The sequence below is a fragment of the Polyangiaceae bacterium genome, assembly GCA_020633205.1.
Classification (GTDB): domain Bacteria; phylum Myxococcota_A; class Polyangia; order Polyangiales; family Polyangiaceae; genus JAHBVY01.
In genome coordinates this window covers 1-57671 of record JACKEB010000022.1, presented here as the reverse complement: position 1 = coordinate 57671, position 57671 = coordinate 1, and the positions used below count along the sequence as shown (strand labels likewise).

Below are 57671 nucleotides of genomic sequence, written 5' to 3'. Positions count from 1 at the left end.
TCATGCCGTCCGGGTGGTGAGTTGCCGCGCGACGCCTTCGAGCAATTGCCGAGCGGGCGTCTCGGGTACCGAGCGTAGCGCCGAAATCGCCGTCTCGGTGGTCTCCCGTGCACGGGCTCGCGCCAACTCACAAGCGCCGCTCTCCAGGACCACCCGACGCACCCGCTCGATGGGATCCAGATCTCCGCCGTGAATGGCGCGCAAATCCTGCAGAAGCTCGGGCCGCTTCTCGACTGCCAGCACGAGCGGCAAGGTCAGCTTGCCTTCCCTCAGGTCTGCGAACAGGGTCTTGCCGGTTTCTTCGCTGGTGTAGTCCAAGGTGTCATCGACCAGCTGGAAAGCGATCCCGACCCCCTCACCGAAGACCCGCAGTTGCTCTTGTTGAGCGGGCGTAGCGCCAGCCACGCGCCCCCCGACTGAGGTCGCCCAGGCAAAGAGGGACGCCGTTTTTCCACGCAGAATCAGCTCGTAGGACTCGGCGCTGGTGTCGAGGGTGCGTCGCCCTCGCAGCTGGATGATTTCTCCAGACACCAGCGAGCGCAACGTCGCGATCAAATCGGGCAGCACGTCAGGCGCGGCTCGCTGGGTCAAATCCAGCGCGTGAACCAGCAACAAATCGCCGGAAAGCACGCTGACCGCGTTGCCATGGAGGACGCGGGAGGCAGGCACGCCGCGCCGCTCCGTCCCCTCATCCACCACATCGTCGTGGAGCAACGTCGCGGAGTGAATCAGCTCAGCCACGGCAGCGAGCTCCCGCGCGCACGCGGGGACCTCACCGAAGCACGCCGCGCTGAGCAGCAACGCCATGGGACGAACTCGCTTGCCGCCTTGACACACGAGGTGCGCCGCAGCCGCGTCGCCCGGCGCGGGGCCATCCTGGGCGCGCTCGTGAAGGAGAGCCTCCACGCGAGCAAGATCGTCTCCGATCAGAGAGTGCACCGCGGCCAACCGACGGCGCAGCCGCTCGGCGGCGTCGCTCGGGGGCAGTCCTGCGGCGGAGTCAGAGAGGGCACCAAGGCCCGATTCGAGGCTAATCCCGGTGAGATTCATCGGTTTCGATAGTTTCAAACAGCCGTGAAAGCTTAGGCCGCTACCCCTCCCGGGTCAATCGGGTGGGTGGCAGAAGAGTCCTGGACCTCGATGGCCTGTGCTATGTGGGCGGCGTGACAGCAGCTGAGCAGGACGCCCGAAGAGAACGAGGCAGACGCCTCGGGCGGCGCATCTCGCTCGTCATTTACGGTGTGGTGGTGGCCGGATTCACCGCGGTCTGCACCGTGCAAATCCTCGCAACTGTTTGGTTTCCTCCCGAAGCCGAGGTCGCCAAGAGCTGCCGTGAGGGGTTGCACGACTTGATTTCGGGGGTGAGGAGCGCCCGCCGAGCCGCTGCTGAGGAAACCGGAGGCGAGCGCGAGGCCGTCACGCGTTTTCGTCAGGCGCTAGGCCCCGGCTGGGAGCGCCGTCCGAGCGTGAGCCGACTTTGCGAAGGCGATCCGGAGGCGCTCAAGGCGCTGAAGCTGGTGGATCAGCTGCGCTACGCCGAGGAGCACGCGGTGCGGAACGAAGCCGGTGACCTGGCTGGCCTGCGCCGACGCGTGAAAGCCCTCGAGGGGACGCTCAAGCCCGCGCAACCGGGCCCCTAGCTCCGTCCCTCACCAGGCTCGAGCTTTTCGCAGAAAAAAAAGCTTGGTCGTTCGCGCCTGCAGCGCGGTGAAAAGCGCTATAAGCAGCGCGCCACCGTGCCTGAGACCGATACAGAAATTCAACCGACCTTCGATGTGCTGCGCCTCTCCAACGAGGTGCGCAAGGCCGTCGATGAGCTTGGCTACGTCAACCCTACTCCCGTTCAGCGGGCGATCTACGAGCCCGCGAAGAAGGGTCGCGACCTGGTGGTCCAGGCGCGGACCGGCACGGGTAAGACCGCCGCCTTTGGCCTGCCGCTGGTGGATGGCCTGGTCAAGCCAGACATCGCCGCCGTGCAGGCGATGGTGCTGTGCCCCACCCGCGAGCTCGCGCTCCAGGTGGCGCGAGAGGTCACTTCGCTCGGTAAGTACCGCGAGCTGAAGGTGGTCAGCATTTATGGTGGCGCGCCGATGCAACGCCAGATCGACGAGATCTCCGCGGGCGCGCAGATCCTCGTCGGCACGCCAGGCCGTGTGCTCGATCACCTGCGGCGCGGCACGCTCGATCCCGCACGGATCCGCGTGCTGGTGCTCGACGAGAGCGACGAGATGCTCTCGATGGGCTTCTTGCCTCAAATCAACGAGGTGCTGGAGGCGCTCCCCAAGACGCTCCACACGTTGCTCTTCAGCGCAACGGTGCCGCGTGACGTCGTGCGCATGGCGGAAGACCGCCTGCGTGACCCGAGCTTCATCACCTTGAGCGGTGACGAAATCGGCGCGCTGTCGATCCAGCATTTCACGTACCTCGCGGCGGGCGACAAGCTCGGCGACTTCCTCCAGGTCGTCGAAACGGAGAACCCCGAGAGCGCGATCATCTTCTGCAACACCCGTGAGCAAACCAAGCGGGTGGCGCACCAGCTCAAACAGGCTGGATACGACGCCGATTGGCTCAACGCGGACCTTTCACAATCCGAGCGAGAGCGAGTCATGGCGGCGGTGCGCGAGTCGCGCCTACGTTTCCTCGTGGCAACGGATGTCGCGGCGCGAGGCATCGACATCTCGCACCTCACCCACGTCATCAACTACGACTTCCCCGAGTCTACGGAAGTCTACGTGCACCGCACGGGTCGCACGGGGCGTGCCGGACGCACTGGTACCGCAATCAGCATGATCACGCCGCAAGACATCGGCGGGGTCTACATGCTCAAACTCACCTACCGCATCACGCCGGTCGAGCGCAGCCTACCGAGCGCGACCGAGAAGCGTACCCGCGCCGAGCTCGATCTCGTGGAAGGTCTAGTGCGCCTCGCGGAGACTCGCAGGGTCACCGTTCGTGACCGCACCCTCGCGCGCCGCCTGCTGACTCACGACCAGGCCGAAATCGCCATCGCCATGTTGCTTCAGGACCACCTCGGTCCACGAGAAGAAGCCGAAGCTGAAGGCGCGCGCGCGCGCCGCGCTGCAAAACCCGCCCCTGTCGCTGCCCCGCGGCAAGAGTCTCCACGGCCCCAGGATGCGCGGCGCCAGGACCCACGGCAGGAGTCGCCTCAGCCGGCGAGCAACGGGAAAAACGGGCAACCGTCGGCACGCGCACAGCGAGACGAGCGGACGGAGCTCGCGGGCGCCCCAACCCTGCCGGACAGTCGCCGCGGGACGCAGCGCAAGCCAGTGGAAGCCACCAACGGAGGCGATGTGGCGGCGCCCAGCGAAGCCCCTGCAGAATCACCGAAGCGGGACGCGGCTCCCCGCGAGGCTTCACCCCGACGCGACGACGGCCGTCGCGGAGAGAAGCGTCGCGAAGACAAGCGTCGCGAAGACGGTCAGCGCGACGATCGCGGTCGTCGGGACGAGAGCCGTCGGGACGAGAGTCGTCGGGACGAGAGCCGTCGGGACGAGAGCCGTCGGGACGAGAGCCGTCGGGACGAGAGCCGTCGGGACGCAGCCCCGGAACGGCCCGCACCGCGAGCTGAAGCAGCCCGGGAAGACGCGAAGAAAGACGCGCCAAAGGGCAGCGACGAGCGCGAAGGACGCCGCTCCCGCGGCGACCGGGATGATTCCCGACGGAAGCGCCGAAGCGAAGAGCGCGCTGCTCGCCCGGAGCTCGTGGTGGCCAAGGACGAATCGGTCGACCATGATCTGGATCTGCCAGGCTACATCGTGCAAGACGCATCCCCTTCCCTGGTTGCGCGCTTGACCGACGCCGAGGCGCCGGAAGGGCGCCGCTCCCGTGGGTCCGAGACGGACTCCCCTCGCCCCAGGCGCCAACGAAACGAGAGCGAAGCCAAGGGCTCGGAGGAGCCCCGCCGTGGACGGCGCAGCCGAGACGACCGCCCCCGCCGTGAAGCCGGCGAAGAGCCGCGCAACGGCGCGTCGCGCGAATCCGCACGCAACACCCAAGCCTCGAAGACGGCGCGCGGCCAGGAACCAGCAGAAACGAATGTGACCTTGCGTACGCCAGTCACCAACGTCAGCGAGGCGCGCGCTGGCCACTCGGCGGCCAAACACCCCAACGTCGCTATCGCAGAGGCAGGCGACCCCGACGCAATCCGTGAGATCCGCGTGAATGTTGGGCGCAAAGATGGAGCGCGTCCCAGCGACTTCCGACGCACCCTGGTAGATCGTGGTTCGCTCAGTGACGCCGATACAGAGCACGTCAACGTGCGCCCCGACCACACCTTCGTGGGAGTAAAGGTCCGCGTGCTAGCCAAAGCGATGGACGCGTTGAACGGCGCAACCATCGCTGGCAAGGAAGCCAGCGTGGAACTGGCCGCAGCGTCTGATTGATCGAAGAACACGGGGCGAATTTCCCCGCGGCACTAGCCGCTCTCAGGTGAGGTGCGCGCTACTTTGCCGAGCGAAACGGAGTGGTGGATTGCGTTTCCACGCTTAGACCGCGTGGAAGCGTTCTCCGAGTTCCCGCCAATTGCGCTCAGCAGCGGTCATCACTCCAGGGCTGAGCCGCAACAAGGCGCGCGCCCGGGGCTACGAGCGGCTCGCTTGCGACGCTGGGCAAGGTGACTCCAAAGCCTGAAAAAAGGCAGTTCTTGCCCGCTGGAAGCATGTTCGGTTCCGTGCGTTCAAGGGCTCACCCCGCCACCATCGGAACCAATTCGCGACCCAAACGAGTCCAAACGCGTAGGCGGCGGCCGTGTACACGACCGTTTGGAGGCGAGTGCTCAGCATTTCCGCGAGCATAAATTCCAGACAAGTCAAGCCCGGATCACCAACGAGCGATCGTCACCCGATCGCCTCCACCCCACGAACCAACCGCCCGCACAGAAAGCCAGCGGGCGACAGAAAACCAGCGGGCGACAGACACCAGCAGGCGACAGAAAACCAGGCAGAGCAAGCGCGCACGACGTGAGCGATCCGATGCCAAAGTTTTATAGCGGAAGCGCGGATTGTGGTTTGCGCGCCCGCGTTCGGAAGGCTACGAAGGAGCGTTAATGAGTGGTGCGCAGCCGGACGACGTAGCGACCCTTCTCCACGACGTCCATTGGGCCATGGCCCAGGAGTTGGAGCCCATTGAGTTGGTGCCGATGTTGGAGAAGTTGGTGTCCCGCGCGGCACCGAGTTCCCGCGCAGGGGTGTTCGCGCGACAGTTCCTGAGCGAGCTGCTCGTCGAACGCAATCCGTGGCGGGCTGCGCTGCTGGCCAAGAGCGTGCTCCAGCATGACGACGATCATCGCGCATGGGCGGTGCTCGGATTGGCGCACACCCTGCTCGGCCACTTCCGCAGCGCCGCGCGGGCTTACGCGCGGGCGATTCAGCTGCATCCGACCTGCGCGTCGTATCGACACAACCTAGGCCACCTGCTCGACGTAGCCCTCAATCGGCCTCACGCGGCCCTGCTGCACCTGGCGCGAGCCTACAAGAGCGCACCGGAAGAAGACGAGATCGCCTCAAGCTACGCCCACGCCCTGGTCCGCGCGTCCCGCCTCGGTGAGGCTAGACGCGTGCTGGAAGGCGTATTTCGCGCGGACAGCCCCCGTATCGAGCGCCTATTGGCTCGCTGGCAGGGCTCAAAGAAGGACAAGCAGTCCCAAGCGGAGTGGGATGGCAACGCGGAAGAAGCGAGCGGCTTGCCCCCGGACTTGATGGCAGACGAAGAAGCCGACTTGGATCAGGAGCTCCAGGCGGCCCTGAGCGCGCTCGAAGCAGAGACGCATTAGTTCTACCGCTGCCGCCTGGGCCAGGCGACGAGCGCGTTGGACGGCACGAATCAACGATTTGCGTCCGACGAGGGTTCCCGCAGAGCGCGAGGGACACTATCGGAGGACCGCTGCTATGGGACGCGCGATCACGAGACTCCTTCCGACCTGGCTTTGGGCCGCCCTGCTGACCTCGAGCGCCATGGCGCAGCCGAAGGCTCCCTCCGATGCGGAGGCCGCGCCGCCCGCAGACGACAAGCCGAAAGCAGAAGCCGAAGCTCCCGCAAAGCCGGAGCCCAGCGCCAAGCTGCCCGAGATCGACGATCCGATGCTGGCGCCGGTGCCGCCCGCGAAACACACGGTCAAATCCTGGCAGGAGGCCCTCAAGCTGGTACGCACCCGCTCGACGAGCCTGCGCCAAGCTCGGGCTCAGGTGGAGTCCGCTTCGGCGCGCTCACGGCAAGCCCTTGCCGGCGCCTACCCGCGCATCATCGCCAACGCATCCGTGCAGAGGCATTTGCTGCGTGGAAATGGCACGACCTTCCGCAACGGCGCGCTGGTCCAAGACGCACCCATCCCTGATCCCGCAACGACCTGGCAGGCAGGTGTCAGCGTCACCCAACCGCTCCTGGCGCTCGCCGCTTGGCACGACCACGGCACGACCAAGCGCAGCATTCGGGCGGCGAAGCTGTCGTCGAAGGAGGTCGAACGTCAGGTGCTGGCCGGCGTCGCGGAGTCGATCGTCAACGTGATCACCGCCGAGCGGCTGGCGGAGATCCGGCGTGTCTCGCTGAAGAGCTCCCTCTCTACGCTGAGCCTGAACCGACGTCGTTTCCGCCTGGGGTCCGCCAGCGCGGTCGACGTGCTCCGCGCAGAGCAAGAGGTCAACCTGCTGAGGGCGCAGATCGTCTCCGCGGACGAGGGTGTGCGGCGCTCCAGGGAGGCGCTGGGGCTGGCTCTCGGTGACTCCGAAGCCTGGAGCGTGAACCCAAAGATCAAGCTAGACGCACTGGCTCGTGACGCCAAGGGAAGCTGCCGCGCGGAACCAAACGTAGAGAGTCGACCAGACGTGCGAGCCGCGCGCGCGCAGCTAGAAGTGGCTGAACGGGGTGTCACGAGCGCACAGCTCGGATTTGCCCCCACCATCGACGCCGTGTCGAGTCTCACCTACTTCGAACCCGAAAGTCAGATCAACCAAGAGCATGTGACCTGGACCATCGGCGCAGTGCTCACCTGGACGATCTACGATGGCGGACGCCGGGGGGGTGGCGAGGACGTCAGCCGCGCCGACATGAAGCTCGCCGAGGCCAAGCTGGACGACACCAAGCGTCGCGCGCGGCTCGAGGTCACCCAGGCACGGCGCTCCGTCGAGGTCGCCATTGCGACGTTGAAAGTGACTGGCAAGACCCGCGACCTCGCCCGCGAGACAGCGCGCCTCAGTCGCCTGGCGTTCGTCAACGGCAGCGGTACGAGCTTTGAGCTGGTGGACTCTGCGCGTCGCCTTCAAGAGGCGGAAATCGACGTCGCCATCAAGGAGTTCGAGCTGGTTCGCGCGCGCATCACCGCGATGCTGGCGCTCGCCACCTGCGACGTCTGATTGACACGAGGCGCTGGCATCAGGCGTGCGGTCGGCCGCCCTCGATCGCGAATACACGTGTAGGGCTGCCCCCTCGCCAACCGGCCTTGCTGCCGTGCTGTCCGGTGGTGGATTGCCGCAGCGCCGTCAACTGCGGCCAAAAGCGGTGGGCGCGCGCAACCGTGTTGTACTATGGCCCCATCATGGCGACTGACAGCGAGGGCGTTTACAAGCCGCCGACCGCGCTTCCGACCCAAGCCCAGCCGCTCCCGCCGGCAACCAAGGCCTCGCCGTGGAGCCACGTCTTCAGCGGCCTCTGTGTGGTCACGCTCGGGGTGTTTCTCTACCTGATCTATTTCATCTTCAATCGCACGCCCGATGCCCAGGCGGCAGCAGGCGGATTGGCGCAGAAGATCTTCTACTTTCACGTTCCCGCGGCGTACGCGATGTACCTCGGTGGGGTCGCTTGCTTCCTCGGTTCCGCCGCCTATCTGATGCGCGCGACGGATGCCCGCAACGCATGGGCCCGCGCCGGCGCTGAGACCGCGGTCGTGTTCGGGATGTTGGTGCTGGTGAGTGGCCCGCTCTGGGCGAAAAAGGCCTGGGGCGTCTACTGGACTTGGGACCCACGCCTCACAACGCTGATGTTGAGCGTGTTGATCTACCTCGCTATCGCCGTGCTGCGCGCGTTCGGTGGCGACGGCGAAGCGGAGCGAAAATTTGCTGCCGCGCTGGGTGTGCTCGGTACCGTCACGCTCCCCATCGTGCATTATGCCGTACGGAAATGGGGTGGTAACCACCCGACCGTCATCACCAAGGGCGGTGGCGGGTTGGGTGACCCTGCGATGTATCAGGCGCTCGGCATCGGCTTCCTGGCCATGACGTTGCTCTGGATCTTGCTGTTGTGGATGCGCATCGCCGTCGAAACGTCGGAAGCCCGTGCTCGTCATGCAGAGGAGCGGCTCATCACCTCGGGGCACATCGACGAACTTTGATCTATTGCTTCGCGTCTCGCGGCGCGATTTGCGGCTTGTTCGCCTTCGGCGCGCCGCAGGAACGTGGACGCCTAGTTTCTTGATTTGTTCAGCGAATCACCGATTCGCCAGCGCCCACTCGGAGTGAACCGAATCATGCAGACCGACACCAGCCAACCCCAGGCCGCTCCTACCAGCAGCGGCACACTCACCCCTGCGGATCGCTCGACCGAGTTCGTCCCCAGCCAAGGCGGCGCAGAAAGCGCGAGCGCCGGCTCGCTGCTCGTCTGGGCCTACCTGTTGATGTGGGCCATGTTGCTCGGCTTCGTGTTGATGACCTGGCTCCGCCAGCAACGCATCAATGACCGAGTGGCGCGGCTGGAACAGGCGCTGGCGCGAAAGCCGGCGAGCTGAGGTCCCAGGTGGAACTACCGACCTTCGAACACGTGATCTACATCCCGGGGGTATTGCTCGTGGGGCTCACCATTGGCTATGTCCTCGGCGCTCGCGCGGTACGCGCGGAGTTCAAGCGCTTGAAGCAGCGCGCAAAGGAGTAACCAGACCATGCTGGATTTCAGCCTGTCCGACGAACACAAGTCGCTGATCGACACCGCCAAGCGCTTCACGCGTGAACGAATCATGCCCGTGAGCGCTGAGTGCGATCGGGAGAGCCGCTTCCCCATCGAGGTGTTCAAGGAAGCCTGGGAGCTCGGACTCATCAACCCAACGGTGCCCGCCGAGTACGGCGGCTCGGGGATGGGCGAGCTCGAGAACACCTTCATCACCGAGCAGCTCGCCTACGGCTGCACGGGGATCCAGACCAGCATGCTCGCCAACGGCTTGGCCCTCACCCCGATCAAACTCGGGGGGAACGACGCCCAGAAGAAGGAGTACCTGGGCCGCCTCACCTCGGAGCCCATCCTCGCGAGCTATTGCACCACGGAACCGGCAGCCGGCAGCGACGTCGCCGGACTGCAGACGCGCTTCGTACAGAAGGGCGACGAGTACGTGATCAACGGCCAAAAGTGCTGGATCACCAACGCGAGCCACGCAAACTTCTACGTCGTCTTCGCGACCGAAGATCCAGCGAAGCGTCACCGCGGTATCGCCGCCTTCATCATCGATCGCGACACCCCCGGCGTGAAGGTGGGCAAGCACGAGGACAAGCTGGGTCAGCGCGCAAGCGACACCGCCGTCGTCCATTTCGAGGAAGTGGTGGTGAAGAAGGAAAACATGCTGGCGCCCGCGGGTCAGGGCTTCAAGTTGGCGATGGAGACGTTCAACCAAACCCGGCCCGATATTGCGGCATCGGCGACCGGTTTGATGCAGCGCTGCCTGGATGAATCGGTAGCCTACGCCAAGGAGCGCAAGACCTTCGGCGTTCCGATCGCCGAGCACCAGATGGTCCAGGCGATGATCGCCGAGATGGCTATCCGCACGGAAGCTACACGCCTGCTCTACATGAAGGCGGCTTGGAACCTCGACAACGGCGTGCGCGATCCAATCGTCTCGAGCTACGCAAAGGCGTTCGGAGCCGACGCAGCGATGCAGACCGCCATCGACGCGGTGCAGGTCTTTGGTGGAAACGGGTACGTCAAGGAGTACCCGGTAGAGAAGCTGATGCGCGACGCCAAGGTGCTGCAGATCTACGAAGGCACGAGCCAGATCCAGCGCCTCGTCATCGCGAAGAACGTCCTCAGCCGCTGAGTCCCTCCTCGCTCCCGCACGTCAAGCCGCCGTGCTCCCCCGCGTCGAGCCGCCATGCTCCATGCGTCGGTGACCCAAGTCAGGTCGCTGCGCCGATGAGCATGCAGCTGCGCCGATGAGTAGGGCGGCTTTTCGCGCGTTTTTTTTCCAACAATACCCAGGTAGGGAGGTGTGCTCCGCCAAGCGCCGGCGTATGCTGGACAGGATGCTCACTCCCGCACCCACAGGTCTCCGACTGGGTGCCTGGATGCGTCCATTGCGCTGGGTTAGCGCTATCACGCCCCCGATGCTCGTCGCGGTGCTGCTGGCCGTCCCTGATTCGCCTGCGGAGCGACCCACGCCAGACGCCGTGACGGTGGCGGCCCCATCCGCAGCTCCGCTCCCCAGCGTGAAGAGCTACACGATCCCCGAGGACTTCGAAGCAGATCAAATGCGCGTCTTCGCCGAACCCGGGGATCTCGCGCAAACCAACGGCCAGGTCACCTTCGTCGTACGCAAGAAGGACGGCTGGCTCGTCGACTTCTGGCACAACCAACCAGCGCGCGCGACTGGCGGACAACTCGGCGGTCACACCCACATCGATGGCCTGTGGCAACTCCACGCGGTGCTCCACGACGGAAAGAACCAAGTCGACGTCACCGCCAGCAAGGTTCAGATCCGCGGGGATTCGATTGAGACGAGCACGACCCTCAGCCTCGGCGCTGGCCGCATGCGCGTCACGACAAGCTACCGCCTCGAGCCAGACCAGCCCCGCATCATCATCACCACCAAGTTCGATCACATTTCCGGAGGGCGCCTCACCCACCTGAACCTGGGCGATGCGGTGAAATGGGGAAACACCGACTACTTCGTCGACGGAAAGCGCCAGAAGGCGACGTTCAACGGCAAAGGCAAGTGGGTTGGACGCCAAGGCGCGAGCGGCGACATGAAGCTCACCACGCTGGAGGGCAAGCCCATGCTGGTCGGCTTTCGCTCTTACCACAACGGCTTGAGCGGTGAGATCCGCACGGCATACCGCAACGTGGCGCTGAACCCCGGGGAGAGCGTCCTCGTTCAGCGGGCGCTCAAGTACGACGCCATCGCGCTCGACACCCCCGCCCCTAAGGCGAAACCGGGTCTGCTCAAGCTGACGGTCCGCGACGGCGCGGGCAAGCCGTTGGCCGCCAAGCTCAGCGTGCAGGGCCTTGGGCTAACCAAGTCGCCCGACTTCGGAAACACCGGCGGTCTCGACGGCGCAGGCCGCTTCGTTTGGAGCGGCACTGGGGACTTCCAGCGCTCGTTGCCCCCCGGCAAGTACCAAGTCTGGGCCACTGCGGGCTATGAGCGCGAAGCGCAGAACTGGAAGGTCGAGATCAAATCCGGGGAGACGCTGGAGCTCAAAGGAGAGCTACCTCGCGCCTACTCGACCCCCGGCTGGCTCAGCGCCGACTTACACCTCCACCAGGCGCCGAGCCCTGACTCCGACATCGGCTGCAACACCCGAGTGATCTCCGTGGCCGCTGAAGGAGTCGAGCTCGCGGCAGCGACCGACCACTACGCCGTCGCTGACCTTGGTCCTTCCGTGGCTTACCTGCGTCAGGAGGGGCTGCTCGCGACTCCCGTCGCCACCATGGTGGGGTCGGAAGTCAGTACCGTGGGGAACCTTTTCGGGCACTTCAACCTGTTCCCGATGCAGGCGGGTGACTTGGTCGAGTACCGCGACACGACGCCAAAACGCATGTTCGCAGAGATGCGAAAGGTCGCGCCCAAGGGGCTCATCCAGGTGAACCATCCGCGCATGGACCAGATCGGATACTGGGCTCGCTACAAGGTCGACCCGACCAGCATGCAGGTGCCGCTCAAGTATCAATCGGAGTACTCCGACGACTACGACCTGCTGGAGGTGTTCAACGGCCTCGAGATGATGAGCGAACCCAAGCTGCGAAAGGTGCTCTTCGACTGGATCAAGCTCTTGGGTCGCGGCTATCGCTACACCGGCACGGGAAACAGCGACAGCCACAACCTCTTCTTCTTGGATCCAGGGCTGCCCCGAAACTTCATCCGCGTCCCGAGCTCGAAATCCGACGCGACGGATCTCACGGTGCCCGAGACTGAGATCGTGGAGTCGCTGCGTAAGGGTCGGGTGACCGTGAGCAGCGGTCCGATGCTCGAGGTGGACGTCAATGGTAAGGGGCCGGGAGAGACCGCCCAGGTCGTCGACGGCAAGGTTCCCCTGCACATCCGCATCTCGGCTGCGTCCTGGATCAGCGTGGACAGCGTCGAGCTGCTGCTGGGGGGAAATGGCCGGCGCGTGCGCTGGTTGACCGTGAAAGAGAAGAAGGCGCCAGTGCGCTTTGATCAAACCATCCAGCTGGACGTCCCGAGCAAGACCTTCGTGGTCGTCCTGGTCAAGGGCACCAAGGCATTGCCCAATACGTTTACGCCGAACATCAAGCCGTTCGCGTTCAGCAATCCCATTTGGCTCGAGCCCTAGCCAATCCCCTGGGTCCCGCTCATTCATCGCGGTTTCAGCGAGTGTTCCGCGCACACAGAGCTAGCGCAGACCTCCGCTTGAAGGTAGCTTCCCGCCGTGTTCGGCATCTCGTTCACCGAGATTTTGGTGATTGCCCTGGTGGCGCTGGTCTTCGTGGGTCCGCAGAAGCTCCCGAAGATGCTGCGCACGGTGGGTGAATGGATCGCCAAGGTGCGCTCGCTCACCAGCCAAGTGAGGCAGCAGACAGGTATCGACGAAATCCTCAAGGCGGAGGGCATCGACGGCGGCCTGAGCGAGCTACGCAACATCATGCGCGGCGATCTCAGCTCGGTGGGACGCTCGCGGCCCCGCACGTCCCGCCCGTCGGGCGACCCTTACGAGGACCCGATCGAGTACGACCGAACTCGAGAGAACCCCGTCGAAGGTCCAGATGCTTACGGAGCGCTGCCGGACGATCTCCTGCTGGATGACGAAGACGACGCTGAAGAGCAGCCAGACACCGCGGACCAAGCGACGTCTGATTCGGCCGACGGTGATTCCCCAGGGCAACTTGAGGAAGACGCTCCCGCGGCTCGCGAAGATAACCCATGAGCGCTGAACCCGAAGAACAGACGATGACGTTCTGGGAGCACCTCGAGGAGCTCCGGAGCCGCATCATCAAGATGGCGCTGGCGTTCGTGGTGGGCGCAGTCGTCGCCTGGATCTACCGCGTCGAGGTGCTCTCGTGGCTCACCAAGCCCTTCGTGGAGGCGTGGAACACGGGTGCCCTTGGAGAGAAAGCCAGCCTGCACTTTTCGGCTCCCGCATCGCTGTTCTTTGCGTACGTGAAGCTGGCAGTCATGGCCGGGCTCATCCTGGCGCTGCCGGTGATGCTGTATCAGCTGTGGGCGTTCATCGCGCCCGGCCTGTATTCCAACGAACGCCGTCTTGCGATCCCCTTCGTGCTGAGCTCGACGACGTTGTTCACCTGCGGCGCGCTGTTCGGCTGGAAGATCGCCTTCCCCCTCGCCTTTCGCTACCTGCTGGACTTCGCGGGCCCCGTTGGCACCCAGGGCTTCGAAGTGAAGCCGACCGTGATGGTCGACGACTACCTCGATTTCGTCTCGCGCATGCTGATCGCATTCGGAGCGACCTTCCAGCTACCGGTCTTGATCTTCTTCCTGTCGATCGCGGGCATCGTCAACTACCGGCAGCTCATCCGCTTTGGGCGTTACTTCATCGTGATCGCGTTCGTGCTGGCGGCGGTGCTGACGCCTCCTGACATCACGAGCCAGGTGCTGCTGGCCGCGCCGCTACTCGTGCTCTACGCCCTCTCCATTGGCATCAGCTACATCATCACGCGCAAGCGGGTGCAGGAGCTGGACAAACGAGCGGCCAAGGGCTGATCTTTCTCAATCCGCACGGATTAGCAACAGGCTACTGGAAGACGCAGACAGGACGCTAGTCCTCTCGGGCGTATGGCTCGCCGCGCAAAATGCTGAATCCGCGGTAGATCTGCTCTGCAAGCAATACGCGTGCAAGCCGATGCGGCAGCGTCATGCTGGACAGGCTCAGGCGATGGCTGGCTGCGCGAGAGATTTCCGCAGGGATCCCCTCCGCGCCACCGATCAAGAAACAAAAGTTGCCCTTGCCGTGGCTGCCCCACTGCTCGAGACGCGCTGCAAAGGCCTCGCTCGTGAGGCGCTCACCTGTCACCTCCAAGGCGATCACCAGCTCATCGGACTTGATGGCCTTGGTGAACCCAACGTCAGACTTCAGCTCCACCTCATCGAGGGGCGCGTAACGCCTGATCCTGCCCAGGTAGTCGTCGAGCACGTTGCGCACATCGCGCTCTTTGACCTTGCCCACGGCGACGATGCGGATCCTCAAGACGGATTTTCCATACGGTTAACCCTGGTCCGAGTACCCGGCTCGTAGTTCGCCGAGCACTCGGCGCCGCGGCGTCAGGCGTTGACGGGGCCCGACGTGGGTCCGCGCTCCGGCTCGTCAGCCACCGGCACCCGGCGCGCGTCCATCCAGAGCCCGTCCAAGTCGTAGACCGAGCGGTAGTCGCGCTGGAAGACATGGACGACGACGTCAACGAAGTCGATCAGTACCCACTCAGCCGCGGGTAGACCCTCAACGCTGATCGCCTCATTGCCTTGCGCCGCGAGCTCGTGGTCAACGCTGTCGGCGATAGCGGCAACGTGGCGATCACTCTGCCCGGTCATCAGCACCAAAAAGTCGGCGTAGTCGACCTTCCCGGTGACGTCGATGATCTCGACGCCCATGGCCTTCTTCTCGAGCCCAGCCTTGGCCGCTGCCAACGCGAGCGCCTGACTCTGCTCCACCGAAGAGCGCATCTCTGACTGTTCGCGTACGGGACGCGGGACCGGCTTCATTCCTACAATCTTGCTCACTGAGTACTCTCGTCTTGCCCAGTTATCCGACTGAGCCCGGTGCCCGCGGGCGCCCCACTAGAGCGCCCGCGTCTCGCGCCGTATGTGGACCGCGCGAAGTAGTCATCCAAACCAAGTGGCTAGGTGCGAACCTGGCCCTCCCCCAAAACCACCCACTTCTCGGTGGTCAAACTCTCGATCCCCATCGGACCGTAGGCGTGTAGCTTACTCGTAGAGATCCCGATCTCTGCGCCCAGCCCGAGCTGCCCGCCATCATTGAAGCGGGTCGACGCGTTGACCAGCACACAGCTCGCATCCACCTCCCGCAGCCACCGCTGCGAGCGCGTGTAGTCCCGGGTGCAAATTGCTTCCGTATGGTTCGAGCCGTAGCGCTCGATGTGCCCGAGAGCCGCTTCGAAACCATCGACCACCCGCACCGCGAGGATCTTCTCCAGGAACTCAGCGCCCCAGTCGGAGTCCTGAGCCGCCACGGCACCGGTGAGCAGCGGCAGCGAACGCTCGCAGGCCCTGAGCTCGACCTGGGCGTTCCCCATGGCTTCACCCAACAACGGTAGAAAGCGTTCAGCTTCGTTGGCGTCGACCAACACACACTCGAGCGCGTTGCACACCCCCGGGCGCTGCACTTTGCCATTGAGCGCGAGCTGTACGGCCATTTCCAGGTCCGCTCCGCGATCGACGAACAGATGGCACACGCCCTTGTAGTGCTCCACCGTGGGCACGCGCGCGTTCTCGTGAACGAAGCGGATCAGCCCTTCACCACCGCGAGGGATCGCCAGGTCGACTAGCCCGGTGAGAGACAGGAGTTCCTTGATCCCCTCGCGATCCGTCGCTGGCACGATCTGAACCGCACCTGAAGGGAGACCCACCTCGTCGAGCGCCGTCGCGATCAATTCCCCGAGGAATTGATTCGTGTGGTGCGCCTCTTTTCCACCTCGCAGCAGGCATGCGTTGCCCGCCTTGAGGCACAGCACAGCGGCGTCCACGGTCACGTTGGGACGCGACTCGTAGATCATCGCGATCACCCCGAGCGGGATGCGTTGCTTGCCAATCAAGAGGCCGTTCTGCAGGCGCTGCATGCCGGCGCGGCTACCCACGGGGTCCGGCAGACTCGCCACGAAGTCCACGCCGGCAGCCGTCGCCTCCACGACCTTGGGCGTCATCTCGAGACGATTGATCATCGCAGCACTCAGGTCCGCCCTGCGCGCTGCTTCGACGTCCTGCGCGTTGATGCGGCCGATCTCCTGAACGCTGTCACGCAGGTGGCGCGCGACCGCCTGGAGCGCCGCGTCCTTCGTCGCGCGATCCAGCGCCGCGAGGCGCCTTCCAGCCGCCCGCGCGCTCACCGCCTGTTCCCGCACTCCCGTCATGCTCCTCGCCTCACCTGCGCCTCTGCGCACATCTTGCCTGCGCCTTCGCGCCTCAGCCTGGCGCCCTCCGGCGCGCTACCTCCGCTACGCGGGGGCGCGAAGGTTAGCTCAGAGCGAGCCAACGCGCATGCGACGGACTTCAGGGAGCGCCCCCGGCGTCAGTCGCGGGCGGCGCGGCGTCCACCGCCGCATCGGCTGGGCCTCCGTCTGCGGCGCCAGGCGGCGCGCTAACGGCAGGTTTCGGCGCGGGTTCGGGCTCTTCGTCCTCGTAGTCGAGCCAGTCACCGGCGTCGTCGTCCAGTGGGTCCACGGACTTTCCCGCGTCGTACGGCGCCACCGCGTGGCGCTCATACTCAGGTGCTGGCAGCGCGGGGCGCTCCCGTCGACCCGAACAGCTCCAAATGACGCCGACGCTCAGCAGCAGGGCACCAACCCATGCACGCCTCACAGCGCCACCCCCGCGTCTGGAACCTCGAGAGGAGGAACCGCAGGCGTGGCGTCGGGCGGCGAGTCCTCGGGCGCTAGCGGGTCTTGAGGCGCCGGTAGTCTGCCGACGGTGCCGCCATCGATCGGCAGCTCCGATGCGGCGTGAGCGCCGAGGGCCCGCGGCGCTGGTTCGGTGACCGCGGAGGGCGACGGGGCGCGGTCGCTGCTGCCCCCTAGGGCGTTACAGCCACAGCACACACTGACGGCCAGCAGCGCGCTGAGGCGGGGCACGCTCCAGCTCAAACCCAGCGCTCCTCGTCCACGGCCTTGAGCGTCGCGGTGAGGTCGAAACGCGGCTCGTAGCCCAACACCTCGCGGGCGCGGCTGTCGTCGACCATGCAGACGTAGCGGATGTAGTCCAGCTCCGGTGCCGGAAAGGACGTCATACGAAGATTCCACAGGCGCTCAATACCACGCCGCGCGACCATGTGCGGCAACGGCAGAGTCGCGCGCCCCAGGGTGCGCAGCGCGTGGCTCAGGGAGACCGGCGTCGGACCCGCGATGTTGAAGATCCCCCGCGCTCCCGGCCGCAACGCCAGGCGAATCGCCTGCACCACGTCGTCTTGATGAACCACCTGAATCATCGGGTCGAAGCCCATCAGCGTCGGGACCACCTTCAGCCGCAAGTAGTTGCTCGGCGCGTTGCGCACAGTGCCAAGGATGTGGGTCGGCCGGAGAACCACCGTCTCGGTCTGCGGGTGTTTCCAGAAGAAGGACTGGGCGAGCATGTCCAGTTCGACCAAATCACGGATCTCACTGAATGCACCGGCGCCTAGCAGCGGAGCTTCTTCCGTGAGGAACTGGGGATTGTCCGGGCGTGGCCCGTAGACGTTGGCGCTGGATATTAGGACCAACTTCGGAACGTTGTAGCGCCTCACCCACTCCAGCATCTTCTGGAAGCCAGCCACGTTCCACGAATGGTGCTCCTCGCTATTACCGCGAGGATTATGCATTACCCCGAGGTGAACCAGCGCCGCCACCTCCCCATTGCGGAAGATGTCCTGCGCCTTCTTGCGGCGGATGTCGATCTGATGAAACTCGATGTCCTTGGGGCGATCGTGAAACGGCCGGCGGTCGACGCCGATCACGTGACGATCCCGGTGTAGCTGACGCGCGAGGCGACGCCCAAGGCGTCCGCAGATCCCCGTGATGACCACAGGACCCTCGGCTAGGCGCTCGGAGAAAAAGCTCGCGGAGTCGCTGAGGCGCCGCGACCCCTGACGCCGGTCGCCCTGCCGCCGCTCGTCGTCGTCGCTATCTGGTGACTGAAACGCTTCGTCCCGAGCCATATTCACCAAAACACCGAGGGGCGCTCGCGTAGTCCCCGATCGATCAGCGCCTGAATCGTTTGCCGCACCAAGTAGACCTTCTCCTCCATCACGGAGTCGTCGTCATCGGGATCCCCGGAGAAGCGCATCGGTTCGCCGAAGTAGAGGCGGTACTTGGTGGGTAGCGGCATCTGCATGCCGGGGATGAACCACTGCGGGATGACCGGCGCGACGGGCATCCCCGTGGCGCGAGCGAGCAGATTGAAATTCCCCAGGTTGACGTACTGCTCTTCGGCGCCCACCACGGCGACCGGCACGATCGGTGTGTCCGTCTCGATCGCCAGGCGCATGAAGCCGAGGCCAAAGTCTTGGAGCTGGTAACGCTGGCTGAAGGGCTTCGAAATGCCGCGCGTTCCCTCGGGGAACACCAGGATCATCTCCCCCAGTTCGAGCAGTCGGCGGCAGTTCTCTGGTACGCCAACGACCTGCCCCAAACTACGGAACAAGACGTTCACATAGGGCAGCTTCTGGACCCACTTCTCCACCATGGCGCGAATCACGCGCGGGGGCTCGCCGTCGAGGAACATGCTCGCGCCGATGATCATGCCGTCGATGGGTACCTGTCCCGAGTGGTTTGCCACGAGCAGCACCTTGCCTGGCGGGACGTTCTCCGCGCCATGCACTTCCGCACGGAAGTAAACACGATGAAAGAGCGAGACGATCCCCAGCGCTAGCTTCGCGGTCTCCGGATCGAGGCCAAACGGATCGCCGCCCATGCGCTGATAGCGCGCGCGCAGCTGCTCGATGCGGGCGTCAAAATCGTCCCCCAGCACCCGCACCGTCGCGTCCTCCACGCCCTCCCGCGCGGCGCCATACGCGCGCTGAGCGCGCGGGATCACGTCTTGCGCCGCGAAGTCGGTCAGCCGCGCGAGGAGCGGGTGACGCAGGAGGGCTGCTGCGTTGGGCACGCCGGAGCTAGGAACACCTCGCATCGAGTCAGGCACCCAACCGACTCTACCCGTTACGGCGGGAAAGCTGGGGGGAAAACACTTTTCCCTCTGACGCCAGGCGTTGCACGCTGTCGTGATGCAGGGCGCCAGCGATCCCAGTCACTCCGAAGTGCGTCGCTCTGGAGCGCACGGATCGGACGCGTGGCTCATCCCCGAACCGTTGCGTCCCGGCGCACGGGTGCGCGTCGTCGCACCTTCGGGCCCATTCGATCACACCCTGGTGTGGCGTGGCTTGGCCGCGCTCGCGGAGCGCTACCGCCTCGAGTTTCAGCGGGACATGTTTCACCCCCGGGGGTTCCTTGCGGGGGACGACGAGCGACGCAAGGGCGAGCTGCAGCGCGCCCTCGACGATCCTCGAGTCGACGCGGTGATTGCCGCACGCGGCGGCTATGGGCTCAGCCGCATTGCCCCGGAGGTCGACTGGAGCAGCCTGCGACGCCAACCGAAGTGGCTCGTCGGGTTCAGCGACATCACCGTGATGCACCTCGAGGCCAGCGCTCAACGCGTCGCCTCACTCCACGCCCACAACTGCGCCGGCCTCGGTCGCGCCTGGCAGCCACGGCACCGCGAGTGGTTTCACGCACTGGAGCGCAGCGACTGGGACGAAGTGCACCCCTTGCGCGCGCTGACCGCCGGCGACGCAGAGGGCACGCTGTGTGGCGGCAACCTCACGCTGCTGTCGGTACACAGCGCCGCCCGGCGACTCGCGCTCCCCGATCCGTGTGTGTTGTTGCTCGAAGAAGTCAGCGAGGCGCCCTATCACATCGATCGGATGCTGACCGCGTTGCTCCAGTCAGGAGACCTGAAGCCAGTGCGCGGGGTGGTGCTGGGGGAGTTCTTGAGTTGCCCTTCGGGGCGCTATGGAGTCAACGCAGAGCAAGTGCTGCGCGAACGCTTCGAGCGCCTTGGCGTGCCGGTGTACGCGGAGCTGCCCGTAGGGCACGGCGAGCGCAATCAGCCTCTGGTGCTTGGGAGCTGGGCCCGGCTGCACGCGGACCAACTCCGGCTGACGCCCCCCGCGTAGTGTCCTGTGACCTTTTCAGCGAATCACAGATTCGCCTCATTCGCCCTACGCGGTTTCCTCTCCCCCAAGGAAAAACACGCGTCGCCTCGCGAGGACTTCGGGACGGATTTTTGGGGGAGGCGCGCTCGTCCCACAACGTGGGTCTTCTGCGAAGCTGCGTGCGCCTAGCGCCGGAAGCGGCTAGGGACCTGCTAGGATGTGTGATTGGGCGGCGTGAGCGCCATCCGACTTGCTTGGAGGACGCGAAGTTGAAGGGTTGGCTTTACACGGGTGCGCTGTTCGCGCTGATGGGCTGCTCAGCGGGTGGTAGCGGCGCTGGCGGTGGTCAAGGCGGCACGAGCCAAGGCGGCAGCGCTCAAGGTGGCTTCGGTGGGCTCCTGGACGGAGGTTCGAATGGCGGCAGCGGCGGGCTCGCGTCCGATGCTGCGTGTGAGAGCGTGAGTCAGACTGCCGAGAACAAGCTCCAGCCGGCCGACATCATCTTCGTTGTCGACAACTCGGGCAGCATGACCGAGGAAGCTGGCTTCGTTCAGTCCGCGATCAACACCTTTGCCAACGGCATCGCTTCCGCGGGGATTGACTACCACGTGATCTTGATCAGCGCCGACAGCAATGACAGCAACGGCATTTGCGCCCCGGCTCCCCTCGGCTCAGGTCAGTGCCCAGCGGACTCCTTGGCGCCCAACTACAAGCACATCAATCGTGAGGTAGGCAGCTCGAACGCCCTACAGATCGTGCTCGAGGAGTTCGAGAAGTACAAGCCCATGTTGCGCCCGGGTGCGTCCAAACACGTCGTCGCGATCAGCGATGACAACCCAGCGACCACCGCGCAGGCCTTCGACGCGAGCTTCGCACCCCTGCTGAGCGCCGCGGATCCGCTCTACACGGGCTACACCTTTCACGGCATCTACGGCTTCACGAAGCCCGCGGAGAACCAGTGCCGCTTGAATGCGAACAGCGATCCGTGCTGCGTGTCTGGTGATCCCTGGGTGCTCACCGTCAACATTGGCACCGTCTATCGAGACCTCGCGGATATGACCAGCGGAGAGGAGGGCAACCTGTGCGAGCAGGAACAAGGCTTCGTGGCGGTGTTTACCCGCGTCAGCCAAGCGGTAGCGGTGAACTCGAAGCTCGCCTGCGAGTGGACAATCCCAAGCGCACCAGAGGGCGAGATGTTCGACAAGGATCGCGTCAACATGCAGTACTTCGCGCCGAACAGCGGCAACGGCGAGCCCTTTGGGCGCGTCGGCTCAGCGACGGAGTGCGCCAACGTGGTGGACGGCTGGTACTACGACAACGCGGCCAGCCCGACGAAGATCTTCGTCTGCCCCCAGACTTGCACCCGCATCCAAGGCGCGGGCGAACAAGCGCGCATCGACATCCTCTTCGGCTGCGCATCGGAGCCCGCCGTCCCGCGCTGAGCGGGCGCCATTTCCCCCCGGTACCATGCTGGTTTCCCTGCAGAACTAAGCCGCAGGGTCCACAAACGCGAGCGGCCCGGCGAGTCAACTCGTCGGGCCGTCGCATTCGCTGAGGAGCGGGGCTACTCCATCAGGAGTTCGTCCTCGTCAACGAGCAGCGCGTCCTCGTCGACAACCATTGCGTCGTCGTCGTCGTCGTCATCCTGGTTCTCGGTGAGCAACCCGGGGCGGACTTCGGTCGCGTCGCTAGGCGCGTCAGCATAGTCCAGCGCCGCGGGGGCTGCCGCGTCCCCAAGCAGCTCCGCGCTCATGGTCGATTCGTCGTCCGCCCCTCCGAAGGAGATGTCCGGGCGCTTCGGTCGCAGGGCGCGCAGCTGGTCCTCCGCCTGCTCCACCGCTTGAGCCTCGCTGATCTGCGGCGGCGCCGTGGGCTGGTCATCATCGTCGTCGTCGTCATCCGCCGCGAGCGTGGCTGACGACGCCGGTGGTTCATGCTCCGGCTTGCTGACGGACGTGACTTCGTCTTCGATGGCATCAACCGAGGAGTGAGCCGGTGGCAGATCGAGCAGCTCGTCAGCCGAGGAGGTTTCCATGACCGCCGGCGCGGCGGCTGGCGGACTCGCGGGCGGTGCTGCGCTGGCCGGCGCGCTCGCCGGTGGAGGCGCCGCTTCACTCTTGGGCTTCGGCGCGGGCTTGTCCTCCGACTTGATCGTGTTGAGCATGCCCTTCTTGGCGCGATCCAGACCCTCGGTCGCCTCCGGGTCCTCCTTCTTCATGCGCAGCACTCGGCGCCAGGCGTCGGCGGCCTCGCGAGCGTCGCCCAGGCGTTCCTCCCACAGCCTCGCGACCTTGCGCGCCAACTCCGCACGACTTGCCGGATCTTTTCCACGAAGAATTTGATCCTCGTAGAGCTGGACCATGCCGCGCCAATCCTCGAGCTCTTTGTAGAGCTTCGCGAGGTCGTCCATCACCGCCTGATCCGACGGGGAAAGGTCGTGTAGGCGCTTCAGGTCCTCGGCAGCCCCCCGCGAGTCTTCGAGCTGATCGCGACGGAGAGCTGCACGGCGCGCCAGGAGCTTCCGCACCAGCGGCCCGTCAAACACCTCGGTCAGTGCCGTACTCAGCACCGCATCCGCGCGCTTCGGCTCTCCGAGTTCATTGGCGAGGGCCTCTAGGTCGTCCAGCACTCCGTCGTCGACGTGAGCCACGAGGGAGTCCTTGAGCCACGCGAGCGCCTGTTCGGCGTCCGAGAGCTCGCGCATGGCGATGTTGGCGGCACGGCGCAACAGCGCGGAGCGCGTACGACCGCCGTCCCGTGAACCGCCGCCGCCGCCCGCCATCGCAGTCGCTAGCAGACGCCGCACCTGCTCCGTGCCCGCTGCTTCGTCCGCGTCGCGAGCGACGTTCTCCAGCGAGTCCAAGCTCTCTTCTTGGACACCACCGCTCAGGGCGAGATCAAAGAAGCCGCGAGCACGCTCCGGGGCGCCCTGCTCCGCCGCGACCTGCGCCGCGCGCGCCAGAGCCCGCAGGCGATCCTGCGGCGCCTTGCAGCGCGACACTTGGCGCTCGTACAGGTCAACGATCTGCTTGGGCTCATCGGCCAAGCTCACCAAGCGACCGAGCAGGTCTTCCGCGTCTTCAGGACCCACGCTCGCGAGCGCCTGTTCGCCGTGCTGCAACGCGTCCTCCGCAGAGACACCGGCTTGCTTCAACACCTCCGCTTGCCGCACGAGCTCTTCAGCTCGGCTGGGACCGCTGAGATCTGAAGACAGCAAGTCGTGAGCCACGCCAAGGGCGTCCAGGTCCTTGAGCTTCACGCCCAATTCCTCGAGCTGAGTCGCCATCTCGGCGTCCGCGCCCCGGGTGCGCGCCAGCTCCTTCGCTACGCCCGCCGCGTCCGCGTCACGCCCGACCTCGACGAAACGATTGAAGGCGTTTCTGAGGGCGTCATTGCGTGCCGCCCCAACCGGCGCCTCGGCAAACCACTCGACCAACTTCTGGGCGACGACGCCCTTCCAGCCGAGCTGATCTCCAAGCTCCACATAAGCGTCGCGACACGCAGCATCGCCCTGATCGGCGACCTCGACCAGCGCTGCGAGCGCATCGTCTCCCCGTTCGCACTTCTCGTGCAGCACGGTGGCGAGTCGCCGCGTCATCTCGCTGAGTTCCTCTTCGTCGCCCTCCACCTCGATCAGCTGCTGGAGGTGACGCGCTACGCGGGGCCAGTCCTCGAGGCGCTCGTTGAGCGCCACGAGTCGTCCGATGGCGTCGAAGTCTTCTTCCTCGATGGAGACCACGATATCCAGTACCCGCACGGCGGACTTCGGGTCATCCAATTCGCCCTCATAGAGCCCTGTCAGGCGCTGAGCGAGTTCCAGCTTCAGCCCCGGCTCCGCCGCGGCTTCCAGGTACTTCTCCAGAGCAGCGGCAGCAGCCCCAAGGTTGCCACGGCCCTCCTCGAGATCTGCGATTGCGGTGAGCGCTTCGGCGTTCGTCGCGTCGACGGAACTCAGCACCTCCTGATAGCAATCGATCGCGGCGTCCACATCCTCGAGCGTTTCCGCAAGCAAACGCGCCTCGCGCAGCATCACTTCGGCCTTGCGCGCGGGATCGTCGATCACGCGCTTGAGCTTGGCGAGGTACTCCACGGCTTCCGCGGCCTCGCCGCGCTCACCGGCGTCATCCGCGAGGAATAGCAGCGCCTCCTCGTCGTCCCCGTCGACCAGCAGCTGCTGCAAGCTCTCCCGCGCCGCCTCTGGGTCGCCCAGAGTGTCCCGCTGAATGGTCGCCGCGCGCTTGCGCAGCTCGATACGCATCTCCGCGCTCTCGAGCTTGTCCGCACGACGCAGCAAGAACGCCGCAAGATCTGGGAAGCGATCCGCAGACTCAAAACGCTCTTCGAGCGCCTTGGCGAACTCCTCGTTGGTCGGATCGAGGTCGGTGGCTTGCTCCAGGCGGAGCACCGCGCTCGAGTCGTCGCCGGCACGGCTCAGCAGATCACTCTCGCGCGCGTAGAGGGTTGCCTGCTGCTTGGGCTCCGCCGCGAGCTGGGCCTGCTCGTCCACGGCCTGAGCCGCTTGGTCCCAGGCTTCGGCTGCGGCGAAGCACTGCTCGGCGTCAGCCCACATCTCAGCCTTCTGGGTGAGTGCAGCGCCCTCCGCGAATGCGTCGCCTGCAGCGAGCATATCGCCACCATCACGGCGCAGCTGACCCAAGCGACTCAGCAGCTGCCCCTTTGCGTCTTCGTCCTCGAGGGCACCCACGTTGGCGGCGATCGCGTCCGCCGCGAGGTCCAGCCGCTCGCCCTTTTCGTAGAACTTCACCGCGGTCATCAACGCGGAGTCGTCTTCGGGTGTGAGCGACGCGATGCGCGCCCAGGCGTCGCCCGCGGCTACCACGTCTTTGCGCTTGTGCTCGTGGAGCTTCGCGAGGTTTTTCTCCAGAGAAATCCTGACTTCGATATCCGGAGCCTGCTCGGCTTCTTGCTCGAGCAGGGTCGCGACGTCATCCCAGCGACCGGCGCGCTCGAGCAGGCGCTTCAGCTGCGCGCGGGGTCCCTCGCCAGGGTCCAGAGAGACGAGCTGTTGGAGCGCATGGATCGCGGTGTCCAAATCGCGGAGCTGCGTCTCGCAGAGCCCTGCAATTTCCCTCAACCAGTTACGCTTGGCGTCTTGGGTAACACCCACGGACCGGGTTGCAGCGAGCAAGATGTCCCGCAACTCGGCATACTTGCGCGTCTGCCTGAGGTGGGTTTGCAGGAAGTTCAGTGCCTCTTCGTTGCCGGGGTCCAGCGCGACGGCCTCGCGGTACTTGGCGCCTGCCTCGGACTTGCGTCCCTTGCGGGCGAGTGCCTCGGCTTCGTCGATCAGCGTGCGAACGCGATCGGGGTCTGCCGCGGGAGCGAAGTCGTCGCTCTCGGGTTCTTCTTCCATCACCGCGCTGACTTCGTCGGCTACCTCTAGTCGCCGCGAGCTCTTCCCTGCGGAAGCAGCCACGGGCGCCGACTGCTGCATGCGCGGCTCGGACTCCGCGGCTTGCGCGCCGGGTGCTGGCACCTGGGCCGCGAGGGAGCGAACATCCGCGTCCCCGATGTACGCTTGGCACTCCCCGGCCATCGCGCCATTGGGGTTTACCGTGAGGTACTTCGCAGCGCGGGGGCGGATCTCTGCGTCCCTGCCTTCTTGTCCGCCATAAAACATGGCCAGCTGGATCGCGCGATCATCGCCTGGCTCGATCTCCAAGGCGCAGACGGAATACGACACGCCGTACTCGCCGCCGTACTCCTCCGCGAGCTGATTGAACAAACCGGCAGCTTCGTAGCGCTCGTCGTCGCCAACGTTCTCTCCCGCTTGCACGCGGTCGAGCACACTGGAAGCCAGAGCCTGGCGGAGCGCGGGGTCGCGCCCTTGATCGACGGACCATGCGTGGCGCAGGGACATGCTGGATCCAGCACCGTCACCCGCTTGCTTGCGCACCTCGGCTTCGTCGCTGTAGAGCGCCACCTGACGCTCTGGGTCGTCCGTGAGCGCTTGCTCCATGGCAAACAGCGGGATGGCTTCGAGCCACTGCTCTTGAGACTTGTAGAGCTCGCGTAGCGCGTAGATCGAGTACTGGCTCCCCGGCTGAAGCTCGATTGCCCTGCGGTAATTCTCGATCGCCTTCTTGGCCTGGGCAAGCGGCGGCTCCGCCCAGAGGCGCGCGAGCTCCTCGTGCATGGCCGCAACATATGCCGCCATGTCCGGGTCCTGTGCGGTCAGGGGAGCCAAGGCTTTCGTGCGGCGTTCAAGCAACGCGACGAGCGCCTTGTTGTCACCCTTCTCGCGGTACAAATCCGCAAGTTTTTCCGCTGGAGCGGCTTGGGTCGGGTCCCGGTCGATGGCCGTCATGAGCGCTCGCGCGGCGCGATGCGCGTCGCCCAGCGTGGTCGCCCAGACGTTCGCCGCCTCGGTAAGCCAGTGACAGGCGAACAAAGCGTCGCCGGTGGTGCGGCCCACACGCTCCAAAAGCATGGCGTACGAGCGCGGGTCTTGTTGACCCTGATGGTGCGCGTACGTGATGGCTTCTTCGTCGTGTGGATTCTGAACGAGGCGCTGTACCAGCGCGTCCATCTCCCTCGGATCCATTTCGCGCGACGCTACCACCGAAACTCAGGCAGCCGCAACGCGCCAACCCGCCAAACTCGAGTGGTGTTGGACGCTTTCTTCCGTTCTGCGTCAGCTTGGTTCACGAACCACGATCAGCAGCGCGCTGAAAGACCCAGAGCATCACGGCTTCACTGCAGAACTCCCGTCTCAGCGTATTTCCGCGGGGCCACGCCGTGTGCTGCCCTCAGCAGCGGCTGCGCTCTCCACGACGCGTTCGCACTCACCACGGACGTGTCGGCGAACTCGTGTTCCCAACCCGAAATGGTTGTTTCTTCGTGCCTCCCCGGGCGCGAACCATCAGACCAGGCGAAGGGAAGATTTACTCGAAGCGACCGTAGCGATCGCCCGTCTTGCGCTTGATGGCGGGGGCGGCCGGAGCGGGCGCCACAACGGGTTTTGGCGCGGCTTTCGCCTTGGTTTGCGGGTTGATTTCCGCGGAAGCGGCGGCGGAAGCGGAGGGCTCCGCTGCAAGCTGTTCGGGATCGAGCGCAACCTCTTCGGTAGCGGACGCGACTGCGGTCGCCGCAGCAGGCACGTCCCCGCGCGGCTCGATGGGCGCAGGCGCCGCGGCGGCGGCCTCACTCGCGGTAGATGAGCGCATGGACAGCCACAGTCCTGTCGGGATGACGATCGCGGCGGCAGCGATCGCGGCCAAGATCCACACGGTACGAGAACGCGGCCGCGTGGGTCCAGGCGTCGCCACCCAACTGGTGGAGTGACTCCCCGTCGCTAAGGCGTCGCCCAGCGCACCCTCGAGGGCGCGAGAGAACTCTTCGGCGCTCTGAAACCGCGCAGCAGGGTCCTTCTCCAGCGCCTTGACCACGACCCGCTCCAGAGTGGGACTGATACGGCCCGCCGGCGCGACCTCGCTGAGGCGAGGAGGCGCCTCCTTGATGTGGCGCGCCATCACCACCACGGCGTCGTCATCGACGAACGGCGCGCGACCAGCGAGCGCGTGATACAGGATGACCCCGAGGGAGTAGAGATCGCTGCGCACGTCCAGCGGCTTGCCTTGCGCTTGCTCCGGAGACATGTAGCGCGGCGTTCCAAAGACGGTGCCCGCTTGGGTCTCTAGAGCGTCGATCGCAAGCTCGTCTCGAAGCAGCTTGGCGATACCGAAATCGAGCACCTTACACACCTCTCGGCGCCCGTCCGGTGTGCGCGTGAGGAAGAGGTTGTCCGGCTTGAGATCCCGGTGAACGATGCCCTTCTGGTGAGCTTCCGAGAGGGACTCCAGAGCTTCCCGCACGAGCCGCACGGCCTCCACCACGCCGATGGCGCCGCGTTTGAGCCGCGCGCCCAGCGTTTCGCCATCGAGCAGCTCCATGGCCAAGAACCACGCGCCATCATCGGATGCCCCAAAGTCGAACGCGGTGACCGTGTGGGGGCTCGTGAGCTGACTCATCGCCCGCGCCTCACGCTCGAAGCGGGCACGCGTGTCGGGATCGTAGACCTTGTCGGGCCGCACGATCTTGAGCGCAACGTCTCGACCAACCGTCTCCTGCCGTGCTCGGTAGACGGCACCCATGGCTCCCGCGCCCAACTTGCCGAGGACCACAAAGCGCCCCGCAAACGTGCGTCCCAACATCGGGTCGGCGCCGGAACTCTGGATGTCAGCCGGGCTGATCAATGCCAACCCATGGGTGGGGCAGCGCGCCAGCTTACCCCCGGACGCGGGCGGCGCCGTGGCATGACAGAGCGGACACACCACGCCGTCGAGCGCGCTCAGCGGCGGCGCTGTGGCGTCGGGATCGATGCTGTCAGACGGGGGTCGCGTCATGGGGACTGCAGGGAGACTGTACTGTGAGGGATACTCCGCATTAACCCAGCTCTCAGGGCTTCAAGCAAGCCCGTTCGGCCGCTCGGCCACTCCGCCGACCGAATCGTCGTCTGTTCGCTGCGGCATCTTTGCTTCAGCCTGCCCTGCAAGGCATACGACCTCGGAGCCTCGCCGGATAACTGCGCGAACGCGGTTCGGCCAGGCGTCCTTCCAGTGTTTTGTCTCCGTAGTCAGATCCGCCTCACTGGGCGCTCGCTAGGTTGCGCCAATCAGCCGGTTGGGGCTCCGCGGACGCCCTGCGGCTCCCTGGTATCAATCCAGGGGAAACAGCGTTAGCTCCTCCCGCGAATGGCTCCGCCAGAAGGGCGTGTGGTCCTGTTTTTTTGGGGGGGGAGGTGCACCAGGTGCCGCTGGGACTCGGCTCAACGCACGCAGAACGCACGCCCCATGTCATCCGCGCGGCAATGGTAGCCCGCCGACGGGCAGTCTGCATCGCTACAGCAAGCGTCGCTGCACGTGCCGTCTGGCCCGCAAATCCCCGATCGGCAGTCCCCCGCCCCAGTGCACGTGGTCCCGACCGCACCGTTACCGTAGTTACCGGAAACACAGGCAGCCCCGACTCCACTCGGGTAGCCACACGCCATGTCGACGCGGATCCCCGCCACGTTGAAGCTCCCGCAGTCGTAGCTCGAGCAACACGGACTACTGCACAGCTTCACGCCACTCCCAACGCTGCGGCACAGGTTGGCGGCACACTGATCGTTGTCGCTGCAAGTCGAACCGTAGGTCAACCCAGTCCCCGGGCGACAAACATTTCCACTTGGATTAATCGCGCAGGTCAATCCGCCGCCGCAGTCGCTGTGAGCACAGCAAGTGTCGATACAGCGCCCACTCTCGCACAGGCCGCTGCGACAGTCCTTGGGAGCGCTGCAAAGCTCTCCCGCGCGGAGCAGCCCCACGCTGCGATTCAGCAGCGCCGCTTCCTGACACAAGCCTCCGCTCGAGCAGACCCATCCCGGGCCGCAGTCCTCAGAGCGGCAGCAAGTGCGCGTGCAACGGGAAGCCGCACACAGAAAACCAGCGGCGCACTGCGCGTCCCCGGAGCAACTCTCCCCCCACCCTCCTGGACCCGAGTCTCCGCAGCCATCGTCCGCCGCGCCGTTGCAGTCGTCGTCTAGACCGTTTCCGCAGCGCTCGCTGAGCGCGCATGCAGTGCAGACGCCTTCGAGACACACCTGTCCCGGGTCGCACACCGGGGGCCCGACCACGCCCTCGCTACGGCACTCGATACGGTCCAACTCTCCGGGCAGCGCGAGACTACAGGCTGCCATGCAGGCAGCCGCACCACCAAGCAGCGTCACGAGCGCGAACCACCGCGCGAAGCCTGGCGAGCCCGCATACCGGTCCGGGCGGCTCATCAGAACGTCCCCCGGTAGTTGATTCCGTATGGTACCGGATCCAAGCCAACCCGGGACGCGCTCTGCCCGGCCGGTTCATCGGCGCTGCGTCCGAAATAGAGCAATGAAGCGGCGGCACCGCTCAACAAGGCGACACCAAAAGAGATGTCAGCGACCAGCGCCATATCGTGAGCGCTCGAGGCGTCGTGCTGGAGATCCCCTGCACTTTCGCCGGGTCCGGTAGTCGGCGACCCCCCGGGGTGCGTCAACAGCGCGCGAACGCCGAATACGACCCCAAGCGTCAGGGCGGCGAGGCTGAGCCCAGCGGTGCCGTAGACCCAAACATCGAGTTTGCCTCCACTGCGGTCCTGCGCCGTACCCCTTTGTCCGTGTTGGCCACTCCCGGGCTGATTCGGATCGTCGTCGCCGCCTGAGCTTGCTCGCAGCGCACGCTCCTGAGCACCTGCCAGACGCTGCACGATGACTTCAGCCCGCTCACGCTCGGCGGGGTCGGTCTCCATCTCGAGGTAACGCCGGAAATAGAACAGTGCCTTGTCTAGGTTGCCGAGCTTCTCGTGAACCAGGCCCAGGTTGTAGACCAGGTCCTTTCCGCTGGGATCCAGCCTGAGTGCCTCCTCGAGCTCCTCGACGGCGCGCTCGTATTTGCCTTCGCGATAGGCCTCGAGCGCGGATTCAAAGTGCTCCTTGGCCACCTCGGCCGGCGCCTTCTCCGTCTGTACCGGGGCGGCGCCCTTTTGGGCCGCTGCGTCGGCGAGCGCTACGGAGCTCTGCAGCGCGATGCCCAGGATCAACGCCCAAGCGACCGCGCTGGACAACTGGCGGACGCCGCCACGAGTCGACGTGAGAATACCGGCAGGCAAGCTGGATGCTGGGCGCGAAGCTCGCTCTCGACGCATTGAGCGGAACATAGCGTAAGCAGCGGCAAGGTGGCGCGTTCTTGCTGCATTCCCAGTGAGAAAGCTGGCTCTTACCCCGCTGTCCCTCGGCCCGCCGAAGCTTCCGATCGGAAGACCGCCGATGCCTTGGGCAGACGAGTAGGACCAGCCGTTTTCCTCTTGGCGTCCAAAGGAGATGCACCATGGTATCGATGTCCGATCGCGCCTCAGTCCGCGCCTCAGTTCGAACGGGCGCTCCGCGCTTCACCTTCCTTGCGGGCGCGATCGCGGGCCTGAGCTTGCTCGGCGTGAGCAACGTGGCCCACGCGCAGTTTGCGGATCCGCCAGGCGGGCAGCCAGTCGTCGCGGTTGGTGGCGATGAGTACGTGCCACCTCCTAGCTTCGAAGAGCCCTTCTATCACCCACACTCCACGGTGCGCTTCGGGGTTGGCCCCGTCTTGCGGCTGAGTGAACCCGGTGCAGACGGCGGTTTGGGGCTGACGATTGACGTCGGGAGCGACGCCGCCGGAGTGCGCTTCAGCGGGATGTGGGTGAAGACCGGCGCCGATACCGGTCTGTCTCAGTACGCTGGTGAGTTGTGGCTCGACTTTGGACACAACAAGCGGCTGCACCCGATCATCGCCGCTGGCGCTGGCTTGGCGCGCCTCGACCTGGCGCAACCCGACGGCAGCATCAACGGCGAGACCATCGGTGTGGGGCTCTTGCGGGGCAGTCTTCAATATCTGCTGCCTGTCGATGGCACTGACGCCCGCGCATCCCTCGACGTGAGCGGTGCACTCCCGGCCATTCGGGGAGAGAACGGACCCGACGTCAAACCGTGGATGACGATCGGCGCTTCGGTGGTGGTGGGTTTCTGAGCGGGTCGAGCGCGCTATAGTGAGCGACGTGAGCCAGGTATCCCCGTCGACGACCCAGAGCAACGGACTCGCAACCACGTCTCTCGTCCTGGGCTTGCTCGGCTTCGTCGGTTGCTTCCCGGTGATCTCGGGAGTGATCGCGATCTTTTGTGGACTCAGCGCGCGAAACGAGATCTCCCGCGCGGAGGGCAAGCAGACCGGAGCAGGGGTCGCACTGGCCGGCATCATCGCCGGCTCCACCCAGCTGCTGATCGCTGCCACGCTGCTGATTCTGGGCATCGTTGGCGCCAACGCCCCCTCGATGGCTGCTCCCCCTCCCCCTCCGCCACCGGTTGCGGTCGCTCCACCCGTCGTGCCGGGCTTGCCACCTGGTCCCGGCGACGCGGGTGCCCCGACGCCAGCGCCGCTGCCAGGCCTCGGAACCACCCCGCCAACGGCAGCCGATCGCAGCGTGGATGAAGGCATCCTGGAAACGAAAATCGGAGATGTGCTGCTCGTGGACCTCGGTCCTGGGGTGGTCCCGCTCAACGCAGAGCTCGAACGACAGCGCAAAGCGGCGACCATCGCCAAACAAAAGCTGGTGCTTTGGACGGTGGTTCCCGACTGCAAGCCTTGCCAAGGCGTCGCAGCCGCCCTGCCTGATCCCAAGCTCCAGCGCGCTCTCTCCGGGACGCGTTTGGTGCGGGTCAACGTGCGAGACCACCTGCTCGAGCTCACTCGACTGCGGATCCCCACGGATAAGATCCCCGGGTTTGCGTTGCTCAGTCCCGAAAACCATCCTCTCGACTATGTGAACGGGGGTGAGTGGGACGCGGACATCGCGGACAACATCGCACCTGTGTTGGAAAAGTTCGTTCGCGGCGAATACGAAAAGCGCAGAGAGCCCTGGCGCGGCGGCCGGCGGGACGACGAAACCCCGATCTAGCTCGAGCCGCGCCTCCCAGGTATCGACTCATGGCGCAGTGCGATACACTGCCGGCCAAGTATGACGAGTCTGGAACCGGTTGGGACGCCGCTGCCTGTAGGTGCAGGGGTGAAGCAAGGGACCTTACGTGCACTTCTGGAAGGGCGCCGCGCCCAAAGCGCGCCCCTCACCTTGAAGCAAGCCGTCGGTCTCATCGTGCCACTAGCGGTGCGCCTCGCCGAACGTCACGAGGCTGGTGAACGCTTCTACGTCCACCCATCGGTGTTGATCGGCGACGAACAAGACATCGATCTCGCGAGCGATACAGAAGCGCCAACGTTGCCGCGCGACAAGAGTTACCTCGCGCCGGAGGAGCGCGCTGGCGGCGCTGGTGACGCTCGCTCGTCGGTCTACGCGCTCGGCGCGCTGCTCTACGAGTTGGTCACCCTCGCCACTGTCGGACCCGCCATGCAACGGCCGACGACGCTGGTGCCTAGCCTGCCACCAGACCTCGAGGTGATCCTGGGCAAGGCGCTTGTCGCCGACCCAGCACACCGTCCCGACGACCTGCGTGCCTTGGCGCAGGCGATCCACCACCTCGCCCCTTCAGGCAGCATCGCGCCGCCGCCCGCGGATGAAACGCACCTCGATCATGACGGCGACATGGATGTGGACATCTCCCTATCCATGCTCCCGCCCCCCCCGAGCGGGGCAATGGCTTCGTCGCCCTACGAGATGGCGGTAGCCGAAGCGCCGAGCCAGCGCGGCCCCGATTCCCATGACGAGCTTTCAGCGCTCAAGGCGCGTCTCGAGGCGGACAAGCGCCCGCGCTGGGTGGTGATCAAAGACGGCATGGATCACGGCCCATTTTCTGCTGTGGAGCTGCTGCAGCAAATCGCAACGAACTCGTTCCACGAGGATGACACGCTGAGAGATGCCTTCTCCAAAGATGAGCGGGAGATCCGGGACTGGGAAGAGTTTGCGCCCTTTGCGGAGCACGCCCGCCTTCACCGAGATATCCAGGCGGAAAAAATCGCAATCGAACAAGTGGTCGTCGAAGAAAAGAAGTCCACTCGCAGCAAGGCGATCGCTGGCATCGCGGTCGTCGGCGTGCTCTTGGCGGTGATGGTGGTTTGGCTACTGAAGCAACAGGGTGCCAAGGACGATACGGTCGCCGTGCAAGGCGAAAGCGTAACCAACATCGAGACCCAAGGCGGCCTGAAGATCGATCCCAAGAAGCTCCGCAAGGGCGGTGGAAAGGGCGTCAGCGTGGCTGCAGATGGCACCCCCGTGCTGTCAGGCGGTGGCAGCTGTGAGAGCGCTGTCGCTGCCTACAACGAAGTCCTGAACATGGACGGCAAGAAGGGCCAGGCTGATATCACCCGCGGTCAGTACGCTTCCGTGCTGAACAACGGCAGCTACATCTCCGCCTGCGGCGCACCGGGCAGCATGGCCGTGAACGTCTGCGCCGCGGTGCAGAACGGCCGCGCGGTCGGGGTGACCGTCACCACCAAGCCGCACAACGCGGGGATTGCGAGCTGTATCGCCTCCAAGGTTCGCGGTATGAGTTTCCCCGCGAACCCCAAGCTCGATGTGGCCCGAACCTCGTTCGCGGCCGAGTAGGAGCGCGATGCCGCTTTCCCCCCGACACAACTACTTGCTGGAACCGCCCCCCAGCACGACCGTACGGAACCACGACCAGCGCACGCGGCCGAGGACGAGAGCGCGACGGAGAGCGGGCCTGCGTTTCTCGGCCCTCGCGCTGCTGATGCTGCTGGTTGGTTGCTCCGTCCCCGTCGCCGGGGGCCTGGAGGAAGGCAACGCGAACCGCATCGTGGTCGCACTGGAAGAGCAAGGGGTGGTCGCCGACAAGGAGCGCGACCCGGAAGTCGAGGGGCGATATCGAATCGTCGTCGCGCGGGACGACGCATCCACCGCGATCTCGGTGCTCACTCGCGAGAACTTGCCAGCACCGGACCCACCCGGCGTGCTCGATTCCCTGGGGCAAGGTGGCCTGGTACCAAGCCGGAGTTCCGAGCAGGCTCGGCTGATCGCCGGTACTGCGGGGGAACTCGAGCGCTCGCTTCGCGAGGTCGATGGAGTGCTCAGCGCACGAGTCCACCTGGCGGTGGTCGGCCACGATCCACTGCAGATGGACGACCAACCCGGCAAGCCCACAGCAAGCGTGCTGATTCGATATCGCGGCGCCACACCACCGATCGCCACCGACGAGGTAAAGCGCCTAGTCGCTGGGGCCGTCCCTGAACTGGAACCCGATCAAGTTGCAGTGGTGTCGAGCAGCGTTCCCGCAGCGCCAGCCACCGCCGAGCGAGAACTCGCCCGCTTCGGACCGGTCACGGCGACACGCTCATCCATGCTGCCCCTGCGCCTGGGAGTGGGCATTGCGGTACTCGCCAACTTGGTTCTGCTCGGCCTGCTGCTCTTTCTCAGCAGCAGACTTCGTCACCTGCGAGCCGATCTGGATGCCCTTCGTCAAGGCGACGGGCGGCAACCAGCCGAGTAGCGGCCACCTGTTCTAGCGAACGTCTCTGACCTCGAACAGTCTCTGCTACGGGTGCCAACTGGGGACCCACGCAGATCGTGGGTAGCCTGCGGGCAATCTGATATGAATGTTCGCCGAACGTGATTCGCCTCGAGAACATTTCCAAGTCATTCGAGCGTCCCGTGCTCAAAGACATCAACCTCGAAGTTCCGGCGGGGTGTCTCTACGGGCTGGTCGGTCCCGGTGCCAGCGGCAAGAGTGTGCTGTTGAAGATCATCACCGCCCTGATCCGTCCGGAGTCGGGTCAAGTGGTGATCGACGGCAAGAACGTGCTCGCGATGAGCGAACTCGAGCTCCAAGAGTTTCGCAAGAACATCGGCATGCTGTTCCAAAACAACGCGCTGTTCGACTTCATGACGGTGGGTCAGAACATCGCGTTCCCATTGCGCCAGCTGTTCGACCTGAGCGAGCAGGAGATCGAGGAACGCATCGCCGAGCGTTTGCGCTGTGTATCGCTCCCAGGCTTCGAAGATCGACTCCCTGCCGGGCTCAGCGGCGGGCAGAAGAAGCGTGTCGGGGTAGCCCGCGCCACCATCGCGCAGGCCCCAATCGTGCTTTACGATGAACCGGCGGCAGGTCTAGACCCAGTAACGAGTCAGAAGATCTTCGACTTGCTCCGCGCGGAACAGCGGGCTGCCAACGCGACCGTGATCATGGTGTCGAGCGATCTGGACCGCCTGCTTCCCGTCACGGATCGCATCGGCATGATGTATCGCGGCAAGCTGATCTTCGACGGGACCTGGGAAGAAGCCCGTACGAGCAGCAACCCGTACGTCTATCAGTTCATCAACGGCGTGCCCGAGGGCCCGCTCTAGCGGTCGCCGTGACATACGTCCGTTAGTTTCAACGCCCCGCGAGGGCCCGCGCCCAGCCACGCTTGCAACCGACAATTCCTGGAAAGTGGCGCTTGGCTGCGGGTTTCGAGCGTTTCCGCCACGTCCCGGTCGCTGACGACCCATGGCTGCTCTGGCCGACATGCCTGTCGGAGGCGGGCACCCCTGACCAGGATGGACACCCAGCCTTCCGAGAGACGCGCCCTCGAGCTGCCTCGGCCGCAGGAGCGATCGAACCGAATTCCGGCGCATGTGGCAGGGGTCGCCCGCCCGGTCCCAAAAGACGGTGAACAATTTTCCGTGTCCCCGCCAAGCGATTGACGGTTTTTCAAGGGTTTCCGGGCGGCATGACCCGTGCAACTCCCCGTGGAAAGGCATCGCAAACGTCGGAGGCCACGGTCATGGCGCTTCGCGGGGACGCGAGTTCGAAAGGCACTAGGAAAATCACATGTGGGTCCGCTGGAGTCATCGAGGAGATGAAGGGCAACGCCCGACCCGCCTCCAAGTGACCAGCACTCCCAGGAGGACAACGAGACATGCCCGCCCGCCAGCAGAGACTTACTGCGCACACGGCCCACCAAAGCTCCCAAGTGGAAACACCTACGCCGACGTCTCCGATCCCAATCGGCGCGAACAGCACGACTCGCGCCACGGCTTCAACGAGCGGAGTCCGGCGCGCCGTGAATCCCAGCTTGCTGACAAGGCACCCCCAAGGTGGTCAACCCAGCCACAAGCCCGCGTCTCGAGCAGCCATTCGCGTGGCGCCAGAAGCTCGCTTCAGGCAACATGAGGAGTTAGTGGTGAACGACCGTCGCGCCAAATCCGACAAAGAGCCCGCCGAGGGCACGTCGAAGGAACGACTGAAGTCGGGCAAGCGTCGCCGCCCCGACGCGGAAGAAGCGCCAACTCGGCCTGCTGCGCCAGCGCCTCGCCTGGGTCAGCACTCTGGGGCGCGCCCTGCGATGCGTTCTCAGGTCGAAGCCCCGGCGGGCGAGTACCGTTCGAGTGGCGTACGGCAGGTCGCGGGGCGCGTCTCGAAGATCGAACTCCCCCCAATCAAACCGCCCGCCAGCAGTGGACAGGTCAGCCTGCGAGTCTTGCTGGTGGACGACGAGCCCGCCCTCTTACGAGCGCACCAGCGCGTGCTGCAAGGCCCCGGTGTGGTGTGTGATCTCGCGCGGGACGGCGAGACAGCCACTGCGCTGCTGGCTACTCACGATTACGACGTCATCGTGAGCGACGTGTGCATGCCCAACATGGACGGCGTGTCGCTGCTGCGCGAAGTGCGTCGCCGGGACCTGGACGTTCCGGTAATCCTGGTGACGGCTAGTCCTAGCGTCGAGACCGCGGTCGAGGCCGTTGAGCACGGCGCCTTGCGCTACCTGTACAAACCTCTCGATCCAGCGCGCTTCAAGGAAGCGGTCGAGGACGCAGCGCGCTTGAATCGTCTTGCCAAGCTGAAGCGCGACGCGTTGGAGCTGATGGGGCTCAACCAGGGCGCTGGGGACCGCGGCGGCTTGGAGGTGGTGTTCGCGGAGGCGCTGGACGGTCTGTGGATGGCGTACCAGCCAATCGTTTCCCTACGGGAACAGCGTGTGGTCGCATACGAAGCGCTCTGTCGCTCCGCGTCGCCTCACCTTTCAGGGCCCCAAGGACTGCTCGAGGCAGCCGAGCGACTGGATCGGGTCTTCGAGCTGGGGCGCACCATCCGCTACCGCGCTGTGGCCGCGCTGGAGCACCTACCAGCGGGTACACCGCTCTTCGTCAACCTGCACCCACGAGAGATTTTCGACGACCACCTCCTCGATCCGGCCGATCCATTCGCGATCCACGCCGAACGTATCGTTCTCGAGGTCACCGAGCGTCGCGCACTGGACGACCTGGGAGACGTCGCCGCACGGGCCCGCGTCTTGAAGGACCACGGCTACCGCGTCGCCGTGGACGACCTAGGGGCGGGCTACGCGGGCCTCTCGTCGTTCGCCCATTTGACCCCTAGCGTCGCTAAGCTCGACATGTCGCTGGTTCGCAATATCCAAGACCACCCCGTGAAGCAGCGGCTGGTTGCTGGCATGGTCCAACTCTGCGGGGAGATGGGCACCCAGGTCGTGGTCGAAGGCGTCGAGACGGAAGCGGAACGTGACACGCTGCTGAGCTGCGGCTGCGACCTGATGCAGGGCTTCCTGTTCGCGCGGCCACAGGCGAAGATCGTCGAGCCCACCGGCTTCCAGCGAAAAGCCGCAGAGCAGCGCTAGCCACGCAGAGCAGCGCTAGCCACGCAGAGCAGCGCTAGCCACGCAGAGCAGCGCTAGCCACGCAGAGCAGCGCTAGCCACGCAGAGCAGCGCTAGCCAACTAGCGCCGCACCGGGCTCCGCTCAAGGTAGCTTGTCGACCTCGACGCGCACGGCCGCCGCCGCACCCTGGGCGCGCTCGCGACACTCTTGAACGTCGTCCCCATAGGTAGCCACCACACCCATCCGGCGATACTTGCGCGTGTCTGGCTTCGCGAACAGGCGCAGGCGATTTCGAGGGTCGCGGAGCGCGCCATCCACTCCAACGAAGCGGGGGTTGATCCCGGCTTCTTCCGCGAGGATCACCGCCGAAGCCCCAGGGGCGCGCTGGATGATGCGGCCAATCGGCAGCCCAAGAATCGCCCGCACATGGAGCTCGAACTCGCTCATGTCCTGCGTCGCCAACGTGACCATCCCCGTGTCGTGGGGACGCGGACTCACCTCGCTGAAGAGCACGTCATCGCCCTTGATGAACATCTCGACGCCGAACAGCCCCAAGCCACCGAGCGCGCCGGTGATGCGCTCGGCGATCTCTTGCGCGCGACCGATGGCCACGTCACTCAGCGCCTCCGGCTGCCAAGACTCTTGATAGTCACCTCGTTCCTGGCGATGACCGATCGGTGGACAAAAGAGCGTCCCCTCGTGTTTGGTACGCACCGTGAGTAGGGTGATCTCGGTGTCGAACTGCACGAAGGCCTCGACGATAATCCGTGGGGATTTTCCCCGGGACCCACTCATCGCGTAGTCCCAAGCGAGCTCGACATCCGCCGCGGTTTTCACCGTGGACTGACCCTTGCCGGAACTCGACATCACGGGCTTGACCACGCAGGGCAACCCGAGCTCGCGGACCGCACTCTCGAGTTCAACGAGGCTCTCCGCGAACCGATAGGCGCCCGTGGGCAGCTTCAGCTCTTCTGCGGCCAAGCTGCGGATCCCCTGCCGATCCATGGTCAGTCGGGTGGCGCGGGCAGTCGGGATCACGGTCCAGCCTTCCTGCTCCAACTCCTCGAGTGTCTGAGTCGCGATGGCCTCGATCTCCGGGACAATCAGCGTCGGCCGCTCCTGAGTGACAACCCGACGGATCTGTGCCGGGTCGAGCATGTCGATCACATGGCAGCGATGAGCGAACTGCATGGCCGGAGCGTTCTCGTAGCGGTCACACGCAACCACCTCCACGCCTAGGCGCATCGCTTCGAGCACGACCTCACGCCCCAGCTCACCCGACCCCAACAGGAGGATCTTCGTCGCTTTTGGATAATACGGGGTTCCCAGGGTGACGGACGCGGGATCTGAAGGATTGGAGGTCATGGCGCCCCAACCTCTACCGATACTCAGCTGCGGCGACCACAGAAACAGCGGCGACCACAGAAACAGCGGCGACCACAGAAACAGCGCTGCGACCACAGAAACCACGCTGCGACCACAGAAACCACGCTGCGACCACCACAGAGGCAGCTTCGAGCTTCAGAAAATCTCGAACGCTCGAGCTCTGCCCCTCGGTGCGATGGACAGCCGATCGACGGACGGGCAATATTGGGGAGATGCCTGAAGGCCCGCCGTCTGAGCAACCACCTCGGTCAGTTGACCTCGCCGCCACGCGCGTGGTGAAGAGTTCGGACTCCCCGCGCCCTGACCGAGCTGGCCCGGCGTGTCTGGTCGTGATCGTGGGGCCGAAGATCGGCACGCAGATCCATCTGGAGCAACCCGTGGTGATCGGACGTGACCCCGCGTGTGCGGTCCACTTCGACAGCGACATGATCAGTCGCCGCCACGCGCGGGTGGAGTCCGTCGCAGGGATCTACCAGGTACAAGATCTGGGCTCGACCAACGGGACCTACGTGAACGACCGGCGCGTCGAGACCCATCGCCTCCAGGACGGAGATCGCGTCGGCGTAGGTAAAATCCTGATGAAGTTCCTCGACAGCAACAACATCGAGGCACAATACCACAAGGAAATCTACGACCTGATGACCATCGACGGTCTGACGGGCGTGAGCAACAAGCGCCACTACAACGACACCCTCGCGAGCGAGCTGAGTCGCCCCGGTGCGCAAGCCGAGCCGGTCAGCGTCATCGTGTTCGACGTGGACCACTTCAAACGCATCAACGACACCCTGGGCCACGCCGCTGGAGACGCCGTCTTGCGCCGGCTTGCTGCAACTGCGCGTGGTGCCGTGCCGCAGCAGCACCTCGTCGGGCGGGTTGGAGGCGAGGAGTTCGCGGTGATGTTGCTCAACTGCGATCAGGCGCCTGCGCTCGCCATCGCCGAGCAACTCCGCGCGGCGGTGCAAGCTCAGCTGTTTCAGTTTCAGAACCAGGTGATCCCGGTGACGATCAGCGTGGGGGTGGCGACCCGCGCCATTGGACAGCAGGAAGCGCCGCTCGAACTGTTCAAGCGCGCCGACGAAGCGCTCTACCGTGCCAAGCAGTCAGGCCGAAATCGCGTCTGCACCTGAGTTCTCCTGACGAAAGGGCCTCAGCCACCCTGCACACCGGTGGCACCCGGTGCGATGGAGCACCAGCTATAGCAACACTGGCTGAAGCCTTGAGCGCGTTTTTGCGTGGTGGACTCGAGGTCGAAGATGGCTCCCTGCGGAACCGCGAAAGATGAACCAGGGGGCGGTTTGACCGCCGTCGGGCACGCGTCGAAGGGCTGCGGGGCCGGCTGGGAGGTACCTGATTCTGGCGCCTCGAAGCACAACGTCTCACGCATGGCGAGGGCACTATCGCAAGCGGCGTAGGCATTGAAGCTGTCGGGCGCGAGCACATTCAGCTTTGAGCACCACGAATAACAGCAGCTGTGCCCAGGTGGCATGCGCTTACGGGTGTAAGCGGTGTATTGCTTGTCGAAGGACGCGTTCGTCGGCGCGTCAGCGAGCTCCCCCGCTGGATCCTCCACGAAGGACGGGCAGCTCTCGTAGGGCGCTGGTGCTGGCCGGGAGGAGGCACGCGGCAACAGGTCCTCGCAGTAGTACTCGCGACTCTCGTCCGCCTCGCAGCGCACCACTTCACCCACCAGCGGGCTCTCCGGCGGCTTGCTACTGCACCCGGTCGGGCCCGCCATGACCCCCACCAAGAGAAAGCCAATCAGTAGGCTTGGACGCGCGGGGACGAGGCGGCTCAGGGGCATGGACACCGCGCATTTGAAGCTGAGGCGCGACCTCCGGCAAGTCGCGTTTTTCACCCCACCCTCCCCGCCGATTTGTGTCGAGCGCTTGCGCTCCCGGGCGTTAGCCTCGAACATCAGCCGGCTTCGCCCGCAAAGCGCCCGCCGCAGGCAGTCCAAGCGGCAGGTGCGCCCACCTCAATGATCAGCTTTCGCAACGTCAAGAAGTCCTTTGGTACCAAACACGTGCTGCGCGACGTCAGCTTCGACGTGAACCCCGGGGAGGTCTTCTTCATCATTGGCGCATCCGGCGTGGGCAAGAGCGTGTTGATCAAGCACCTGATCGGCCTCTTGTATCCCGACGACGGCGAGATCTGGCTCGATGGTGAAGAGGTCAGTCGCTTCGACGAGAAGCAGATGTACAAGGTGCGGAAGAAGTGCGCGATGGTGTTCCAGCACTCGACGCTCTTCGACTCGATGACTTGCGCGGAAAACGTGGCGCTGCCGTTGCGCAAACATCGAGGAATGAAGCCCAAGGAGGCGCTGGGAGAAGCCCACCGCTTGTTGGAGACGGTTAGGATGCGGGAATTCGGCGATCGCTACCCAGCAGCCCTCGGCGATGGCATGCGTAAGCGGGTGGCCATCGCACGCGCGCTGACTCTCGAGCCTCAATACGTGCTCTTCGACGAGCCAACCACCAGCCTGGATCCAGTCAGCGCTCGCCGCGTGGATACGCTGATACGGCAGCTCAGCGATGAAATCGGCGTCACCAGTATTGTGGTTTCCCACGACTTGGTCAGCATCTTCACCATCGCGGACCGCATCGTGATGCTCTACGGCGGGCACGTGAAGTTGCTGGGCACCCCGGAGGACTTTCGCGGCTCTCCGGATGAGATCATCCAGCAGTTCATCAATGGGCGCGCCGAGGGGCCCATGGATGCTTGATCCTTTCTTCTGTAGTCTCCGGAGAGCCTCATGAGCCAGCGTTCCATCGAAGTAAAAGTCGGCGTCCTCATCCTCCTCGCGCTGGGTCTGCTCGGCGGCTTCGTCGTGATCATGGGTGGGCTCAGCTTCGAGCCGACCTACACGGTCTACGTCAACTTCGAGAACCCTGGCGGCTTGCAGTCTGGCGCTCCGGTGCGCATCGCGGGCGTGAAGGTGGGCACCGTCGACCAAATCGAGTTCCGCGCGGGTGAAATGAACCCCCAGACCAACGAGCCACTGCCTCCCATCCGCGTGGTCACGAAGATTCAGAAGAAGTACCAGTCCTCGATCCATGACAACTCGCGCTGGTACGTCACCAGCCAAGGCGTGCTGGGAGAGCTTTTCCTCGCGGTAGACCCAGGGTCCTACGATCGCCCTGTCGTCGCGGATGGTGCTTCGGTGGACGGCGTGAGCCCGCCACGCCTGGATCTGTTGTTGAGCGAAAGCTACGAGCTACTCCACGCTGCCTACACGGGCATCACGAAGAACGAAAAGAAGATCAACGAGACCTTCGACGGCTTGCACCAAACCCTCACGGGCACCGGCAACTTCTTCAAGAACAACGACAAGAAGCTCGACAACATCGTCACCAACGTCGAGACGCTGACCGTAGAGGCGAACGATACGCTGAAGAGCGCACGCTCGCGCTACGTGGAAAACCCGCAGATCAACCGCATCATCAACAACGTCGAGACGACCACCGTCACGGTGAACAAGAACCTCGGCCCACTGATGAAGGACACGCGCGCCGTGATGGGCGACGCAAAGAAGCTCACCGGCGAGCTCAGCAAGCCAGAGCAGCTCGCGCGCATCGACAAGATCACCCGCGATGTCAGCGACGTCACCGGCCGCGCGAAGGTCGCCACCGCCGACGCACAAGCAATCGTCGCCCACATCAAGCGCGGCAAGGGCACCGTCGGCGCGCTGGTCATGGACGAGGCGCTCTACGACGACATCCAGGAAATGCTGCGCGACCTGAAGCACAACCCCTGGAAGTTGTTCTGGCGCGAGTAGCATTCACGCCTCCCCCGTCAGCTTCGATCCGCCTCTCGCCTCAGGGCGGTCGACGTTGCGCGTTTCTAGGGCGCGAATTTCCGCAGGGTTTTTAACCTAGGCCGGTACCGCGCCGGGTTTAGACCACTTGATTTCGCGCCCGGGAGGCGCGAACAAGTAACAATCTGGGGGTGAGGCGCGTCAGGTGCCGCCGGTACCGCCCGTGGTCGCGCCGCCGCTGCTCGCACCGCCGCTGCTTGCTCCGCCGGTACTGCTCCCACCTGTAGCGGCACCGCCGCTGCCGGCGTTGCCGCTGCCAGCACTGCCGCCGTTGCCAGCACTGCCGCCGTTGCCCGCACCGGCACTCCCCCCGGCGCCCGCGTTGCCCGTACCTGCGCTGCCACCGTTGCCCGCGTTGCCGCTGCCAGCATTGCCGCTACCAGCGCTGCCGCCCATCGCTCCCGAGCCGGCCGCCCCACCGTTGGCCGATCCCGCCGCTCCCGCGTTGCCAGTCCCTCCGGTAGCGACGCCTCCGGTCGCCCCAGCACCAGCTGCACCGCCCACCCCGGCTGCACCGCCGGCTGGAGCACCACCCGTGGATGGGCCGTCGACGCCGGAGATGATGCCGTTCAGATCGTTCGAGCAGAGGCCTTCCACGCAGACCAGCCCGAACTCGCAGTCATCGGCGCGAAAGCACTCGTCTCCCAGCGCTCCTGCCTCTTGCGGTCCGCCACAGGCCGTGAAGGGCGCGAGCGCCAAGCCGGTCACCAAGGCGACCCAAATCGTCGAACGAGCCGCCCGAGGGCGCCCCGGCTCCACCGAATGCCCCTGTGTTCGCCGCGCCATGTGTACAAACGCTACGAGCTGACCTCGATCCGGACAATCGGTTTTTCACCCCCAAGAGCTCTGGTGAGGCGAATCTGTGATTCGCTGAACAAATCAACACAGCGTTTCCTCGTCTCAAAGGTAGCGCGAAGGCGCAAAACTCGAGCGCCCACACCCCTCCCTGACGCGCAGGCAACAATCCGCCACGCTGGGTGAAAACTTCACCCAAGGACGGATCCCGAGTGTGAGTCCTAGCTGGCAGTACAGGCGGGGCTAGTAGCGTTCCCAGCCTGAACAGGCTCTTCGCTGCATGTCCCACACCGCGATCACCGTCAGCAAGCACTCAAAGCTTCCCACGCAGCGACTGACGCGGAGTGTCCGCCATGTGGGGCCTTGCCCTACTTCGCGGCGACACCCTGAAAGCCTGCTGCAGGTCGTTGCTCCAGCATTGCGTGACCGTTGCGCGGGGGAATTGCGCCAGCGACGCGGCGCGGTCGTTGACGAATCCCGCGTGACATTGCTATTCGCCCATCGCGTTGGGGTATGCTCAACGCCGTCGATTTCAGTCGTTGCGAGTAGCCGAATTCACGCCGGTCGAGCGGTGCAAACGCCGCGCTACCAGCATTCTGTTACTCAAAAATCTTCATTCTCCTCTAAGGTTCACTCTCGAAGTGAACCCGCCTCCCAAGTTTCCCTGTTTGGTGCTGTAGCGCACTGAAGAAGGAACCCGGAGTCACCTGTCGCGCCCTGGCACATCGAGTGTCCAGTGTGCGAGCCGCCCACCACCCACGCGCCGCTCATTGGCGCCCAGCTAAGGAGTCCAGCCGCCCATGGCCGAAGAGAAGGAAAGCTCGGTTCTCTTCTCCCTCAAGGAACTGATGAGCCTCGAGGAGGATCGCATCGCCAAAGAGGAAGCGGACGCCAAAGCTCGTGAAGACGACGCCCGCCGCGCCCGTGAGGATGCAGAACGGGCAGCTCGCGAGGCCGAGGAGATGCGTCTTCGTGAGGAAGAGGAGCGGCGGCGCCAAGAGGAGGCTCGTCGGCGAGAGGAAGAGGCGCGCGTCGAGGCCCTCAAGCAGGCCGAGATCGAGCGCTCCCGCGCGGAGCATGAGCAGAAGGCCCGCATGGAGGCCCTCGCAGCTCAGCAGGATCACGAGCGGCGCCTCGCCGAGCTGAACCGCGACAAGGGCAAGAAGAAGCTGAAGATCGCCGTCGGGTCGATCCTCGCGGCAATGTTCATCGGTGGTGGTGTACTGACCTACGTCATCGTCACCAACAACCAGAAGGCCGCCGAAGAGAAGCGCGTGGCCGAGGCCGAGCGCGCGCGTATCCAGGCCGAGCTGGACAAGGCAACCAAGGACCTTCGCGACAAAGAGAAGAAGGAAGACGAGCTGAAGGACGCGCTCAAGACCGCGAAGAGCGACGCCGAGCGTGCGGCCCTGAAAGCACAGCTCGAAGCCGCCCAAGCGGAAACGAAGAAGGCCCGCGGCGCGGTTGGTGCTGCTGGCGGCGGCAAGCCCGCCAGCGGTGGCGGCAGCAAGCCGAAGCCGTGTAACTGCGCCCCTGGCGATCCGCTCTGCTCCTGTCTCTGATTCGAGTCAGCAACAGCCAAGGCGCCGCGCGACATCGCGCGGCGCTTTGCGTTTGTGCGCCGACCGCTTGCAACGCTTGCCCGTGCCCGCCTCGCTCCCAGCTGGTCGCTTGGGGACAAGCCTGAGGGACTGGTGTAGGCTCGCCACAGGCAGGGCGCGCCCCACCCAGGCGACGCGATTCGCCATCGGAGAATCCGCGCCCGCCAAGCCACACATGACTCTCGAAGCATCGAAACTGGCCAGCGCACGCAAGCGCTTGGCCTTCCCACTCGACTACCCCACGCTCGCAGAAGCCCGCAGCGGCGCCCAGCGCATCAAAGACTCCATGGGAGTGCTCAAGGTTGGCCTGGAGCTGTTCGTCGCTGAGGGCCCTGCCGCCGTGACCCTCGGCGCAGAGCTTGGCATGGACGTTTTCCTCGACCTCAAGCTCCACGACATCCCCGCAACCGTCGAGCGCGCGGTAGCGAGCGCCTGCGCCCTCGGAGCGCGCTACCTGACGCTGCACGCGGCGGGCGGGCCGCGCATGCTCGAGGCCGCTGCGAGTCGCGCCACGAAGGAAAACAGCGGCCTCTGCCTACTCGCGGTGACCGTCCTGACGAGCTTGGATCAAAGCGACCTCGAGCGCGTGGGGGTCTCGGCGAGCCCAGGGGAACAAGCTGAGCGTCTTGGAAAGCTAGCCGTCGAGTGCGGCGTCGGGGGGCTGGTTTGTTCCCCCGCGGAAGTGGCAAAGCTGCGCAGTGAACTCGGGCCGCGGCCGGTGCTGGTCACCCCGGGGATCCGCCCCGCGGGTAGCGACGTCGGCGATCAGAAGCGCGTGGGAACCCCCACTGAGGCAATTCAAAACGGCTCCAGCTTGCTGGTCGTTGGTCGCCCCGTGCGCGACGCCGCAGATCCCCAGAGCGCGGCGCTGGCCCTCGCCACGGAGGTCGCCGAAGCCCTCGGCGGCGAGCCACAATGAAGTCCGAACCAGCGCCAGGTCTCGACGAACGTCTCGTCGTGGGTCTGCAGCCAGTTCGCGAGGCCATCCGCGTGTACGGCAAGAGCCTGTCTCGGGTGATGGTCGACAACCGCAAGCTCCCGCGCCTGGAGGCGCTCGCCCGCTACGCGAGCGACCAGGGCGTGATCCAAGTGGATCGGGTGCGTCGTGGTGATCTCGACCGCTTGGCGCGCGGCGCGAGCCACCAGGGCGTGGCGTGCTTCGCACCAGAGCTCCAGTTGATCTCCCTGGAGCAGGTCCTGACACCACCCGAACAGCTGATCCTCGCCCTCGACGGCATCCAGGATCCGCAGAACTTCGGCGCGATCATTCGTAGCGCCGTGGCGATCGCCGAGGCGCCAATCCTCTGGCCCGAGAGTTCCTCGGCACCGCTCACCCCGGCAACCTTCCGCGCGTCTGCGGGCGCGATCGAACACGCTCAACTGGTGCGCGTGCCTTCCCTGAGCACCGCCCTTCAGCAAGCCGCGGCCGCCGACTTCGAGGTCGTCGGCCTCGACGCCAACGCCCCAAAAACTTTGCGGGAACTGCCCCTCGGACCGAAGATAGTCCTCGTCCTTGGGGCGGAGCACGAAGGCCTGGGTAAGCAGGTGCGTCGCGCCTGTACTCAAACCGCCAAGCTGCTGAGACCCCATCACATCGACTCGCTCAACGTCTCCGTTGCCGCGGGGATCGCCTTGTTCCAGGCCTCGCTGGCTCGGAACTCTGCGGCGCCCGCGGACTGAGGGTGTGGTGCACCCAAGCGCTGAACAGCCGCGCAGAAGCGCCAAGACCGATTCCATTCAATGGAATTGCCGACCACGCGCCTGATGCTTCGAGATAGTGATCTGCTTTCGCGGACTTACGCATCCGCCCTTCGCGTCAGCTCTGATCTTCGCGGCAAACCTTCAAGTAGCGCTTGAACTGAACAGGCGTGAGTCAGTCGCTCGGAACCAAGCGACTGAGCACGCCGATCACCCGCGCTACGTCCTCGGCCCGCGTGTCCTCGCCCAAGCTGAAGCGCACGCCGCGCAGTGCCGCGTCAGGATCCAGCATCGCGGCGAGTACTGGGCTCGGTTCGAGGGTCCCCGCACTGCACGCGCTGCCCGCAGAGGCGCAGATCCCTTCGAGGTCCAGCGCTGCGACCAGCTCGTCGCCGCGCCAGCCGGCGAACCTCAGGTTGCTGACGTGTGGGGCGCGCGGCGCCCCCTCGCCGCTCACCTCCGAGCGGCCCGCGAGCGCCTGCTCGAGGCGATCCCGGAGCACCCTCACCCCCTCCAAACCTGCGCGGTGCTTCGCTAAGCGCTCGAGCGCCGCACCGAAGCCTGCAATCGCGACGGCATCCTGAGTGCCGGGGCGGAAACCGCGCTCCTGGGAGCCGCCCCGCAGCACCGGACGCGGCACCGGCACGACCCCTTCGACGTTCGCTCGCAGGCAGAGCGCCCCAACGCCCTTAGGGCCCCGCAGCTTGTGCGCCGCCACGCTGATTGAATCCGCATGGATCAGGGGTCCAAGGTCGAGCTTGCCCAAGGCCTGCACGGCGTCGCTGTGCAGCTTGAGCCCAAGGGCATGGGCGGCGGCGCCCAGCGCCTCCAGCGGCTGCACCACACCGGTTTCGTGATTGACGTACATCGCCGCGAGCCACGAGCCCGCGGGCAGCGCCCCGCAAAGCTCCCCGACGGCGTCGACTTCGATTTGGCCCAGACGCGAGACCGGCAGCCACACCACCGGACGACCGGAACTGGCCAGCTCTTCGGCCACCCGCACCACGGAAGGATGCTCCAAGCGACTGAGCGCGAGACCAGGGGCGTGAGCCAGTGCGAGGTTGTTCGCCTCGGTGCCACCTCCGGTGAAGACCACATCCCTCGCCTGCAGCTCGAGTAGCCCAGCAAGGCGCTCTCGGGTGTCTTCGATCAGTCGCCGAGCGGCTCGCCCCGCTCCGTGCACGCTGCTTGGATTCGCCCAGGCGTGAGACCGCGCCGCGTCCATCGCCGCCAGCACGCTCTGCGCGGGCGGCGTGGTCGCGTTCCAATCGAGGTAGATTTGCTGCGTTCTGGTCACGCAGCTCTCACTGCTACCACATCACTCGGCCTGCGCCGCGGCCGACACGCTGTGGCTCTCGTCAGCAAGCAGCGGGGCCCGCTCGGGCACTCGCAGGTAAAACGCCGAACCGTTGAAATCGGCGCCACCGAGGCTCAGTTGCGCGGGCGACTCGACACGTACGTCGCCGCCGTGGCCCCGCGCGATTCCGCGCACGATGGCGAGACCCACTCCGGTCCCGCCGAATGCCCGCGTGGGTGAGCCGTCCACTTGGTAGAACGGATCGAAAAGCCGCGCGACGGCGCTCGGCGGCACTCCAGGCCCGGTGTCCGCAACGCAGATCTCGTAGTCCCCGTCGATGCGCTGCACCCGAACGCCGATGCGGCCGCCTTCCGGGGTGAACTTGATGGCGTTGTCGAGCAGCTGCCCAAAGGCTCGCGAGAGGCGCTCCGCATCGCCCCAGCCAGGCATTCTTCCGCGCGGTAACTCGTGATGCAGCTCCAGGTGCCTCTCACGCAGCGCGTGCTGGGCGCGCGAAGCCACGCGACGCACCAAATCGCTCATGTCGTAGTCCCGATGCATGAAGCGGAGGCGCCCGGTCTCGATGCCGGTCACGTCCAGCAGGTTGTCGATCAGGCCACGCAGTCGGGCGACGCACTCGTCGATGGTGCGCAGGGCCTTCTCCTGGGTGTTCGTCAGCGGCCCGAGCTCGTGATCGCGCAGCATCCTCACGTAGCCCACGATCGGGGTCATGGGCGTCGCAAGCTCATGGGAGATGTTGCGATAGAACTCCTTGCGGGCGCGGTCGAGCTCGACCATGCGCAGGTTCGCCTGAGAGAGTTCCGCCACCTTCTCTTCCAGGTGCGCGACAATGCGCTGACTTTCCTTGCGCAAATGTTCGCCGCTCACCTCCGGCGTGTTGTGCTCTCGATGTCCCCCCAAGAAGCCCGCGATCGTGTCCGCGAAGCTACGGGCGTCGATGGGCTTCTGGAGGAAGCCGTTCGCGCCAACAGCGAGGCTCGTGTCGCGGTTTCCCTCGGCGGTGATGGCGACGATCGGCACTTGCTTTAGCGCCTCTTCTGCACGCAAGCGCAGCGTGACCTCGTAGCCGTCCATGCCGGGAATGGCGATGTCGACCAGGATCAGATCGGGATGCTCCTCGCGCGCCTTGCGCAGCCCCTCCATGCCGTCCTCGGCTTCGACCACCTCGAACCCGGCTGGTTTGAGCAGCTTCCTAACCAGCAGTCGATTCGCTGGATCGTCCTCGATGTGCAGGATCTTCCGCACGGTGGCTCGCTCGCTTTCTTGTGAGGGGCAGACAGCGGGAGTGCAGACTCCCGGAGCACGCGCATCTTTCTAGGTTGCGAGTTGCAAGCGCAAGCGCGCCCACTCGCTCGGCTTCGCCATTCCGTTGATGCTTCCAGTTTACAGCGGCATCAGCTCAAACACCGCCAACGAAAACGCTTGGGCAAGCAGTCGTTCGCCTTCATCGGTCGACGCGCCGCGGCAGGTTCTTTTCTCCGCGGAACCGCCCCGAGCCTCACAACGCCCTGCCAACGCGTATCCGAAGGCACGCCTGCCGTCGCATCGAGATTTGGGGGTGAGGCATGCCTCCACGCACCACACGGCAGCCGTTCGAGCCCGTCCAAGCTGGCGCACCGCACCCGCGCAGTTGCGACTCGGGCAACACACGCGCCCGCAACCGCGGTGCCTCAGCAAGCACCGTTTCCTCCCCAACCGCTCGGAGCCGGGCGCCGCTGGTCGCTCTCTGGTCAGGCAGATCGAGCGCAAACCCTACTCTCGCGCGGGATCCGGGGCTGCGGGCGCTTCTGGTGTTTGCAACGCTGCGCGCTACTGCTATCGCCCTCTGTCAGAGAGCCATGAACAAGTCGCTATTGCTTTGCTTGGTGCTGTGCGCGGGTTGCAGCAACCTCACCGCTCCCCAAATCGACTCGAACGACCGGCCCAGCCCGCAGACGGTGAAGGCCGCTGCTCCAGCGCCCACGCCTGCTCCGAAGCCCGCCGAGCCGCAGCCGCTGGCAGCACCAGCGGAAGAGCGCATCACCGCGTCTCATATCCTCATCGCCTACAAAGGCGCCCAGCGCGCGAACCCCACGGTGACGCGCACCAAAGAGCAAGCCAAGGCCGAGGCCGAAAAGTTAGCGAAGGAGGCTTCCAAGCCCGGCGCAGACTTCGCTGAGCTAGCGAAGAAGAACAGCGACGGGCCTTCTGCTCCTCGCGGCGGCTCGCTTGGAGATTTCAGCAAGGGCCAGATGGTAAAGCCTTTCGCTGACGCCGCGTTCGCGCTCAAGCCAGGTGAAGTGACCAAGGCCCCTGTGGAGACCGGCTTCGGTTTCCACGTCATCAAGCGCGACAAGTAGTCGGAGCTCCCGATGCTGGGAACCGGGGCTCGAAAGCGTCGCATCTTGATCGTGGATGACGATCCAGACATCGCGCGCCTGCTTGGCCGCGCGCTGATGGGTGAGTTCGACATCGACGTCGCCCTCAACGCTGGCGCGGCCCTCGCGATGGCCGCGAAGAACCCGCCCGATCTCGCGATGCTGGACGTGATGATGCCCGGAATCGACGGCTTCGGGCTCGCGGAGCGGCTGCGGTTGCTGCCCGGCCTCGCGCGCCTGCCGCTCATGTTCCTCACGGCCAAGGGCGACGCACAGGACCAGATCCGCGGCATCCAAGTGGGCGCCAAGCACTACATCACCAAGCCATTCAAGCTGGCTGACGTGGTCGCCAAGGTGAAGAAGGCACTCAAGTGAGCGACGAACGAGACTCCAGCCCGGACCTCACCGAGGACGCCCCCAGCGAGGCGGCGCCCACTGCGGAGGCGCCGCCCGTCGAAGAGGAAGCTGCGGCTTCTTCCGAACCAGCTCCGCAGACGGCGCCCGCGGACGATGCGACGCCGCCCAAGCAGGCCAAGGGCATTTCCGCAAAGAAACGCAAGAAGCGCAAGACCGACTCAACACCCGAGCAAGGCGAAGCGGCCAGCGAAGCGCACACGGCCAGCGAAACGCAGGCCAAGCCGCCGCCCGCAACCCTTGGCCCCGCGCTCCCGGCCAAGGTGGCGTACCCCTTGGCCATCCTGTCCGGCTTTTTGTACTTCCTGGCGTTTCCCGGGATCGATCTGTGGCCCCTCGCCTTCGTCGGGCTCGCGCCGCTGATCATCGCGATGCGCAATCAGCCGACCCGGCGTGCGATGGGGCTCGGCTGGATGGCTGGCTTCACCATGACGATGACCGGGTTCTACTGGCTCATCGACATGCTGAAGACCTTCAGCGGCTTCGGAACCCCGCTGTGCCTGCTCTTCATGAGCATCTTGTGTGGCTATCAGGGCGGGCGCATCGGCTTCATGGGCTGGCTGTATGGACGGGCTACCCACCGTGGGTGGCCCGCAGGGCCGGTCTTTTGCCTAGCGTTCGCTGCCAGCGAGCTGACCTTCCCGCTGCTGTTTCCCTGGTACTACGCGGCCACGGTGCACCAGGTGCCGGCGCTGCTCCAGCTCGCGGAGCTCGGCGGGCCGATCCTGGTCGGCTTGATGCTCGTCGCCCCGAACTGGGCGCTGAGCGAGCTGGTCTTCGCGAAGCTCGACCAACGTCAGGTCAACTGGCGACTGGTGGGAGTCTTGGTAGCGCTTCCGCTTGTTTCCGCAGGGTATGGTGCCCTGCGCATCTCTCAGGTCGACGCAGCGGTCGCCGCAGCCCCCAAGGCGAAGGTGGGTGTGGTTCAGGCCAATATGAGCCTGATCGCCAAACGCGAAGACAAGGAGGGCGGCCTGCGCCGACACGTGCGGCTGAGCCAGGAGCTGATCCGCAAAGAAGGCCCGCTCGATTTGGTGGTGTGGCCCGAAACCGCGGTTGCTCGCGCGATGGATGAGCGGAACGCCGCGACCTACTACGAGCGCAACGTGTTGCCTCAGATCGGCGCGCCAGCGGTCTTCGGCGCTATCTTGGTGCGCCGGGTGGATGACGCGCGGGGCTACGTGCTGTTCAACTCGGCGATGGTCAGTGACCCAGCCACGGGGCGCAAAGTCGTCGGTCGCTTCAACAAGCACTACCTGCTGGCCTTTGGCGAGTACCTGCCGTTCGGAGAGACCTTTCCCAAGCTGTACGAGATGTCGCCCCACTCAGGACGCTTCACTCCAGGCACGGAGGCGAAGCCAGTCCCGTTTGGTGAGCACCAGCTCGCGGTGTTCATTTGCTATGAAGACATCATCCCGAGCTTCGTGAACTCGATCATGAAGAGCGGGGATGCCCAGCTCTTGGTGAACATCACGAACGACGCGTGGTTTGGCGACACGACGGAGCCTTGGATCCATCTGGCGCTGAGCAAGCTCAGAGCCATCGAGCAACGGCGCTTCTTCGTGCGCAGCACCAACAGTGGGGTGAGCGCGATCGTGGACCCCGTTGGCCGCGTCGTGGCGCACACCGAGACCTTCAAGCAGCAAACCGCCGCGGCGCAGATCGCGTGGCTGGACGGTGGCACGGTGTTTCGCGTTCTGGGCGAGCTGCCGTGGTGGCTCGCCACGCTGGTCATGGCCGCCCTGGTTTTCGTCCGCCGGAAGTCCGCGGCGAAACCCGCTGCCTGAACACACGGCGAGTCCCACATCACCTGACATCCACCGCAAGCACCGGCGTGGCCGCCACGGCGGAGGCTGATCACCCGCGGAAACGCCCGCCCTGCCCGTAGGCCAACGTGCCTCGAGTTCGTCTATGCAGACGCGGGCGAATAAGCGCCCCACCGCGCTCGTCCATCCGAGCGCCTCGGTGTAAGCTTGCAGCAAGCCTCAACCGAGGGTGATGATATCGGGCAAGGTGTTCCGCCACTGGCAGGCGGGGACTGTTGGGAATTTAGAGGGCTGGGGTACCGTAATCGATTCGAAGTCGCTGTATTCGTGTGGCGGCCTCGGTCTAGAAGCATCCGGCTCGCGGTGCTCGGCCCAAGCAGAGACGGTTTTGCGCGAATGAACCCGGTGCCCCGGCACCTTTTCCAACTGACTGATACGGCGGTGGACGCCACCGAACGGGATCAAGGGAGTACACGCACATGAACATGACTTGGAATAAGATCGCGATCTTGGGCTTTGCGGCGACGCTGTTTGCGTCAGGCTGTGTGGTCACCAGCGGTGACGACGACAACACCGGCGGCAACGCTGGCAGCAGTGGTAACGCTGGCAGCAGCGGCTCGAGCGGCAGCGGCGGAACCGGCGCCACGGGCGGAACCGGCGCCACGGGTGGAACCGGCGGAACGGCCGGCACTGCTGGCACCGCTGGCACCGGCGGGACAGCTGGCACCGGTGGCGCCTACCTGTGTGATCCCGATGTGGGCGAGCGTCCGATGGACACGCCCGGTGACTGCAGCGGACTGGACCCAAACAGCGACAACTCCTGTGAGGCCTGCGTCAAGACCAGCTGCTGTGCAGAGTACAACGCATGCACGGCAACCAACCCGGGGAACCCCTGCGGTTGGGGCGGCCCGAACGGCGACGAGGAAGGCGAGATCTTCTGCAGATCAGCAAGATCCAGGCGGCGACCGCTGACCCGAACAACACCAAGACCTACGACCAGATCGTGAACGAGGCGCCTGCCTGCATCACCCCAGACTGCGGCGGGTTCAGGCGACGGCGACCGACGACCTGTACGCGTGCATGAACACCAACTGCAGCACGCATTGCTTGGACTTCACCCCTGAAGTGAGCAGGTTCGATATCGCGACGCGCGCCCGAAGGCGCGCGTTGCGCGTTGTGCGCCGGACATCGGCGCGAAGCGCGACAGAGCGCACGTGCAGGAGTCCAGCGCCTTCCCGCGACCTCCCCAAAAACCGCCCTCGTCAGCTTCTACAGGCCGAGCTGCTTCTTGAAGCGCTTGGCGTCTGCAGAACGTGTCCACGTTGGCGAAGACGTAGGTGGCCTCGGCGTGGTCCGCGTCGCGGGCGATCTCTGCTAGGCGCTCGATCGCTGGATCCTCGTAGCGGGACTTGTAGCCTGCCGGACCGGGCATCCGGTAGTACGCATGGGGACGCTTCGAGGCCCCATGCTGCAGCGGATCCCGCGCAGCGAGGTCTGTGTCTCCTCAGCGATGGCGTCGGCTTCTTCAGCCTTCCAGCCCTCACCCACCTCGAACACGATGCGGTCGAAGCGGCGCCCCTTCACCCACTCCAAGAACTCCTTGAGTGCGGCCTTGTTGGCGCGATTGGGTCCGAAATCTGGCGGGGCCACGAAGACCGCCGTCTTGGCGTCCAGCTCCTCGGCGACCTCTTCCAAAGTCTCCAGAGCGGTCTCGATGACCTTGCCGGAACGGAACCCCTCCTGACCAACCTGACGCGGGCCTAGCAGGGCGAACTCGAAGCCTTCGGGCGCCTCGCGGCGCCAGCGCCGGATCGTACCCGGCCCGGGCGTGTGAATCGCCGTCTCTTGCACCTCCACGAAGAGGTACTCCTTGAAGTAGCGGGTCGCCGGAACCGCGAAGCCTGCGCAGCCGATGGTGATCATGGCGGCGAAACCGTAACACAGCCTCAGCGATGCGGTAGCAAGCCGGGGACGGTTCCGTCAGCTAGCCACCAACCTGCGACCGATTGTCGCTGCCAAGGTCACGTCGTGGGCCCTGAGCTCAGCTTCCCGGGTGGCGCGAACGCCCTGTCTCAGCCTTCGGTGGGCGTCGCCAGCCCAAGCGCCGCCGAAGCCAGTGCGCGCCCCACGTCCCTGCCCAGGCGGATCAACGCAGCATCTCGATCCAGATCGAGGCCAGCGCTCGCCGCCACCAAGGTCCGCCGGCTGAGCTCACGCTCGAAGACCAGATCTCCCGCCTCGCGCACCTCCCCGCGCGCCCTGAGCACGAGCTCCTCCGAACGTCCTTTCGGCAGCCCGGCCGACGCGCGAGGAGCCGCCCCGAACTCGTCCAGACGCAGCACCTGAATCATCAGCATCGTCGCCCCCCTCGCCTCGAACGCACCGAGCTCAGCCAGGCGATCGCGAGCGCCGCGTAGCACCGCGCGCAGGACCAAAGGTTCAGGTACCAGCGGGGCTTCGCCTCCAACATCCAACCCGCCCTGCTGGCCGCTCAACACAGGCGAATATCCACAACCAAAAAGGCCGCTCGCCCCCGAACCGACGAGCGGCGAAAAGCCCAGCAGACCAAGGGAGAAGAGAGACTGGCGACGCGTCCAAGGTTTCACGGGAAACAACAACCTATCCACATCGGCGCATCTTTTCAGCGTCGCAAAGGCTCAGCGACGCCTGCTCAGGTGCGGCCATGTAGGCAACCTCGGTTTCCGCACGCAAACGCTGCCCGGGTGTGCAGCTCCCCTCCAAAACGAGCCCAGGCAGCGTGCGCATCTGCTCAGATGATGAAGTTGATGATCTTGCCGGGGCGGTAGATCAGCTTCTTCACCGGCTTGCCCGCGATGGAACGTTGCACGTGTTCGTCTGCGAGCGCGGCGGCGCGAGCGTCGTCTTCGGACGCGTCCTTCGGCAGCATCACGCGACCTCGCACCTTGCCCAGCACCTGCACCGCGATCTCGACCTCGTCGTCCTCGCACAAGGCGGGGTCGAACTCCGGCCAGGCAACGTTGGCGACGCTCGGCTGATGGCCCAGCTTCTCCCACAGCTCCTCGCTCAAGTGTGGGGCAAAGGGGCTCAGAATCAGCACCAGACGCTCCAGAGCCGCGCGCGGCAGCACAGTGAGCCCTGTCAGGTGATTCGTCAGGATCATCATCGCGCTGACCGCCGTGTTCAGACGCAGGGCATCGATGTCCTCCCCGAGCTTCTTCACCGTCCGATGCACGAGCTTCGCCGTCTCGAGCTCCATCTCGGCGTCGACGACCTCACGCTCACCCAGGGCATACACGCGGTCGAGCCAGCGACGCACCCCTTGGATGCCGCTCGTTTGCCACGGCTTCACCTGCTCGAGAGGCCCCATGAACATCTCGTAAGCGCGCAGGGAGTCCGCACCGTGCTCTTCGACCACGACGTCTGGGTTGACCACGTTGCCGCGACTCTTGGCCATCTTCTCGGTGACCAGCGCGAGCTCCACGCCGTGCTCCGGGTGCATCGGCTTGCCGCCGGCGGACTTCACGTCGGCCGGAGTCACCCAGCGCTCTTCCACCGGCTTGCCGTCGAAGGACAGCTCACCGGACTCAGCATCTTTTTCCACACGCGAATCAGTGCCAGCCAGCGCCTGCACCAGCTTGCCGTCGCCATCCAGCACGGCGTACCAGCGGAACGCCTGCCCCAGGATCATCCCCTGGTGAACCAATTTCTGGAATGGTTCCGCGTGCTTGACGACACCGCAGTCGAACAGCACCTTGTGCCAGAAGCGCGCGTACAAGAGGTGCAACACCGCGTGCTCCGCGCCGCCCACGTACAGGTCCACGGGCATCCAGTCGTCGTAGGCCTGCTGACTGAAGATCTCCTCTTCGTTGTGCGGATCTAGGTAGCGCAGGTAGTACCAGCACGAGCCAGCCCACTGAGGCATGGTGTTCGTCTCGCGAGCGAACCACTTGCCGTCCTTCTGGAAGAAGCGCCACTCGAGTGCCTTGACCAGTGGCCCCTGGGGGTCGCCCGGGTGGTAGTCGTCCAGATCCGGCAGGCGCAGCGGCAGCTCGCTCTCCTCCACGGCGATCGGCGTTTTGTAGTCGATTTCGAAGGCGTCACCCTTGCGTGGATCGCCTTGCGTTTCCACAGGGAAGTAAACCGGGATCGGTTCGCCCCAGTAGCGCTGCCGGCTGAACACCCAGTCGCGCAGCTTGAAGTTCACCTTCGCCGTACCGAGGCCCTGCTCCGCGAGCCAGGCGACGATGTTCTTCTTCATCTCCGCGGTGGGCTGACCGTCGAACTGTCCGGAGTTGATCGCGGTGCCGTACTCCGGCGTCGCGGCGCTGAGCTCTTCTGGGTCGTCCGGGTGCGAGACGACCTTGACGATGGGCAGGTCGAACGCCTTGGCAAACTCGAAGTCGCGCTGGTCATGAGCCGGTACGGCCATGATGGCGCC

Annotated in this window: 48 protein-coding genes and 1 pseudogene (1 of these 49 running past the window's edge); 28 read left to right on the top strand and 21 right to left on the bottom strand. The window is 65.2% G+C overall.

All coding sequences use genetic code 11. From position 1 onward, the window contains the following. A protein-coding gene (locus H6718_33865) for a hypothetical protein (protein MCB9590447.1) crosses the window boundary here: on the bottom strand, positions 1 to 4 show its 5' end (the start). The gene continues 587 nt to the left of window position 1, outside the view; the window shows 4 of its 591 coding nt (coding positions 1-4); the start codon lies at positions 2 to 4; the stop codon falls past the left edge of the window. Further along, a complete protein-coding gene (locus tag H6718_33860) occupies positions 1 to 1050 on the bottom strand; it encodes a polyprenyl synthetase family protein (protein ID MCB9590446.1) in 1050 nt (349 codons plus the stop codon). Before H6718_33860 ends, H6718_33865 begins: the two co-directional genes overlap by 4 nt. Before the next feature lie 113 nt (positions 1051 to 1163). Here H6718_33860 and H6718_33855 point away from each other — a divergent pair, with 113 nt between their 5' ends. From H6718_33855 to tatC, 10 genes are all read left to right on the top strand, one after another. Continuing rightward, positions 1164 to 1640, top strand: coding sequence for a hypothetical protein (locus H6718_33855; protein ID MCB9590445.1), 477 nt, complete (start codon positions 1164 to 1166; stop codon positions 1638 to 1640). A 96-nt stretch (positions 1641 to 1736) separates the two neighbouring features. Further along, positions 1737 to 4403, top strand: a complete 2667-nt coding sequence (locus tag H6718_33850; protein MCB9590444.1) for a DEAD/DEAH box helicase — start codon at positions 1737 to 1739, stop codon at positions 4401 to 4403. A gap of 662 nt (positions 4404 to 5065) precedes the next feature. Continuing rightward, positions 5066 to 5791 carry a hypothetical protein gene (locus H6718_33845; protein MCB9590443.1) on the top strand — a complete coding sequence of 242 codons (726 nt, stop codon included), beginning with the start codon at positions 5066 to 5068 and terminating at the stop codon, positions 5789 to 5791. Between the two features lie 181 nt (positions 5792 to 5972). Continuing rightward, on the top strand, positions 5973 to 7367 hold the full coding sequence (locus H6718_33840) for a TolC family protein (protein MCB9590442.1): 1395 nt from the start codon (positions 5973 to 5975) through the stop codon (positions 7365 to 7367). 182 nt (positions 7368 to 7549) lie between these two features. Next, positions 7550 to 8341 carry a cytochrome c biogenesis protein CcsA gene (ccsA, locus tag H6718_33835; protein MCB9590441.1) on the top strand — a complete coding sequence of 264 codons (792 nt, stop codon included), beginning with the start codon at positions 7550 to 7552 and terminating at the stop codon, positions 8339 to 8341. 135 nt (positions 8342 to 8476) lie between these two features. Next, positions 8477 to 8734 (top strand): hypothetical protein, encoded by a 258-nt coding sequence (locus H6718_33830; protein ID MCB9590440.1) that lies wholly within the window; start codon positions 8477 to 8479, stop codon positions 8732 to 8734. 150 nt (positions 8735 to 8884) lie between these two features. Beyond that, a complete protein-coding gene (locus tag H6718_33825) occupies positions 8885 to 10027 on the top strand; it encodes an acyl-CoA dehydrogenase family protein (protein MCB9590439.1) in 1143 nt (380 codons plus the stop codon). 205 nt (positions 10028 to 10232) lie between these two features. Further along, complete coding sequence (locus H6718_33820) at positions 10233 to 12500, top strand: CehA/McbA family metallohydrolase (GenBank protein ID MCB9590438.1); 2268 nt, start codon at positions 10233 to 10235, stop codon at positions 12498 to 12500. 96 nt (positions 12501 to 12596) lie between these two features. After that, entirely contained in the window at positions 12597 to 13091 is a 495-nt protein-coding gene (tatB, locus tag H6718_33815; protein ID MCB9590437.1) for a twin-arginine translocase subunit TatB, read from the top strand. Further along, positions 13088 to 13885, top strand: coding sequence for a twin-arginine translocase subunit TatC (gene tatC / locus H6718_33810; GenBank protein ID MCB9590436.1), 798 nt, complete (start codon positions 13088 to 13090; stop codon positions 13883 to 13885). The genes tatB and tatC overlap by 4 nt, the downstream gene beginning before the upstream one ends. Positions 13886 to 13940: 55 nt before the next feature. On the opposite strand, the gene H6718_33805 is transcribed toward tatC, so the two are convergent. The 7 genes from H6718_33805 to H6718_33775 all read right to left on the bottom strand — a co-directional run bounded on the left by H6718_33805 (position 13941) and on the right by H6718_33775 (position 19012). Continuing rightward, positions 13941 to 14369 carry a 23S rRNA (pseudouridine(1915)-N(3))-methyltransferase RlmH gene (locus H6718_33805; protein MCB9590435.1) on the bottom strand — a complete coding sequence of 143 codons (429 nt, stop codon included), beginning with the start codon at positions 14367 to 14369 and terminating at the stop codon, positions 13941 to 13943. Positions 14370 to 14443: 74 nt separating this feature from the next. Next, complete coding sequence (gene rsfS / locus H6718_33800; GenBank protein ID MCB9590434.1) at positions 14444 to 14806, bottom strand: ribosome silencing factor; 363 nt, start codon at positions 14804 to 14806, stop codon at positions 14444 to 14446. A gap of 212 nt (positions 14807 to 15018) precedes the next feature. Beyond that, positions 15019 to 16266: a glutamate-5-semialdehyde dehydrogenase gene (locus tag H6718_33795; protein MCB9590433.1), complete on the bottom strand. Its 1248-nt coding sequence runs from the start codon at positions 16264 to 16266 to the stop codon at positions 15019 to 15021. A gap of 139 nt (positions 16267 to 16405) precedes the next feature. Continuing rightward, positions 16406 to 16714: a hypothetical protein gene (locus H6718_33790; protein ID MCB9590432.1), complete on the bottom strand. Its 309-nt coding sequence runs from the start codon at positions 16712 to 16714 to the stop codon at positions 16406 to 16408. Further along, complete coding sequence (locus tag H6718_33785) at positions 16711 to 16983, bottom strand: hypothetical protein (protein ID MCB9590431.1); 273 nt, start codon at positions 16981 to 16983, stop codon at positions 16711 to 16713. Before H6718_33785 ends, H6718_33790 begins: the two co-directional genes overlap by 4 nt. Before the next feature lie 8 nt (positions 16984 to 16991). Then, the gene (locus H6718_33780) at positions 16992 to 18041 is read right to left on the bottom strand and encodes an SDR family oxidoreductase (protein MCB9590430.1); all 1050 of its coding nucleotides are present in this window, start codon (positions 18039 to 18041) and stop codon (positions 16992 to 16994) included. Positions 18042 to 18043: 2 nt separating this feature from the next. Continuing rightward, entirely contained in the window at positions 18044 to 19012 is a 969-nt protein-coding gene (locus tag H6718_33775) for an acyltransferase family protein (GenBank protein MCB9590429.1), read from the bottom strand. 94 nt (positions 19013 to 19106) lie between these two features. Between H6718_33775 and H6718_33770 the strand changes: the two genes are divergently transcribed. Continuing rightward, positions 19107 to 20054 carry an LD-carboxypeptidase gene (locus H6718_33770; GenBank protein ID MCB9590428.1) on the top strand — a complete coding sequence of 316 codons (948 nt, stop codon included), beginning with the start codon at positions 19107 to 19109 and terminating at the stop codon, positions 20052 to 20054. 200 nt (positions 20055 to 20254) lie between these two features. Continuing rightward, positions 20255 to 21475: a VWA domain-containing protein gene (locus H6718_33765; GenBank protein MCB9590427.1), complete on the top strand. Its 1221-nt coding sequence runs from the start codon at positions 20255 to 20257 to the stop codon at positions 21473 to 21475. A 122-nt stretch (positions 21476 to 21597) separates the two neighbouring features. Here the strand turns inward: H6718_33765 and H6718_33760 are convergent, their stop codons facing one another. From H6718_33760 to H6718_33745, 4 genes are all read right to left on the bottom strand, one after another. After that, the gene (locus H6718_33760; GenBank protein ID MCB9590426.1) at positions 21598 to 26598 is read right to left on the bottom strand and encodes a hypothetical protein; all 5001 of its coding nucleotides are present in this window, start codon (positions 26596 to 26598) and stop codon (positions 21598 to 21600) included. 340 nt (positions 26599 to 26938) lie between these two features. After that, positions 26939 to 28207 (bottom strand): serine/threonine protein kinase, encoded by a 1269-nt coding sequence (locus tag H6718_33755; protein MCB9590425.1) that lies wholly within the window; start codon positions 28205 to 28207, stop codon positions 26939 to 26941. A 614-nt stretch (positions 28208 to 28821) separates the two neighbouring features. Then, positions 28822 to 29817: a hypothetical protein gene (locus H6718_33750; protein MCB9590424.1), complete on the bottom strand. Its 996-nt coding sequence runs from the start codon at positions 29815 to 29817 to the stop codon at positions 28822 to 28824. After that, entirely contained in the window at positions 29817 to 30713 is an 897-nt protein-coding gene (locus H6718_33745; GenBank protein MCB9590423.1) for a tetratricopeptide repeat protein, read from the bottom strand. The genes H6718_33750 and H6718_33745 overlap by 1 nt, the downstream gene beginning before the upstream one ends. A gap of 191 nt (positions 30714 to 30904) precedes the next feature. On the opposite strand from H6718_33745, the gene H6718_33740 reads away from it, so the two are divergent. The 6 genes from H6718_33740 (at position 30905) to H6718_33715 (ending at position 38122) form a co-directional block, all read left to right on the top strand. Then, complete coding sequence (locus H6718_33740) at positions 30905 to 31570, top strand: hypothetical protein (GenBank protein MCB9590422.1); 666 nt, start codon at positions 30905 to 30907, stop codon at positions 31568 to 31570. Positions 31571 to 31598: 28 nt separating this feature from the next. Beyond that, positions 31599 to 32495 (top strand): DUF4190 domain-containing protein, encoded by an 897-nt coding sequence (locus H6718_33735; GenBank protein MCB9590421.1) that lies wholly within the window; start codon positions 31599 to 31601, stop codon positions 32493 to 32495. Between the two features lie 60 nt (positions 32496 to 32555). Continuing rightward, positions 32556 to 34097 (top strand): hypothetical protein, encoded by a 1542-nt coding sequence (locus H6718_33730; GenBank protein ID MCB9590420.1) that lies wholly within the window; start codon positions 32556 to 32558, stop codon positions 34095 to 34097. A gap of 145 nt (positions 34098 to 34242) precedes the next feature. Beyond that, entirely contained in the window at positions 34243 to 34998 is a 756-nt protein-coding gene (locus H6718_33725; GenBank protein MCB9590419.1) for a hypothetical protein, read from the top strand. Positions 34999 to 35117: 119 nt separating this feature from the next. Continuing rightward, positions 35118 to 35852, top strand: coding sequence for an ATP-binding cassette domain-containing protein (locus H6718_33720; protein MCB9590418.1), 735 nt, complete (start codon positions 35118 to 35120; stop codon positions 35850 to 35852). 818 nt (positions 35853 to 36670) lie between these two features. Next, complete coding sequence (locus H6718_33715; protein MCB9590417.1) at positions 36671 to 38122, top strand: EAL domain-containing protein; 1452 nt, start codon at positions 36671 to 36673, stop codon at positions 38120 to 38122. A 121-nt stretch (positions 38123 to 38243) separates the two neighbouring features. Here the strand turns inward: H6718_33715 and purT are convergent, their stop codons facing one another. Next, entirely contained in the window at positions 38244 to 39467 is a 1224-nt protein-coding gene (gene purT, locus H6718_33710; protein MCB9590416.1) for a formate-dependent phosphoribosylglycinamide formyltransferase, read from the bottom strand. 356 nt (positions 39468 to 39823) lie between these two features. On the opposite strand from purT, the gene H6718_33705 reads away from it, so the two are divergent. Then, entirely contained in the window at positions 39824 to 40615 is a 792-nt protein-coding gene (locus H6718_33705) for a GGDEF domain-containing protein (protein ID MCB9590415.1), read from the top strand. A 20-nt stretch (positions 40616 to 40635) separates the two neighbouring features. Here H6718_33705 and H6718_33700 read toward each other — a convergent pair whose 3' ends face one another. Next, the gene (locus H6718_33700; GenBank protein ID MCB9590414.1) at positions 40636 to 41289 is read right to left on the bottom strand and encodes a hypothetical protein; all 654 of its coding nucleotides are present in this window, start codon (positions 41287 to 41289) and stop codon (positions 40636 to 40638) included. 177 nt (positions 41290 to 41466) lie between these two features. On the opposite strand from H6718_33700, the gene H6718_33695 reads away from it, so the two are divergent. Beyond that, positions 41467 to 42210: an ATP-binding cassette domain-containing protein gene (locus H6718_33695; protein ID MCB9590413.1), complete on the top strand. Its 744-nt coding sequence runs from the start codon at positions 41467 to 41469 to the stop codon at positions 42208 to 42210. A gap of 30 nt (positions 42211 to 42240) precedes the next feature. Continuing rightward, the gene (locus H6718_33690) at positions 42241 to 43263 is read left to right on the top strand and encodes an MCE family protein (GenBank protein ID MCB9590412.1); all 1023 of its coding nucleotides are present in this window, start codon (positions 42241 to 42243) and stop codon (positions 43261 to 43263) included. A 180-nt stretch (positions 43264 to 43443) separates the two neighbouring features. On the opposite strand, the gene H6718_33685 is transcribed toward H6718_33690, so the two are convergent. Further along, a complete protein-coding gene (locus H6718_33685) occupies positions 43444 to 44088 on the bottom strand; it encodes a hypothetical protein (GenBank protein MCB9590411.1) in 645 nt (214 codons plus the stop codon). 809 nt (positions 44089 to 44897) lie between these two features. Here H6718_33685 and H6718_33680 point away from each other — a divergent pair. The 3 genes from H6718_33680 (at position 44898) to H6718_33670 (ending at position 47378) form a co-directional block, all read left to right on the top strand. After that, positions 44898 to 45659, top strand: coding sequence for a hypothetical protein (locus H6718_33680; protein MCB9590410.1), 762 nt, complete (start codon positions 44898 to 44900; stop codon positions 45657 to 45659). Between the two features lie 214 nt (positions 45660 to 45873). Continuing rightward, on the top strand, positions 45874 to 46617 hold the full coding sequence (pyrF, locus tag H6718_33675; protein MCB9590409.1) for an orotidine-5'-phosphate decarboxylase: 744 nt from the start codon (positions 45874 to 45876) through the stop codon (positions 46615 to 46617). Continuing rightward, a complete protein-coding gene (locus tag H6718_33670; GenBank protein MCB9590408.1) occupies positions 46614 to 47378 on the top strand; it encodes an RNA methyltransferase in 765 nt (254 codons plus the stop codon). The genes pyrF and H6718_33670 overlap by 4 nt, the downstream gene beginning before the upstream one ends. 193 nt (positions 47379 to 47571) lie before the next feature. On the opposite strand, the gene H6718_33665 is transcribed toward H6718_33670, so the two are convergent. Then, complete coding sequence (locus tag H6718_33665) at positions 47572 to 48693, bottom strand: cysteine desulfurase (protein MCB9590407.1); 1122 nt, start codon at positions 48691 to 48693, stop codon at positions 47572 to 47574. Positions 48694 to 48714: 21 nt separating this feature from the next. Continuing rightward, on the bottom strand, positions 48715 to 49959 hold the full coding sequence (locus H6718_33660) for a hybrid sensor histidine kinase/response regulator (GenBank protein MCB9590406.1): 1245 nt from the start codon (positions 49957 to 49959) through the stop codon (positions 48715 to 48717). Between the two features lie 320 nt (positions 49960 to 50279). On the opposite strand from H6718_33660, the gene H6718_33655 reads away from it, so the two are divergent. From H6718_33655 to H6718_33640, 4 genes are all read left to right on the top strand, one after another. After that, a complete protein-coding gene (locus H6718_33655; GenBank protein ID MCB9590405.1) occupies positions 50280 to 51053 on the top strand; it encodes a peptidyl-prolyl cis-trans isomerase in 774 nt (257 codons plus the stop codon). A gap of 12 nt (positions 51054 to 51065) precedes the next feature. Beyond that, positions 51066 to 51446 (top strand): response regulator, encoded by a 381-nt coding sequence (locus H6718_33650; GenBank protein ID MCB9590404.1) that lies wholly within the window; start codon positions 51066 to 51068, stop codon positions 51444 to 51446. After that, positions 51443 to 53272, top strand: a complete 1830-nt coding sequence (lnt, locus tag H6718_33645; protein ID MCB9590403.1) for an apolipoprotein N-acyltransferase — start codon at positions 51443 to 51445, stop codon at positions 53270 to 53272. Before H6718_33650 ends, lnt begins: the two co-directional genes overlap by 4 nt. Positions 53273 to 53736: 464 nt before the next feature. Then, positions 53737 to 54258, top strand: a complete 522-nt coding sequence (locus tag H6718_33640; protein ID MCB9590402.1) for a hypothetical protein — start codon at positions 53737 to 53739, stop codon at positions 54256 to 54258. Positions 54259 to 54520: 262 nt separating this feature from the next. Here the strand turns inward: H6718_33640 and H6718_33635 are convergent. From H6718_33635 to H6718_33625, 3 genes and pseudogenes are all read right to left on the bottom strand, one after another. Beyond that, positions 54521 to 55174, bottom strand: a pseudogene (locus tag H6718_33635) (DUF72 domain-containing protein). A gap of 149 nt (positions 55175 to 55323) precedes the next feature. Then, complete coding sequence (locus H6718_33630) at positions 55324 to 55746, bottom strand: hypothetical protein (protein ID MCB9590401.1); 423 nt, start codon at positions 55744 to 55746, stop codon at positions 55324 to 55326. A 275-nt stretch (positions 55747 to 56021) separates the two neighbouring features. After that, the coding region (locus tag H6718_33625) for a class I tRNA ligase family protein (protein MCB9590400.1) at positions 56022 to 57671 on the bottom strand (1650 nt) is incomplete at its 5' end.

What these genes read in the sequence shown, in the direction of transcription:
- H6718_33860 (MCB9590446.1), bottom strand. Translation starts at nt 1,050, where the DNA reads ATGAATCTCACCGGGATTAGCCTCGAATCGGGCCTTGGTGCCCTCTCT.
- H6718_33845 (MCB9590443.1), top strand. Translation starts at nt 5,066, where the DNA reads ATGAGTGGTGCGCAGCCGGACGACGTAGCGACCCTTCTCCACGACGTC.
- H6718_33840 (MCB9590442.1), top strand. Translation starts at nt 5,973, where the DNA reads ATGGCGCAGCCGAAGGCTCCCTCCGATGCGGAGGCCGCGCCGCCCGCA.
- ccsA (MCB9590441.1), top strand. Translation starts at nt 7,550, where the DNA reads ATGGCGACTGACAGCGAGGGCGTTTACAAGCCGCCGACCGCGCTTCCG.
- H6718_33830 (MCB9590440.1), top strand. Translation starts at nt 8,477, where the DNA reads ATGCAGACCGACACCAGCCAACCCCAGGCCGCTCCTACCAGCAGCGGC.
- H6718_33825 (MCB9590439.1), top strand. Translation starts at nt 8,885, where the DNA reads ATGCTGGATTTCAGCCTGTCCGACGAACACAAGTCGCTGATCGACACC.
- H6718_33820 (MCB9590438.1), top strand. Translation starts at nt 10,233, where the DNA reads ATGCTCACTCCCGCACCCACAGGTCTCCGACTGGGTGCCTGGATGCGT.
- tatC (MCB9590436.1), top strand. Translation starts at nt 13,088, where the DNA reads ATGAGCGCTGAACCCGAAGAACAGACGATGACGTTCTGGGAGCACCTC.
- H6718_33795 (MCB9590433.1), bottom strand. Translation starts at nt 16,266, where the DNA reads ATGACGGGAGTGCGGGAACAGGCGGTGAGCGCGCGGGCGGCTGGAAGG.
- H6718_33780 (MCB9590430.1), bottom strand. Translation starts at nt 18,041, where the DNA reads ATGGCTCGGGACGAAGCGTTTCAGTCACCAGATAGCGACGACGACGAG.
- H6718_33775 (MCB9590429.1), bottom strand. Translation starts at nt 19,012, where the DNA reads ATGCGAGGTGTTCCTAGCTCCGGCGTGCCCAACGCAGCAGCCCTCCTG.
- H6718_33770 (MCB9590428.1), top strand. Translation starts at nt 19,107, where the DNA reads ATGCAGGGCGCCAGCGATCCCAGTCACTCCGAAGTGCGTCGCTCTGGA.
- H6718_33760 (MCB9590426.1), bottom strand. Translation starts at nt 26,598, where the DNA reads ATGGATCCGAGGGAGATGGACGCGCTGGTACAGCGCCTCGTTCAGAAT.
- H6718_33755 (MCB9590425.1), bottom strand. Translation starts at nt 28,207, where the DNA reads ATGTTGGGACGCACGTTTGCGGGGCGCTTTGTGGTCCTCGGCAAGTTG.
- H6718_33750 (MCB9590424.1), bottom strand. Translation starts at nt 29,817, where the DNA reads ATGAGCCGCCCGGACCGGTATGCGGGCTCGCCAGGCTTCGCGCGGTGG.
- H6718_33745 (MCB9590423.1), bottom strand. Translation starts at nt 30,713, where the DNA reads ATGCGTCGAGAGCGAGCTTCGCGCCCAGCATCCAGCTTGCCTGCCGGT.
- H6718_33740 (MCB9590422.1), top strand. Translation starts at nt 30,905, where the DNA reads ATGTCCGATCGCGCCTCAGTCCGCGCCTCAGTTCGAACGGGCGCTCCG.
- H6718_33730 (MCB9590420.1), top strand. Translation starts at nt 32,556, where the DNA reads ATGACGAGTCTGGAACCGGTTGGGACGCCGCTGCCTGTAGGTGCAGGG.
- H6718_33725 (MCB9590419.1), top strand. Translation starts at nt 34,243, where the DNA reads ATGCTGCTGGTTGGTTGCTCCGTCCCCGTCGCCGGGGGCCTGGAGGAA.
- purT (MCB9590416.1), bottom strand. Translation starts at nt 39,467, where the DNA reads ATGACCTCCAATCCTTCAGATCCCGCGTCCGTCACCCTGGGAACCCCG.
- H6718_33700 (MCB9590414.1), bottom strand. Translation starts at nt 41,289, where the DNA reads ATGCCCCTGAGCCGCCTCGTCCCCGCGCGTCCAAGCCTACTGATTGGC.
- H6718_33695 (MCB9590413.1), top strand. Translation starts at nt 41,467, where the DNA reads ATGATCAGCTTTCGCAACGTCAAGAAGTCCTTTGGTACCAAACACGTG.
- H6718_33690 (MCB9590412.1), top strand. Translation starts at nt 42,241, where the DNA reads ATGAGCCAGCGTTCCATCGAAGTAAAAGTCGGCGTCCTCATCCTCCTC.
- H6718_33685 (MCB9590411.1), bottom strand. Translation starts at nt 44,088, where the DNA reads ATGGCGCGGCGAACACAGGGGCATTCGGTGGAGCCGGGGCGCCCTCGG.
- H6718_33680 (MCB9590410.1), top strand. Translation starts at nt 44,898, where the DNA reads ATGGCCGAAGAGAAGGAAAGCTCGGTTCTCTTCTCCCTCAAGGAACTG.
- pyrF (MCB9590409.1), top strand. Translation starts at nt 45,874, where the DNA reads ATGACTCTCGAAGCATCGAAACTGGCCAGCGCACGCAAGCGCTTGGCC.
- H6718_33670 (MCB9590408.1), top strand. Translation starts at nt 46,614, where the DNA reads ATGAAGTCCGAACCAGCGCCAGGTCTCGACGAACGTCTCGTCGTGGGT.
- H6718_33655 (MCB9590405.1), top strand. Translation starts at nt 50,280, where the DNA reads ATGCCTCCACGCACCACACGGCAGCCGTTCGAGCCCGTCCAAGCTGGC.
- H6718_33650 (MCB9590404.1), top strand. Translation starts at nt 51,066, where the DNA reads ATGCTGGGAACCGGGGCTCGAAAGCGTCGCATCTTGATCGTGGATGAC.
- H6718_33640 (MCB9590402.1), top strand. Translation starts at nt 53,737, where the DNA reads ATGACTTGGAATAAGATCGCGATCTTGGGCTTTGCGGCGACGCTGTTT.